This window comes from Streptomyces sp. NPDC023573 (assembly GCF_055559735.1).
In genome coordinates this window covers 1-57226 of the sequence record NZ_JBVHKB010000017.1, presented here as the reverse complement: position 1 = coordinate 57226, position 57226 = coordinate 1, and the positions used below count along the sequence as shown (strand labels likewise).

Sequence of the window (57226 nt, the reverse complement as noted above, 5' to 3'; positions counted from 1 at the left end):
GTCGTAGAGGCCCTGCTGGTCGATCGGCGGGTGGTCGCCGAGCAGACCGTACGTGGTGAGCTCGACGCGGTCGCCGTCGGTCTTGGTGAAGATGGCGCCGCGCGGCACCTCGGGCGAGGCGGCCGGGTTGATGGAGAGGTCGCCGTCGTAGGGGTCGGCGAGCAGCCGGTAGTGCTGGGTGACATAGCCCAGGCCGATCTTCTTGCGCTCCTCCTCGACCCGCCCGTAGCCCAGCTCCTCCAGCCAGACGGGGGTACGCGAGCCTCGTCCGGTGGCATCGACGACCAGGTCGGCCGCGATGACCTCCTCGGCGCTGCCGGCTCCGACGCGTCGGACACGGGCGCCGGTGATCCGGCTGCGGTCCGCAGTGGTCTCCAGGCCCAGGATGTCGTGCTCCTCGAGGAAGGAGACGTTGGGCAGGGCCTCGGTGCGCTCGCGTATGTGGCGCTCCAGCATGGGCCGGCTGGCGGCCACACAGACCAGGCCGGCGCTCTGCTGCTTGAGCTGCTTGCCGTTGAAGTACCAGCGGACGTTGCCCGCCAGGTCACCGGTGGGCACGCCGTCCGCGAAGAGCTCCTCGGTGATGCCCGGGTACAGCTCCTCCATGACCTCCTGGCCGCGTGCCAGCAGGCCGTTGATGTGCCGGCCCTGGGGGGCACTGCGGCGGGGGCCGTCGACCCCGGCAAGCACGTCGCGGTCCACGATGAGCACGTTGTCGTAAGCATCGGCAAGCACTCTTGCGGCGAAAAGGCCGGCAATGCTCCCGCCGAGTACCACCGCGCGCGTACCGGTCTTTTCGCCCGTCACGGGTGCCTCCTCGAATTTCTGGGACTCGAATTTTTCCGTCGCTCATGTCGGATATCTGAGAATGCCACTGCAGACGTGTTCAGCACGTCTTCTGGAATGCTGCTCATTTCACGGCGCGAGCGGAAATCTGGATCGCGTGAATTCCCGGTTGGCGACCGCGGACAGAAAGACCGCGATTCCGGCGTGGCTGTGCTGCATGGACAGGTCCCGCCACACCCGCTCCATGCGTTCACCGTGCCGGACGGCGCTCGATCCCGCGGTGGGGAAGAGATGGCTCTCGACGGCACGCCAGCTCATCCTCACCGCTTCCCGGCAGATCGTGATGATGCCGAGTTCACGCTCGGGGGTGAACTGCACCGGCCCCGCCTCGGCGGCCTCGTCCCACTGCCGGATCGCGTTCAGGAAGGCGGCCTCGGCGGACGCGATGAGCCCGGCGGCCTCGCCGTACCAGAACTGGAAGTCGGGGTCCTCGCTGCGGACGACCACGGGCGGGAAGATGGTGCGCTTGGTACGCAGCAGTTCCTCGTACGTGTCGAGGGCGCCCTGGGCCATGCCGATGGCCAGGGCGGCGTCCTCCAGGACCATGAAGCTCAGGGGCCCGCCGCCGTACATCGGGTTGCCGTGGAGCGCGAGGCCCGGGGTTCCCTCCGTGATCGTGGCCTGGCTGAGGTGCATGGGCATGGTCCAGTGGCCCGGAATCCGGCCGTCCTGGACCGTGATGCTGTGCGAGCCGCTCCCCCTGAGGCCGAGCTGCTGCCCCCAGTCGTCCAGGCGGCGGAACTGATCGCGAGGGGCGATGAACATCATGGGCTGCGGTTCGGCCCCCGGCTCGGGAGTGACCAGGGTGTGGCCGATGAAGTGGGTCGCGTACGGGGAGCCGGAGCAGTAGTTCCAGGTGCCGTTGAGCACCCAGTCGCCGTCGGAGGTACGTTCCGCGGTGCCGCTGGGCGCGACGGTCGCGGGGCAGATGAAGTCGCCGGAGGCGAACACCTCCTCCTGGACCCGTTCCTCGAAGAGCGTGGCCACCGCGTGCGCGTGGGCGGCCCCCAGGCAGTACATCCAGCCGGTGGAGGGGCAGCCCCGGGTCAGGGCCATCACGACCCTCATGAACGTCTCGACGCCGAACTCGTACCCGCCGTAGCGCCGCGGGACGAGGATCCGGTAGAAGCCCGCCGCCGTGAACGCCTCGTGGGTGTCGGGGGCGTAGAAGGTGCGCTGCTCGGTCTCGGCCTGGCGGGAGATCAGGGACCGGGCGATGGCCTCGGCCCGGCCGACCACGTCGTCGGGAGTGAGGCCGGGCTCGGGCGGCAGGACCAGGCCCTGCCCGGGAACGTTCGCGGTCACTGTCATCGCTGCGCGGGATCCTTTTCCTCGGGCGGGACACCCCGCCGGGCTGCCATCCGTCCCGTCGGTGCACCGTCGTGCCGGCTCACGGCATGGAGGCAGCGTCACAGCGGCCCGCACGGGCCCGCATCTCCTGGATTGCGGTGCGCCGCACCGCCCCCGGGCAGGTCAGCAATCATCGAGATGCCGGCCCTCGCGCGGGTGGTGACGATGGGCAGGGGCACTCGACACCGCCCCCGTTCCGAGCCCCTGCCCACTTCCCCGACTGGAGGCCCCATGCGCCCCCGCCACCGTGCAGCCACGTCGTCGGCCGTGCCGGACGCCGCAGCGGACGACGCCGCGAGCGTCCGGTCACGGAGCGCCGCCGGAGGTCCCGGCACGACCGTGATCGAGGCATGGCTCTCCGAGTTCCCCTTCCCGGACTTCCTGGGACCGGTACGGGCGCGTGCCGCCGAGTTCGAGAAGGCCCACCCGCAGTACCGGATCGTCATCCGGGGGTACTCGTACGAGGAACTCCCCGCACGGATCGCGCACGCCGCGGCGAACGGTTCCGCCCCCGCCGTCGCTTCGTACTACTCGGGCGCCTCCCAGCTGGCCCGCGACACCCGTACGCCGGACGGTGCGCCGCTGTTCACCTCCGTCCAGCGTGCGATCGGCGGCCGCACCGAGATCCTCGGCGAGCCGGTCGTGCTCGACGACGTGCTGGAGGGAGTGCGCGAGTACTACACGTACGACGGCGACTTCACCTCGATGCCGCTGACGCTGTCCACCATGCTGCTCTACGCCAACACGACCTTGCTGGAGCGGGCGGGGACACCCCGTGTCCCGCGCAGCTGGACCGAGGTGGAACAGGCGTGCAAGGCGGTCACCGCGCTGCCGGACGGGCCGGAGCACGGCATCGCCTGGCCGGTCGACGGCAAGTTCATGCAGCACGCGCTCGCCCAGCAGGGCGGTGTGCTCACCGACGCGGACAACGGCCACTCGGGCCGGTCCGGCCGGGTCCGTCTCACCTCGCCGGAACTGCTGGCGTATGTGGCCTGGTGGCAGCGGCTGCACCACAACGGCCACTACCTGCACACCGGGGTTCCGGAGGACTGGGCGGGCACCTTCGGGGCACTGGCCGAGCAGCGGGTGGCGCTGCGGCTCAGCTCGTCCTTCGACGCCAACTACATGGTCCGGGCGGCACGGGACGCCGGATTCGGCCTGGAGGTCGGCCGGCTGCCGCACAACGACACCGTGCCGTGGGCCGGGAACTGGATCGGCGGGGACTCCCTGTGGCTGGCCGACGGGCTGGACGAGGCGTCCCGCGAGGGCGCGCTGGCGTTCATGCAGTACCTCGGCAGCCCCCGCAGCGTCGCCCTCTGGCACAAGGCCAGCGGTTCCGCGCCGGTCACCCACGAGTCGGTCGCGCTCCTGGAGCGGGAGGGCTGGTTCGACGAGCACCCCCACCACCGGGCGCCGCTGGAGCAGCTGGCCCTGCGCGCCGGACCCGCGCATGTGCACGGCCCGCTGGCCGGAGGGCTGCACGGCATCCAGATCGTGATGATGGAAGCGATGCAGGACGCGCTGACCGAGGGAGTGCCGGTCGCCGAACGGTTCGCCCGTGCGGAGGCCGAGGCCCAGCGCGTCCTCGACGCGTACAACGCGTACGCGCTCGGTACGGGCCCGCTCACCGAGGACACGCTCACGGTACGGATCTGAGGACCGGCCACGGCGTGCGGGGGCAGCGCAATCCGCAAGATGCGTCCCCGTTCCCATGGGCTCCAGGATGCAGGAGGCCGGGCGGCGGGCCGGTCACATCGCCGTCGGCGGGGACCGGGTGCCGCCGACGGTCACGGCCGGCCCGTGCACAGGGCAGCAGAGGATGAGGAAGGGACGACCGACGTGTCTCAGACGGACACCGCGGATCTCGGCACGGCCACGATAGCCGCCGATGACCCGCGCTACGCCAGCATGGTGCGCGGCACGAACCACCGGTTCACCGGCCGGCCCGACTACGTCCGGGTGGTGACCACGACCGAACAGGTGCGGTCGGCGGTGGCCGAGGCGGTGGCGGCCGGGAAGCGGATCGCCGTCCGCAGTGGCGGACACGGTTTCGAGAACCTCAACGCCTCCGGTATCGAGGTGCTGCTCGACATCTCCGAGATGGACCGGGTCTTCTACGACGAAGACCGCCGGGCCTTCGCGATCGAGTCGGGCGCGACGCTGGGCCATGTGTACCGGGTGCTGTTCAAGGGCTGGGGCGTGACCATCCCGGCCGGCGAGTGCCCCGAGGTCGGGGTCGGAGGCCACATCACCGGCGGCGGCTTCGGGCCGTTGTCCCGCAGCCTGGGTTCGGTGGTCGACTACCTGGAGGCCGTGGAGGTCGTGGTCGTCGACGCTGACGGCACGGTCCGCACCGTGGTGGCCTCCCGCGATCCCGGTGACCCGCACCACGACCTGTGGTGGGCACACACCGGTGGTGGCGGCGGAAACTTCGGGGTGGTGACGCGCTTCTGGATGCGCACACCCGGCACGGAGTCGGCTCCACCGCAGGCACAGCTGCCCCGGGCACCGGGCCAGTGGCGCAGCGGTATGGCCGTGTGGTCCTGGGACGGTATGACCGAGGAGGCGTTCGGCACGCTGCAGCGCAACTTCGGTGCCTGGTTCGAACGCAACAGCGCCCCCGACTCCCCCTACACGAAGATCACCGGCTTCTTCCACGGTTCGCACCGCTCGGGGTTCGGGCTGACCGTCGGCGCGATGATCGACGACGACGCACCCGATGCCCAGAAGCTGATGGACACCTACTTCGAGGAGATCGCCGCCGGGGTGGACCTGGCCCCGGTGTTCCGTGTGCAGCAGGTCAAGCCATGGCTGTACTTCTCCTCGTACCCGGGCTGGGGCGACCCGGGCAACCCGGACGCCCGCCGGATCAAGATCAAGGCGGCGTATCTGCGCAAGGCGTACTCCGACCGGCAGATCGCCACTCTGCACCGTCATCTGACCGCGGAGGGGTCCGAGGCGGCCCAGCTGATCCTGATCGGCTACGGGGGCCGTGTGAACGCGGTCGCCTCCGACGCGACGGCCACCGCGCAGCGGGACTCGGTCCTCAAGGCGGCCTACATGGCGGTGTGGTCCACCGAGGAGGAGGACGAGGCGAACCTCGCGGCTCTGCGGGCGATGTACCGCGACGTCTACGCGGAGACCGGCGGAGTGCCGGTGCCCGACGAGGCCAACGACGGCTCGTACGTCAACTACGCGGACACCGATCTGGCCGATCCCGCGCTGAACACCTCGGGCGTCGCGTGGCACACGCTCTACTACAAGGACAACTATCCGCGGCTGCGGCGGATCAAGCAGCGGTACGACCCCCGCGACGAGTTCCGTCACGGCCTGTCGGTCCAGCTGCCCGACTGACACCGGCGGGGCGAGCGGCGGTCTGGCGCCGCCCCGGCCGGCGCCCCGACGGAACACTCCCACGCCCAGGGCGTCCGGCCGCCCCCCTCGGCCGGACGCCCCTTCAGAAAGGCCGGTGCCCCGGTCCCCTCCGCGGTGCGGAGGGGACCGGGGCACCGGCATGCACGGCGGTCGACGAGGTTCAGGCGGCCGCCACCGCAGGGATGATCTTGTCGCCGATGAGCTCGATCTGGCGGTGTTGTCCGGCGCCCGCGACGATACCGATCACCGTCTGCACACCCAGTCCGCCGAGCTGGTGCATCAGCTCGGTCAGTTCGCCCGCCCCGTCGCCGTCCGCACCGATCTCGAAGGGCATGATGCAGGTCTTCTCGATCGCGTCGTAGTCACGGCCCTCCGCCTCGCAGTGCCCGCGCAGTACATCGAGCTTTCCGGCCAGGTCCGGCCCCGGATAGAGGTTGCAGGCGTCGGCGTAACGGGCCACCAGGCGCAGAGTCTTCTTCTCGCCGCCGCCGCCGATCATGATCGGCGGGCGCGGCCGGGTCAGGCTCTGCGGGACGTTCAGGGGCCGCTCCAGCCGGTAGTGGCGTCCCTCGAAGGGACTTTCGTCGCCGCGCTCGCCGTCCCACATCCGCAGGCAGACCTGAACGGCCTCCTCCAGCATCCCGAAACGCTCGGACAGCGGTGGGAACGGGAGGCCGAGGCCGGCCGCCTCCTCCTCGTACCAGCCCGTACCGATGCCCAGGCAGGCCCGGCCCCCGGAGAGGACGTCCAGGGTCGTCACGGACTTGGCGAGCAGGGCGGGCGAGCGGAAGTGCACGCCGGCGACCAGCGGCATCAGGCGGCAACGCCGGGTGTGCGCGGCGAGCACGCCCAGCGTCGTGAAGCACTCCAGCTGCGGCATCTCGGGGCCGCCCATGTGCGGCCCCTGCCAGACGTGGTCGGCGACCCCGATCACGTCGAATCCGGCGTCGTCGGCGGAGCGCGCCATCTCCGCGAGCGACTGCGCCATACGGGGCGGTCCGCCCTCCCAGGCGAAGTCCGCGATGGACAGGCCGATCTTCATACGAGTTCTCCCAACGGGTGCTCGGTGCGGAGAGGTCCGCGTCCGGTGTCAGTTCGGTACGGAACCGACCAGGCCGCCGTCGACGACGAGTTCCTGGCCGGTGATGTACGACGACCGGGAGGACAGCAGGAAGGCGACGGCGTCCGCGATGTCCCCGGCCGCGCCGAGGCGGCCCAGCGCCACCTGTCCGCGGAAGAACTCGCGTGCCTGCTCGACCGGGGCGACCGCGTCGAACATCTCGGTCCGGATGTGGCCCGGGGTGATGACGTTGACCCGGATGCCGCGGTCGGCCAGGTCCGGGGCGAGGGTGCGCGGAAGGTTGAGCACGGCGGCCTTGCTGGCCGCGTACACCGAACCCGCGCCCATGCCCCGGTGGACCAGCCACGAGGCGTTCAGCACGACGGACGCGCCGTCCGCCAGCAGCGGCAGCGCCTTCTGCACGGTGAAGAACGTGCCCTTGAAGTTGGTGCCGACCACCTCGTCGAAGGCTTCCTCGGTCACGTCCGCGGTACGGGCGTTGAGACCGACGCCCGCGTTCGCGAACACCCCGTGCAGGAGGCCGAAGCGCTCCTCGACCTGTGCCATGAGCGTGTCCAGGTCGGCCGTGCGTGACACATCGGCCGGGACGGTCAGGACCCGCTCGCCCGCGTCCAGTTCCTTCGCCGCGGCAGCGAGCCGGTCGGCACCACGGCCGGCGAGCACCACGTTCGCGCCCTCGTCCAGGAGTCTGCGGGCGCTCGCCAGACCGATGCCGCTGCCGCCACCGGTGATCAATACGGTCTTGCCCTCGAAGTCAGTCATGCGGTCAGAGTCGGCCCCGCCCGCGTGGGGCGCATCTCCCGGATTGCGGTGGTACCGCGCGGCGGCCCGGCGCACGGCCCGCCGAGCCGCCGCGCAATCAGGAAGATGCGGGAGCCGCACCGGCGGTGGGACGGTCGACCGGCCTGGTACGGTCCGCCGGCATTGCGGACGTCACGCTGCGACCCCGGGAGTCCCGATGCCCACCGTGCACCGCACCTGCCCGATCTGCGACGCCGTCTGCGGGCTCCGGATCGCCCTCGACGACGACGGCAGGGTCCAGAGCGTCCGAGGCGACGCGGACGACCCGCTCTCCAAGGGCTACATCTGCCCCAAGGGCGCCAGCCTCGGCCGGATCGACGAGGACCCCGACCGGCTCACCGCACCGATGGTGCGAACGGGGGGCCAGTGGCGGGAAGTCGGCTGGGACGAGGCGTTCCGGACCGTCGAGCGGGGCCTGAACGGTGTCATCGAGAAGCACGGACGCCAGGCGCTCGCCGCCTACTTCGGCAACCCGACGTTCCACACCATGGCCGGCATCCTCTACCGCGGGCCGCTGGCACAGTCCCTGGGCACCACCAACCTCTTCAGTGCGAGCTCCATCGACCAGATACCCAAGCACGTCGCGGGCGGCCTGATGTTCGGCAGCGGCACCGCCATCTCCGTGCCCGACCTGGACCGTACGGACTTCCTGCTCATCCTCGGTGCCAATCCGCTGGTGTCGCACGGTTCGCTGTGCGCCGCCCCCGACTTCCCCGGACGGCTCAGGGCGCTGCGCCGCAGGGGCGGCCGGATCGTCGTGGTCGATCCGCGCCGCACCCGCACCGCCGACGTCGCCGACGAGCACCTGTTCGTCCGGCCCGGTACCGATGCCGCTCTGCTGTTCGCCCTGGTGCACACGCTGTTCGCCGAGGAGCTCACGGCCGTACGGGTCGAGGCCGACGGCCTGGAGGATCTGAGGGCGTACGCCGCGCCCTTCACGCCCGAAGCGGTGGCGCCGGTCTGCGGGGTGCCCGCGGAGCAGATCGTGCGACTGGCCCGCGAGCTCGCCGCGGCGCCCACCGCCGCGGTGTACACCCGCATGGGCACGTGCACCGCGGACTTCGGCACCCTGACCCAGTGGCTCGTCGAAGCCCTCAACGTGCTGACCGGCAACCTCGACAGGCCCGGCGGGGTGATGTTTCCCAAGCCCGCGACGATGGAGGTCCCCTGGGGGCCGCGCCCCTTCACCATGGGGCGCTGGCACAGCCGCGTGCGGGGTCTGCCGGAGGCGCTCGGCGAGCTGCCGGTGGCCACACTCTGCGACGAGATGGAGACCCCTGGCGAGGGGCAGATCAAGGCGCTGGTGACGGTCGCCGGGAACCTCGTGGTCTCCGCCCCCAGCGGGCCGAGGCTGGAGCGCGCCCTGGCGGACCTGGACTTCATGGTCTGCGTCGACCCCTACCTCAACGAGACCACCCGGCACGCCGACGTGATTCTGCCGCCGCCCCGCATGCTCCAGATGCCGCACTACGACTTCCTGCTGCTGACGGTCACTGTGCGCAACTACACGCGGTTCTCCCCGCCGGCGCTCCCGCTGGAGCCCGGTCAGCTCTCGGAGGCCCACATCCTGGCCAGGCTGTCCCTGATCGCCGCCGGGCAGGGGGCGGACGCCGATCCCGCGCAGCTGGACGAGATGATCCTCGGTCAGTTGCTGGCCGGAGGGGTGCAGATACCCGGGTCACCCGCCGAAGGGCAGGACGTGGACGTGCTGAGGGCCGGGCTCACCGGCGAGAGCGGACCCGAGCTCATCCTGGACGCGATGCTGAAGCTCGGCCCGTACGGGCTGTCGCTGGACGAACTGCGCGAGCACCCGAGCGGTCTCGACCTGGGGCCGTTGCAGCCCCGGCTGGCGGAGATGACCAGCACCGACTCGGGACGGGTACGCCTGTCCCACCCGGATCTGGAGCCGGAGGTGCGGCGGCTGGGCGAGCGTCTCACGTCCCCGGCGCCGGAGACCGTCCTGATCGGCCGGCGCCAGCTGCGCTCCAACAACAGCTGGCTGCACAACGTGCCGGCCCTGGTCGGCGGCAGCAACACCTGCACGCTTCACATCAACCCCGCCGACGTGGCCCGCCACGGTCTGGGCGACTGGGCCCGGGTCCGCTCGGCAGCGGGCGAACTCGTCGTACCCGTGGAAGCCACCGACGCGATCATGCCCGGCGTGGTCAGCCTGCCTCACGGATGGGGCCACGCCGGCTCCGCGCAGCGGGTGGCCGCCGGGCATCCGGGGGTCAACGCCAATGCCCTCACCGACGACTCGGTCACCGACAGCCTTTCGGGGAACGCCGTTTTCAACGGTGTCCCGGTGACCCTGGCTCCCGCACCGGCCCCGCTCGCCGCGTCCTCCGGGGAAGAGCACGTTGGAAGAAGACACACGGCCGGCGGGCGTGCAACGGTGGGGGAAGTGAACACCGCTGCGGAGCCGGGTGCGTCAAGGGTGCGTGCCGCGGCAGGCCGTGCACGTGGCACCGGAGTCCGGTAAGGACGCCGCGGCCGCGCGCGGTACGGCCGTCGTCGGTGTGCGACTGAAACAGATTGAAGGAGACCCCCATGGCCAAGTTCGCCGTACTTCTCTACGCCCCCGTGCCCGCCGACCCGATGGACCTCTCGCCCGAGGAGCTGGAGGCCCACGACAACTTCGGCAAGAAGCTGGTGGAGCTCGGCGGCGAGATCGTCGACGGTCAGGCCCTGCTCGCGAGCACGGAGGCCGTGTCGATCCGTGGTGGCGTCACCACCGACGGCCCCTTCGGCGGCGCGAAGGAGGTCGTGGCCGGCTTCATGATCCTCGAGGCACGCGACCGGGACCACGCGGTCGCGATCGCCTCGCACGTGCCGGCCAAGGCCGGTGTCGAGGTGCGTCCGCTCGTCGAGATGCCCGCGGAGTAGTACGAGGTCTTCTCGTGCGCGCCTGAGGGGGCGGACACGCGGGAGGGACCGATGAACACGGGAATGGGGCGGGCCGGACCGACGGCCCGCCCCGTTCCCGTGTTGCGACCCGGTGCCCCGCGAACACCGCAATAGGTGAGATGCCGCGGGGAGCCGGCCGCAACAAGCTGGTCGCGCCGGCTCCCGCACCTTCGTCCTCCTTGTCCTCCTGAAAGGCTGCGCAATGACTGTGACGACCACCCGTCCGCCCGTCGTCGAGCTGCTCGGTTCCTTCGCCCGTGCGACGCCCGAGCAGTTGCCCGAAGAATTCGGGCGGTTGGCCGGAGCTGTCTGGAGCGCGGACGGCCCGACGGACCGGGCACCGGCTCTGACCCCTGCCCTCGTGACACTTCTCGACGAGGTGGACGACGTCCGCAAGGGGTACCTCGCCATCCTGCTCGGTCTGCTCGTCCAGACCGAGTTCCCCGCCATGAACGGCCCCCTGAGCACCGCGGTGCACGCCGGTGCCGACCGGTACCTGAGCGTACTGGGGCGCTGCACGAAGGACGATCCGCTCGGTCTCGCGCTGCTCTATCTCCTCGCGCACTTCCCCGACGACCGCGACCGCGTACTGGCCGCGTCCGCGCATCTGGAACTCGACGAACACGACCGCTCGCGGCTGGAGCGCTGTCTGAGCCGCCTCGACCCCGCCCGTCCCGACCTCGGCCGCGTGTGGCCCTCCCCCGCGGTGTGGCAGCTGGACGACGACGAGCAGAGCTTCGACCAGGAGTGGATCGGCAAGCTCACTCCCGAGCAGACCACCGTCAACTGGGACAACGACACCCGCACCGTGCTGGCGTACGTGGGTATGCGGGCCTACTGGGCGGTCCGGCACGGCATCCCCGCGGAGACCTCCTACCCGATTCCCGCGTCCGCGACGGAGCCGGTGACGGTCCCCGTGCCGACGGGCGAGGCGTTCGCCCGGCTGGACCGGGCGCTACGCTGCCCGTCCTGCCACGGGGGCCTCTCCTTCGGAGCCGACAGCGCCCGGTGCGCCCCCTGCGCAACGACGTACCCGATCGCCCAGGGCCTGCTCGATCTGTCGGCCGGCATCCGCGACAGTGCGCAGGAGGACTCCGAGGACGTCACCGCCGACCTGCTCCAGAAGCTCTCCGAGATGCCCAGCATGGGGCTGTACTACGAGTCGGTGCTGCGTCCCGCGTTCCTGCGGATCGCGGGTATGAACTGGGCCGATGAGGTCTCGCCCGCCGACGAGGACGCCTATCTCGCCGCGCACATCGACCCGGTGGACGGTCCCGTGCTCGACCTGGCGTGCGGGGCGGGCAGGTGGACGGCCGTGGTCGCGAGGACCGTGGGCGCCGGCCGGCTGCTCGCCCAGGACATGGGCGCCCCCATGCTGACGGCGATGCGTGCCCGGCTGCCCGAGGTCCCGGCCGTGATGGCCAGCGCCCTCGACCTGCCGTACGGGGACGGCACGCTGGCCGCGGTGAACTGCTGGAACGCGCTTCAGGCCTTCCCCGAGGAGGCGGCCACGGCCATCTCCGAGATCGGCCGTGTCCTACGGCCCGGGGGCACCTTCACCATGCTGACGTTCCGGTGGGCCGACGATCCGGTCGACCGCTACTTCCAGGGCGGCCACCACTTCCCGAGCCGGCCCGCGGGCATGCTGCTGTTCGAGCTGGACGAGATCAGGCAGTGGCTCACGGACGCCGGACTGACGATCCGTCACGAGACGGGCCCGGGCAGCTTCGTCATCCTCACCGCCGAGCGCACGGGGCAGCCGGCGTGATCGCGCCGGATGAGCGCCGGGCCGGGTTCGCCCTGCCCGGCGAGGGCGCCTACGACGCCGCGACGGCGGTCTTCAACCTGTACGCCCCGCTGCGCCCGGCGGCCGCGGTCACGGCTCACAGTGTCGACGACGTCCGGGCCGCGGTCCGGACGGCCGCGGCACAGGGCCTGAAGGTGCGCGTGCACTCGACAGGGCATTCCTCGGCGTCCGCCCGTCCCATGGACGACGCCCTGCTGATCCGCACCCGGCTGCGGGAGCCGGTCGGCATCGATGTCCAACGCCGGGTGGCACGGGTGGCGGCCGGTACGCAGTGGGGCGAGGTGGTCGAGGCGGCCGCTGCCCACGGGCTGGCGGCGCCCCACGGTTCGTCGCCGAACGTGGGGGTCGTCGGCTATCTGCTGCGGGGTGGCCTGAGTTTCTACGGCCGCGAGGCCGGCCTGGCCGCCAACAGTGTGCGCGCCGTAGAGCTGGTCACCGCCGACGGCGAACTGCGGCGTTCCGGCCCGGAGTCGGACCCGGAACTGTTCTGGGCCCTGCGCGGTGGTGGTGGCGGCCTGGGTGTCGTCACAGCTGTCGAGGTCGCGCTGTTCCCTGTGGCGAAAGTGGTCACGGGCGCGGCGTTCTGGCCGGTTTCCGACGCCCCCCGGCTGCTCGAACTGTGGCGCCGGTGGACCGAGGCCGCGCCACGGGAGGCGACGACGGCGGTGCGGGTGATGAACCTGCCCGAGCTGCCGGAGCTGCCGTCCGTGCTCACCCGGGGGCCGGTGCTGTGCCTGGACGGTGTGGTGGTCGCCGGTACCGGGGCGGAGGTGGCCCGCGCCGAGCGTCAGGCCGAGGAACTGCTCGCCCCGCTGCGTGCCGTGGCCACGCCGGTGTTCGACACCTGGCGGACGGCCGACGCCTGCGACGTTCCCGAGACGCACATGGACCCGCCGGAGCCCGTACCGGTGCACGGCGACCACTTCCTGCTCGGCGAGCTCGGGGCGAAGGGCGTCCAGGCGTTCCTGCGCGCGGTGGACCGGCCCGGCACGGCACTCGTGGCCGGCGAGCTGCGTCAGCTCGGCGGGGCGCTGGCGGAGCCGGATCCGGCAGGGGGTGCGCTGAACCACCTCGATGCGCGGTACGCCTACTCGGGTGCCGGTGTGCCCGTGGGGGGGATGACCGAAGAGGTCATCGACGAGCACTGTGCTCAGGTCCGGGCGGCACTCGCGCCGTGGGACACCGGCCGTACCGCGCCCACCTTCGTCGCGACCGCGGGCCAGCCCCAGGGCCATCTCGACGCCGACGCGGTGCGTGCCGTCGACGCGGTACGCAGGCGGGTGGACCCGCGGGGAGTGTTCCGTGGCGACATCGAGCCGGGGGCGACCGCGCTGCTCCCGGACCTGTCGTAGGCGGTACGTACGGCGGAGGGGCCGGAGCCCGGGAGGCCGGGCTCCGGCCCCTCCGCCGTACGGGGCAGGGCGGTCAGGAAGGGCTGACGACGGTCCCGGTGTGCGCGGGAAGTTCCCCGGCGAGCAGGGCCTCCAGGACCTCCAGGAGCGCGTCGGGGCCCTTCGGACGCCGGACGGAGAGCCATGAGGCGGATTCCTTCACGAACCGTTCCTCGGCGGCTCCGTACCGGGCCAGGTAGCTCTCGGCGCCCTCGGCGGCGATGATCCGCGCCTCCTCGGGCGGGGTGAAGAAGATCTCCGGCACCGGACCGGGCAGCCCCTGCGGAGGTTCGATCCGCGCGCCCGGGTGCGTGTATCCGACCAGCAGGGTCTGGGCCAGCTCGCCCGCGAAGTGTTCGTGGACCTGGCCCAGCCGTTCCGGCTGCCCGGTGAAGTCGACCAGGACCGCGGGCTCCTGGACCGGGGCCGAGGCGAGGCTGTCGTAGGTCACGACGCTGTCGTAGAGGCCGAGTCCGGCGACGAACGCCTCGTTGCGCGGAGAGGTGACGCCGATGACCGTGAGATCCTCCCGCCCCGCGAGCAGCCCGGCGAGGCCGATCGCGGTCTTGCACGAGGCGCTGGTGATCAGCACGGACCGGGGCACGGGGCCGTCGCGGTGGACGAGGAACTCGGACACGGGCGGGGTGTCCGTGCGGTGCACGAGACAGTCGGCGACGTTGTACGCCGCGGAGAACAGCGGACGCAGCAGGGTGGCCCGCTCGTCCGCCACGTCGCTGTCATCGGCCCACAGATAGGTCCGGTACCAGGGGTGCAGGAACTCCCGCTCGGGCGAGCTCTCGACGAAGCCGGTTTCGGTGGGCTCCACCATGAGCGTGACGTGGGTGCCCATCGGCAGATAGCCGTAGGCACGGTCGCCGACGGCGATGTCCGGGTGATTCGACTCCTCGACACGGGCGTATCCCCAGGCCGGCACCCTTCCGTAGCCGGGCGGACCGGGAAACGCCTCCCAGAAAGGGAGTTCGGAGTCGCCGAGGCGTACATATGTGGCGTTGTTGGCGGTCAGACCGAAGGTCTCGACCGCGAGCCGGACCTGGCCGGGCCTCAGGGTGTCCTTCGGTACCGGGCGGATCCGGCGTACGGTGACGTCGTCCCGCCTGACCAGCAGCTCCCACCTGTCCAGCTCGGGCACTTTGGTCTCCTTGGTCGACTGGCCGGGCATGTGAGCACCGGGCTCGCACACATCGTCCGGGCGGGCCGCCGGCCGGCGCATCTCCTGGTGTGCCCCTCAGCGGCGGGGCTTGCGGGCGGCCACGACGGCGTAGCCGATCTGGTCCTTGCGCGGAGCGAAGAACCCCCGGTGCAGCCGGGAGAACTGGGCGAGTTCGCCCTCGCCGAACTTCGCCGCGACCTCATCACGCCGGCCCATGGCCGTCTCCAGGTACTTGGACTTCATACCGAACACCCGCGGGCCGCACTGCGTGTACTCCTCGATCTCGAACCCCGCGCCGCGCAGGTGGCCGAGCCATTCGGTGAGGGTGGGCAGCACAGGCAGTTTCAGCGTCGTCATGAACCGCTCCACCCGCTCGGGCTCCGCGTCCGATTCCAGGCTGAAGTCCGAGAACGAGATGCGGCCGCCGGGCCTCAGCACCCGGAACAGCTCGCCCAGCACCTGCCCCAGGTCGGGGGCGTTCTGCAGCGACTCGAGTGCGAGTACCGCGTCGAAGGTCCCGTCCGCGAACGGCAGGTCCATGTAGTCCCCGTAGCGGAAGGCGATCCGGTCGTCGCCGATCTGTGCCGCGCCGGCCCGGGCACGCGCGGCGTCGAGCTCGAACCCGCTCACGGTCACACCGGTGACCCGGACCCCGTACTCCTTGGCGAGGTACACCGCGGTCTCCCCCGGACCGCACCCGGCGTCCAGGACGTGCTCGTCAGGACACAGACCCAGGGTCTCGGTGACCTTCCGGGTGGTGCGGTGCACGGCCTGCGGCAGGGAGGCCTCGTCGTCGCGGTCGTACCAGTACCACATGTGCAGCTGGCCGCCCCGGAACTCCTCGCCGATGGGCGTGCGTTCGTCGTAGTGCCTGCCGATGTCCGCGGGGCCGGTCAGTACGTCATCCATGGGGCCATGGTCGACGCCCGCCCCGGACAGGCACATCTCCGCGCTTGCTGTCCTGCGCCACGCCCGCTGGACCCGCCCCGCATGGAAAGCATTTTCGAAGGGGACAGCGCGGCGCCCCGGGTGTGAGGATTGCGGCGGCGGACAGCGCGCCAGGGCCGCGTACACACCCCTGGTGCCGGGCCGCCGCGGGCCGGCCCGAGCCGGGTGACCACCTCGCCCGCCCTCTGAACATTTTCCTGTCCACGTGCGCACCGATCGGGGAACAGATGTTTGACAGACGACGCGTGCTGACCATAGGCGCGGGCGTGGTCGTGGCAGGCGGGGCCGTGGGCGTCCTCAACGCCCGGGAGGGTACCGCCGGGGCCGGAGCTCCGCCGCGTCCTCAGGGCCACCGTCACGCCGCCCTCGCCGGCAACGCGAAGGCGAGCAGCAGGGCGGCCGCGACCCCGTTCGCCGTGAGGATGCCCGTCCCGCCGGTGCTGGCCCCGGTGCGGCGTCTCGCCGACGCCGATGTCTACAAGGTGGCCCTGCAGACCGCGCAGGCCGACATCCTGCCCGGTGTGAAGACCCCGGCCATCACCTACAACGGCACCTTCGTCGGTCCGACCATCCGTGCCCGTGCCGGGCGTGCGGTGCGCGTCAAGTACGTCAACCGTCTCGACAAGGGTGCCAACGTCCACCTCCACGGCGCGCACGTGCCCGCGAGCAGTGACGGCTACCCGACGGACCTCATCGCCTCGGGCGCCTCCCGTACGTACGAGTACCCGAACCAGCAGCTGGGCGCGACCCTCTGGTACCACGACCACACCCACCACATGGAGGCCGAGCACGTCTACCGGGGCATGCACGGCTTCTACCTGCTGGAGGGACCGGACGAGAAGGCGCTCAACCTGCCCCGCGGCAGCTACGACGTGCCGATCATGCTCCGCGACGCGCACTTCGACGCGAGCGGCGGTCTGATTCTCGACGTCGAGCACCCCGAGGCCCGGTCCACCTATCTCGTCAACGGCCGCCCGCAGCCCTACTTCCCGGTGGCCGCGCGCAAGTACCGTTTCCGGCTGCTCAACTCGTCCATCTACAAGGTCTTCGAGCTCGACCTCGGCGGGGCGGAGATGGTGCAGATCGCCTCCGACGGCGGGCTCCTCCCCGAGCCGGTCACCCGGACCAAGCTGGTGCTGGCACCGGCCGAGCGGGCGGAGATCGTGGTGGACTTCTCCCGCCACGCGGTCGGCAGCAAGCTGGTGCTCTCCGACGCCACCGGGCCGGTGATGCGGTTCGACGTGAACCGCAGGGCCCGGGACCACAGCACGGTGCCCGCGCGACTGCGCGCGCTGCCCCCGCTGGCCACCCCGACGAGGACCCGTCCGATGAAACTGGCGGTCGCGCCCTCGAAGATGGCGTACGCGATCAACGACCTGTCGTGGGACGCGGACCGGGTGGACACCACCATCAAGAACGGCACCACGGAGATCTGGAACGTCTACAACGCGGACACCGTCGACTCGGAGTTCGGCGGCATCGACCACACCTTCCACCTGCACCTGGTGCAGTTCCGGGTGCTGGACCGGGACGGCAGACCGCCGCTGCCCGGCGAGGAGGGGTTCAAGGACACCGTGCTCGTGCGGCCGGGCGAGAGGCTGCGCCTGCAGGCCACGTTCACCGGCTCTCCGGGGAAGTACGTCTACCACTGCCACATGCAGGAGCACAACGTGGCGGGAATGATGGCCCAGATGGAGATCGTCGACTAGGAACACGACAGGAGCGGGGGCCGGCGTCAGCCGGCCCCCGCTCCTGTCGTCGCCCGCACAGCCGGTCAGAAGCGGTGGGTGACGCCGGTCAGGCGCTCGGACTCGTCCCACAGGCGGCGCCGGGTCCCGGGGCCGCGGGCCGAACGGCCCGGCCGGACGAGACCCGGATACCCCTTCGTCCCGGTCGTACCGAGCGGGCCGTAGTACTCGCCGCCCCGGACGGCCGGGTCGGTGGCCGCGCGCAGACCTGGCAGCATGCCCATCTCGGCCGGCTGGAGGAACAGAGGAGCGAGCACCGGCCCGGTCCGGCGCACGGCTGCCGGGAAGTCCCTGCCCAGCCCGGTGGAGGTCAGGCCCGGGTGGGCCGCCACCGAGAGGGTGTCCGCGCCCGCCCCGGCCAGCCGGCGCTGGAGTTCCAGGGCGAACATCAGGTTGGCCAGCTTGGACTGGTTGTAGGCCCGGTACCTGTTGTAGCGGCGCTCGCCGTTCAGGTCGTCGAACTCGATCCGGCCCAGCTTGTGGACGTGACTGCTGATCGTCACGACGCGAGCGCCCGCGGCGGCCCTCAGGGCGGGCAGGAGCAGTCCGGTGAGCGCGAAGTGGCCGAGGTGGTTGGTGGCGAACTGCAGCTCATGTCCGTCCACGGTCCTGGTCCTCCCGCTCCACATCACACCCGCGTTGTTGACCAGGATGTCGATGCGGGGGCAGAGCTCGCGCAGTTCCCCGGCCGCCTGCCGTACGGACGCCAGGTCGGCGAGGTCGAGCCGCTGCACCGTCGGGCGGGCCGCGGGGGCGGCCGCCCCGATCCGGGCCGCGGCGAGCGCGCCGCGGTCGGGGTCGCGTACCGCGAGCACGACACGGGCGCCGCGCCGCGCGAGCGTTCTGGCCGTGTGGAACCCGATCCCGGAGCTCGCTCCGGTGACCACCGCGGTGCGTCCTGTGAGGTCCGGGACGTCGAGAGCGGTCCACCTGCGCCTGGCACCCATGCGGTACTCCCCCTCTCCTGTGGCGACGCCGCTGTCTGCGGGCGCGCGGTCAGTGCACCGGTGCGGCCTCGTCGCGGTAGCCGCGGGACACGATCCGTTCCGCCGCGCGCGTGTAGTAGCCGGGTTCCGACGGCAGTGCGGTGGCGAGGCAGTCGACGTAGCGGTTGTACATGCAGAAGGCCGCGGCTATCAGCACCGTGTCGTGCAGGTCGGTGTCATCGGCACCCTCGGCGCGAGCGTCCGTGACCGCCTTCTCGGAGACGGGGCCGGCGGCCTCCTGGACCTCGGCCGCGATCCGCAGCAGGGCGCGCAGTCTGCCGCTGACAGGTGCCGTTCCGGGGTCGGCCAGAACCGCGGCGACCAGGGCCTGGCCGCCGGGGAGCTGTGCCGCTGCGAAGGCACTGTGCGAGGCGGAGCAGAACTCGGTGCCGTTGAGCTCGGAGACGTACGCCGCGATCAGCTCGCGCTCACCCGCGCTCAGCGAGGACGGTGAGCGCAGGAGCGCGTCGGCGAGGGCCCCCAGTGGCTGTGCGGTGTCGGGCCGGTTGGCCAGCAGGCCGTTGATCCCGGGGAGGTTGTTGTCGAGCTGGATGTGTGGCACGGAAGGCCCCTTGTCAGCAAGCGTGAGGCGTCGTACGGGACGTCAGCACCCGCTGGGCGCCAGGTGCGGAGCGGGCTCTTCGGCGAAGGACCGGGCCGGCGTCCGCCGTTCGCATCCGGTGGACGCGGCTCCCGGCGGCCCCGGCCGGGCGGGATCAGGGCCACTCGACGCCTTCGCCGGAATCGGCACGGCCGTCGGTCACGGTGAGAACGATACGCATGTCGGCTCCTCGGAGAAGGCGGGATACAGGCACGGAGGCCCGGCCACGATCCGTGGGAAGGCTCCCGATCACAGGAAGGTACTGAGCTCCGCAGAGCATGGCAATGTTTTGCCAGACTTTGGCAACTTGCCTGTATGGCAGGGGTGACCCCTCTCAGCCGTTCCGGTACGCCGGTCGCGGGGGCACGAGGGAGCCGTGCGGGCCGCGGCCCCGCGGGGAAGGCGGCCGGCGCGGGGAGCCGTCACAGCACGCGGAAAGCCCTCGCCCCGGCCTGGTGAACCGGGCCGGGGCGAGGGCGGGGAGGGTCTGCGCCAGGATCTTCCGTCTGGATCAGGCTGGGTCAGGGAGCGGGGTCCGGTGGTGGGGCGCCTCCCACGCCGTTCAGGCCGTGGGGGCATCACAAGGAGGAGGAGGAGGAGGAGGAGGGAGGGAGGGAGGGAGGCGACGCGGAGCGCCGCCGGCTGACGACGATGCCGCGAGGTGCGGTGCCAGGGCACGCGAGCCGGGCGTGATCCAGACGAGAGGCCCTTGGTCAGGAGGGGCCTCAGGCGGCCCGGCGCCGGAGCAGCGGGGCGGGTCGCAGCACCTCGGTGAGCAGAGCGCTCACCAGCTGGGTCTGTTCGGCCAGCGTCGTGGCGGTCAGAATGTCGCGCACCGAGACCACGGTGCCGAACTCCTTGCTGACGCGCCGCACGAGCCGGGTACCCAGGAGGGAGTCCCCGCCCAGGGTGAAGAAGTCCGAGCCGTCGGACGGCTCCGGGCAGCCGAGCAGATCGCACCACTGTTCGGACAGGAACGTCCGGACGTCGCCCGCCGTGACGGGCGGGCGGACACTCCCGGACGCACCGCGGGAGCGCAGCAGGTGGACGAGGGCGATCTGGTCGCCCAGATTCCGCCGCGACATGTCGTGCAGCGGGATCGCGACGCCGAACTCCTTGCTGACGCGCCGCACGAGCCGCGTGAACAGCAGCGAGTCCCCGCCGCGGGCGAAGAAGTCGGCATGCTCGGTGAGATCCCGGCAGCCGAGCAGATCGCTCCAGGCACGGAACACGAACTCCCGCACCGCCTCCTGGGCGTGGTCGGCGGGTGCGTCGGAGGCGCCTGCCCGGTCGGTACCGGCCATGGCGACGACTGCAGAGCGGTCACGGTTCATTTTCGCCACTCCTGTGGACATCGTCGGCTGGCATCTTATTGCCCACTACCGTACGGCCATCGCCATCCACTTGGCAACAACTTTCCTATGTTCATGGCAAGTTGTGTTGCCCGACAGCCCTCTCCGGTCGCCCCGATCCGGCACTCCTGGAGGCCAGGCGTTTGCCAGCCCGTATACTTCCCGGATACCCTTTGGCACAATTGGAACGAACAGCGTGACACGAAGACGGCAACACGATCGGGTTCGGAATCTCTGTCATCCATCATCCGTTGGGGCGTACACGTGCTGGAGCAGCCATCCTTCGGCCGCCGACTGAGGCAACTGAGGACTGAGCGCGGCCTGTCGCAGGCCGTAGTCGCCGGGGACGGTATGTCGACCGGCTATCTTTCGCGTCTGGAGTCAGGCGCACGCCAGCCCACCGACCGTGCCGTGGCACACCTGGCGGGGCAGCTGGGCATCAGCCCCTCGGAGTTCGAGGAATCCCGGGCCACCTCGCTCGCCCAGATACTGTCGCTCGCCACCTCCCTCGAATCCGACGAGACCAGCGAGCTGCTGGCAGAGGCGCTGGAGTCGGCGCACGGACAGGAGCCGATGCTTCGCTGGCAGGCCCTGTGGCTGCTCGGCCAGTGGAAGCGCCGTCACGGCGATCAGGCGGCCGAGCGTGTCTACCTGGACCAACTCGCCGCACTCAGCGAGGAGATCGGCCTGGCCGAACTGCGCGCGCGGGCACTCACCCAGCTGGCCAGGTCCCTGCGCGTCAGCGGCGAGATCGTCCCCGCGGTCGAGGCCGCCGGGACGGCCTACCGGCTGGCCCGGGAGAACGACCTCACGACCCAGGACGTGGCCGCCGCGCTGCTGGTCCTGGTGTCCGTGGAGGCAGAGGCGGGCCGGATGCCGGACGCCCGTCGGCACGCGGCAGAGCTGACCTCCCTGGTGCAGGGCCGCTCCGACACCCTGTGGGCCGAATCGCTGTGGACCGCCGGCGCGCTCAAGGTGCGCGAGGGCGAGTTCGGTATGGCACGGGACCTCTTCCAGCAGGCTCTGGACGGCTTCGACAGCCGCGAGAACCTCACGATCTGGCTGCGCCTGCGGGTGGCCATGGCCGAACTCCACCTGCAGAAGTTCCCGCCCGAGCCCGACGCCGCCCAGCGGTGCATCGAGGCCGCCGAGGCGGCGCTTCCCTTCGCCCGCACACCCGCGCTCGAACAGTCGCTGACCGCTCTGCGGGCCCGGCTCGCCTTCCACGAGGGCCGGTTCGCCGATACCCGCGCGCTGCTGGACCGGCTCGGCCGGACCGAGCTGCGTCTGCCGTACCAGACCCGCGTGCGCCTGGAGGTCCTCGGTAACCAGCTGCGGATCCTGGACGGCGAGGAGGACGAAGGCCTGGCCGGCCTGCAGACCCTCGCCCTGCAGGCCCAGGAGAACTCCAACGTCGATCTCGCCGCGGAGATCTGGCGGCTGGCCGCCGAGTGCCTGATGAAGGCCCGCGACAAGGCTCAGAGAACCCCCGCCGGCTGACACCCGTCCTGCCGGGCGGCGGCTCCGGCGAGGCGTCCGCCTCGCTGACGGCCGCCGCACAGGGCACCACCGCCCGGTGACCAGGCGGTGGCGGATGCCCCCGTGGCGCAGGCCGGGCCGGCGTGCGCGACCGCGACCGCGACCGTATGTCTGCCGCCGCGTGAGGGCTGCGCTCGCGATCGCCGCTCGAACGAGCCGCCCCGTTCTCCCCCTTACGCGCCGTACGGCTGAACCGCAGTCGTCCCGGGCCAGGAAACCCCTGGAAGCGCCCGATGCCTGCCCACAGCACTCATCGATATTGCCAACCTGGCCCCTTGCGTGGCAATATTTTGCCCGAGAGTGGCAAATTTGGCATGTCGAGCAGGCCGGTCCTTCGGCCAGGGAGCGGCGGATCATGTGCATCACCAGGCAGAACAGGCATTTTCCCGCCGCTTCCGCACTCCCGTCCGCTCATCCGGTTGGCAATATTTTGCCAGAGGCCTTCACCGACGATCCGTGCGCGTGGGGCTGGGCGCCCCTGCGTACCGAGACGAATACCGAGGCGCTGCCATGACCAACGAGCTCTCCCAGCGTGCTCTGCTGGAATCCGCGGCCGAGGGGCTGCGCAAACTGGCCACCGATACCCGCTGCCGTGTCGCGTTCGCCGCCCCCGGCTCGGTGCTGCAGGACATCCTCTCCCCCGCCGCGCGGCGCTACGTACTGGCTCCCGACCGGGCCGGGTTCCTGGAACAGGTCGGAAAGCTGCGGGCGAAGGGCTACCTGGTGACCGCCGAATGCGCCGCACCTCACCAGAACGCCGACGATCCGGCGCAGATCGAACAGGTCGTCCAGGAGTATCTGAGCCTGCTCGTAGCCGAACCGGCCCCCGACCGCCTCGGCTTCGAACTGTCCCAGGTGGGCCTCGCCCGCTCCTCGCGCCTCGCGGTGGAGAACACCGCGCGCATCGCGGCGGCGGCGGCCAGGCACGGCGGCGAGATCGTCCTCAGCATGGAACGCCCGTCAGGCGTCGACGCGGTGCTCGCCGCGTACCGCCAGCTCTCGGGCCGCTACGCGAACGTGGGGGTCACCCTCCAGGCGCACCTGCACCGCACCGAGCACGACGCCGCGCTGCTGGCCCGGCCCGACCGCACGATCCGGCTGGTCAAAGGGGCCTTTCCCGAACCGCCCCACATCGCTCTGCCCCGCGGGCCGGCCCTCGACGACCGGTTCCTCGACCTCGCGCAGAGCCTCCTGGACCGCGGGGTCCGGCTGAGCCTGGCCACCCAGGACCCCGTGGTGCTCGCCGCGGCGCAGGAGCGCGGACTGCTGGAGCGCGTCACTGAGGTGGAGATGCTGCACGGCGTGCGGCCGGAGCTGCTGCGACGCTACCTCGAGGCCGGGCTGGCGTGCCGGATCTACGCCACGTACGGAACGAACTGGTGGCTCCACCTGCTCCAGCGCCTGGCCGAGCACCCGCCGATGGTCCTCAGGGCACTGGCCGACATCGGCTCCGGCCGCACCGACACCGTCGGACTCGGCTACTGACCCGGCCTCCAGGGGCCACGGCCGGGCCTAGGCCGGCCGGGCCTCCTTCCGTACCGCTACGGCGGCCGCGTATCCGTGAGGCACGGCGACGTCCTCCACCCGCCAGCCGGGCAGCCCGGCCGCCGCCGGGCCGGTGCCGAGATAGTCCAGCGCCGGGCTGCGGGCGAGGCCGGTACCGAGCCCCTTGAGGTAGGCCTCCTTGCGCACCCAGGCCCGCGCGAAGGCGTCGGGGCGGTCGGCTTCGGAACAGGCCGCCAGTTCCGCCTCCTCCCGGGGATGGAGCACACCCTTGATCTCGTCGGCGGCCTCGGCCGAGCCCTTGGTCTGTACGTCCGCTCCGACGGGCGTCGCGGCGAAGGCGAGCAGCGCGAGGTCGCCGCTGTGCGAGAGCGAGAAGTGCAGGGGCGCGTCCGGGTCCTCGGGCGCGGGTCTCCCGTGCGGTCCGCCGCAGCAAGGACAGGGCTCGCGCCGGAAGCGGACCCGGTCGGCAGCGATCCCGGTCTGGGCTCCGAGCAGCTGCCTCAGGGCCACATGAGCGGTGACGTAGCACCGGCGGTCCGCGCTGCGGCTCAGCGCGGCGGCCCGGTCCCGTTCCGTGTCGTCGAGCACGAGACGAGCGAGCTCCGCCACCTTCTCGGGGTGTGTGGTCGCATCCGCCAGCCACAGGTGCACGGCACCGTCGGACAGCCGCGGCGCACCGGGAGGCGCCCCGGGGATCAGCAGTCCGGGAATCAGCGGTGCGGGTGGCGCGGGGGCTGGCCACCGTGAGCTGGGGACAGCGGGCAGCGGACGGCGGACAGCGAGGTCAGTACGCATGGCCGGTGGCCGTCGCGGCGACGAACCGGTACACGTCGTCCAGGAAGCCGTCCGTGTGCCGGACTCCGTCCGCCCCGTACTCGTGCTCCGTCAGGACGGGCAGCAGGTCCGCCAGGAGCGCGGCCAGTTCGCCGCCGTTCTCCTGGACGAGGGCGACGGCCCCCTCCCACAACGCGGCGCGCACCCGCTCCGCGGTGAGCAGACCGTCGCCCGCCGCCGCGACGGTGAGCAGGCCGGCGATGCGCCGTTCCAGCGCAGTGGGCGCCCAGGCGCCGCACCGCGCGTGCGCGGCGAGTGCGTCCAGGCGGTCGCGCGGATGCGCCTTCGCCGCCCGTGGCGTGCTCAGGAGCTGTGCTGAGATGCTCGGCATGGTGACTCCTCACGGAGGGGTGGGTGTCGGACGGGAGACCGTGCGCGGCCCCCGGCTGCGGGCTCTCAGAAGGAGGTGGCGGGTACGCCGACGACGTGGCGGGCCGTCCCGCCGTACGTGTCGGAGAAGGCCCTCCGACCGGTCGGCCCCGCGTCGGACGCCGGACCTCCGGTCGCGGACCGCCCGGTCGTGTCGAGCGGCGGGCGGTAGTCCCCGGGGTCCGGCTCGATGCAGTCCCCTGCCGGTTGGAGCACCCTGGCGTCGCTCTGACCGGCGATCGTGTCCGGATGTCCTTCGGTCACGGACTCCGAGGCGAACAGTGTCCCAGCCATGCCCAGTGATTCCTCTCGGAGATCAGGAACGCGGTGCCGTCGCGTGTGTCTGCGGGCACACCACGGCGCGCGCGTGGAGTCACTGTCCATCCAAAGGACGGACGCGCCCGGAGGACACAGGGACTTGGCCAAGTGTCGGAAGGGTCCGCCCGCCGAGCGCACTCAGGCAGGTCCGGGGGACCGGGGCGGGAGAACCGGGCCGGTTCTGCGCACGGGAGAAGACGCCCCCGGCGGCGGCGGGTCCGAGAATGTTCCTTCTCAGCAGGGAAGGGGCGGACGTTGTCGGTGTTCGGGACCAGGGTCGATTCCGTGGTCCTCGACGGGGAGAGCCTGACCGTCGAGGCCGTCCGCAGAGTTGCCGAGCAGAACGCCGCGGTGACTCTGACGGAGGGAACGCTGTCCGGGGTGCTCCGGAGCCGGGCAGCCCTGGAGGACCTCCTGCGCAAGGGCGTTCCCGTGGAGGGGGTCACCCTGTTCCGGCAAGGCGGCCGGTGGGTCCGCGTCGACGCCGGTGAGGAGCATACGTACCAGACCAATCTGGTGCGCGCCCACAGCACGGGCATCGGTCCCCCGTTCGCCGAGGACGAGGCCAGGGCGATCGTCTCGGCCCTGCTGAACTCGCTGGCCAAGGGGTACTCCGCGGTACGGCCACAGGTGCTGGAGCGGCTGGCACGGTATCTGAACGAGGGGATCGTCCCCTCCGTTCCCGAGCTCGGTTCACCGGGCGCGGGGGGCGACTCGGTGCCGCTCGCCCACATCGCGGGCACGCTGATCGGTGAGGGCCATGTCCTGCGGGACGGCAGACGGACGGGGACCGCCCGCCTTCTGCGCGAGCTGGGGCTGGCGCCACTGCGGCTGCGTTTCAAGGAGGGGCGGGCGCTGATCGGCGGCAGTGCCGCGACGACCGGCCTCGGCTCCCTGGTGGTGGCACGCGCCCTGGACCAGGTGCGCCAGGCCGAGATCGTCGCGGCGCTGCTGACCGGGGCGCTCGGAGGCTTTGCCGGGCCACCTCCCGCCGCCGGGCACCCCGGACGCCCGCACCGGGGGCAGACCGACACGGCCGCCGGCCTGCGCGACCTGCTGCGCGGTGGTGAGCCGCCGGAACAGCCCTCTGCCGAGGGGACGTTCGCCCTGCGGGCCGCACTTCAGGTGCTCGGGGCCGTACGGCACACGCTGTACCAGGCGGTGGACACGCTGGAGAGCGAGCTCAACTCGGCCGGTGACGACCCGCTGTTCCTCGAGGGCGGGGAGGTCGCCCAGGGCGCGAACGGGCACGGGCAGCCGGTCGCGTTCGCCATGGACTTCGTGACGATCGCCCTCGTCCAGCTCGGCGTACTGGCCGAGCGGCAGCTCAGCCGGCTCCTGAGCTGCGGTCCCGACGGGGTGCTGCCCGCCTCCCTCATGGCCGCCGACCCGGTGCTGCACCACGGGTTCGCCGCGGCCCGGTACCCGGCGACGGCCCTCGTCGCGGAGAACCGCACCATAGGCCCCGCCAGCACCCAGTCCGTTCCGGCCGCCGGTGACGGCCCCGGCATCGCGGGCATGGGACTCGTCGCGGCCCGCGGTACCCGGCGGGTGCTGGAGAACAACAACCGGATCCTCGCGGTGGTGCTCCTCGCCGCCGTCCAGGCCGTCGACGTCGGACGGCGGTTCGACGAGCTCGGGCCCGCGGCCCAGGCGGCGTACGACACGGTGCGTTCGCTGGTGCCGCCGCTGGGCGTGGACCGGTCGATGGCCGAGGACATCGAGCTGATCACCACCGCGCTGTCCCGGGGCGAAGTGCTCCGGGAGGTCTGCCGGACCGGAACCGTCGCCCTGCGCTGACACGGTTCCCTCCGGGCACCACGCCGTGGCCGAGGCCGGCCCCGGCTCCCACCCGGCAAGGGAGGCAGAGCATGAGCGACATCCGCCCAGCGGCCCGAAGGGCCGAGAGCGAACCGGCGGCGGTGCTCCACGCGGCGGCCGCCGCGTCCACCGCCTACACCGCGGCGGCCGCGAGGTGCGCGGCCACGGCGCTGGTACAGATGTTCGTCGACCAGGGGGTGTTCGGCGTCGCCCTCCACGGCCCGGATCCGGACGAGGACCCGGCGCGCGCACCCGTGTCCGCGCCCGGGGCCACGGAGCCCACCGACTGGGACCGGATGCGTGCCGCCGTCGCGCAGGCCGAGGCACGACGTGCCACGGACAGCGGTGGGCCGGCCGTCCCGCCGCTGAGCCTGGCGGGCGAGGTGCCGGCCCGGGCCGGGGTCCGCGGACCCGCGCTGCGAGCCGTGCCGCCCGCCGCTTGAGGTCTGCCCGGGGCAGTGGACCGGCGTGAACGCGGCCCTGGATGCCCGGCCGGGGAGCACCGTGCGAGGGCGGCCGCAGGCCGGAAATCAGCACGGGGGAAGTGGGTGCCCGTACGCCGCGTGCATACGGTGGGCGGGCGACGGTCGGCGAGCGAGAAACGGCGGTACGGCGATGTCCCAGCCCGCAGAGCCCCAGCCCGGGATCATCCGGCCGGTCTCCTCCCGCGAGGTGTACCGCAATCCGTGGCTGTCGTTGCGCGAGGACGTGGTGGAGCGCCCGGACGGCACCCAGGGCATCTACTCGGTGGTCGACCGGCCCGACTTCGCCGTGGTGATCGCCGCCGATGACGGCGGATTCCACCTGGTCGACCAGTACCGGTACCCGACCGGCGCGCGCCGATGGGAGTTCCCGCAGGGCTGTTTCCCGCAGGGACGCACCGGCACGGCCGAGGAACTGGGCCGTGCCGAACTGTCCGAGGAGACGGGGCTGAGCGCCCGGTCGTGGACCGCGCTCGGCACGCTCAGCGCCTGGCACGGCGCCAGCGGGCAGGAAGCGACTGTGTTCCTGGCCACCGGCCTGCGTTCCGGCGTGCCCCGGCGCGAGCACGAGGAGCAGGACATGCGCCACCGCTGGTTCGCACGCGCGGAGTTCGAACGGATGGTCCGCGAGGGTGCCATCCGCGACGACTCCACCCTGGCCGCCTATCTGCTTCTGCTGCTCCACGAGCGGACAGCGTCCTCGGGCCTGTCCGGTGAGGTTTCGGGCACCGGACGGTGAGGCCCTCGCGTCGCTCCCGCACGGGCGCGTGACGCTTCGACGGCACCCTCCTCCAGCAGTTCTGAGGATGCGTCACACCGGGCCTCGAGGCCAGGATCAGGTGCACGTCATGCCTGCCGTCGGCGGGAGGCGGGACCCAGGGAGGTGCATGACAGTGAGACCGGTTGTCAGGGCGGTGCTGCGGGGGGCGCTCAAGGACGTGCGGTACGTGCGGGCGGTCGCGCCCGCCGAGGCCCGCGGGCCGGTGGCCGAGGTGTACGCACAGGTGGAGCGGGACTTCGGGGTGCTGGCCCCGCCGGTGGCCCTGCACTCGCCGGCCCCCGGCCCGCTCGCCGCGGGCTGGGTGATGCTGCGTGAGACGCTGCTGGTCGAAGGGGCTGCGGGCCGGGCCGCCAAGGAGGTCACTGCGACCGCGGTCTCCGAGGCCAACTCCTGCGCGTACTGCGTCGATGTGCACCGGGCCACGCTCCGGACGCTGGGGCCGGAGCCTGTGGGCGCCGATGCCGCGCTCGCCACGTGGGCCCGCACGACGGGCCGTCGTGACGAGGAGAACCGGGAGGCGCCCGTCCTGCTGTTCTCCGCCGCCGGAGCCGCCGAGATCCAGGGGGTGGCCGTCACCTTCCACTACGTCAACCGGATGGTCGCACTCTTCCTCGCCGACTCCCCCGTGCCCGGCCGGACCCCCGGAATCCTGCGCGGCACCATCCTGCGTACGGTCGCCCGCACCATGCGGCCGGTGGCTCCGGGACCGCTGCGGGCCGGGGAGTCGCTCGCCCTTCTGCCTGCCGCGCCCCTGCCGGCCGGCCTGGAGTGGGCGCGGGGGAACCCGGTGGTGGCCGACGCGCTGGGGCGGGCGGTGGCGGCTGTGGACGACGCGGCGCGCTGGGTGCCCGAGCCGGTGCGCGAGCGGCTGCGGGAGCGGCTGGCCGGGTGGGACGGCGGCCCGGTGGGTCCTGGCCGGGCCTGGCTCGGCCGGGCGCTGGCCGGTCTGCCGGCGGACTGTCTGCCCGCCGCGCGGCTCGCCCTGCTGACCGCGTTCGCCGCGTACCAGGTCACTGACGGCGATGTGGACGCGTTCCGTGAGCACCGCCCCGGTGACCGGGAGCTGATCGAGCTCACCTCCTGGGCCGCCCTGACCACCGCCGTCCATGTCGGCACCCGGCTGGCCGTTCCCCGCCCGGCGCCCGGACACTGAGCCCCGCGCGCCGCCGGCGCCGGGCGGTCATCCGGCGAAGCGGTGGACGCGCGGCATCGGCCCGGCGGGTGTGCCCGGCCGCAGGCGCGGTGAGCGCTGCTGTGCCCGGTGCGGGCCGTGCGGGAGCGGAGTGAGGGCAGCCAGGGGCAGTTCCCGGGGCAGGGGAGCCTGCGGGGGGCGCGCGGCGAGGAGCGCCGCGCGGCCCAGGCTCCCCCGGGCCACCAGCTCGCCCGCGGCGTCCGAGGGAACGGCGCCGCCCTTCCTCAGCTCTGCTGCGAACAGGGCGAGTTCGCTGGCCATCCGCTCCACCGCGTCCGCCACCGAGGAGGCGTTCTGGCCCAGGATGTCGGCCCACAGCCGGGGGTCGCTTCCCGCGATCCGGGTGGTGTCGCCCACCCCGGTGCCGGCCAGCGACAGCACCTCGGGCCCGAGGTCGGTGAGCTGGGCGGCGAGCGCGGAGGAGACCACCTGCGGTACGTGCGAGAGGGCGGCGGCCGCCCGGTCGTGCGCGGCCGGTGTCAGGTCCTTGCGCCGGCCTCCGCACAGCGACACCAGCGCGTCGACGGCGCAGAGCGCGTCGGGCTCGACGGTGGGGTACGGGCAGAGGATCCAGGGCTTCCCGGCGAACAGGTCCGCTTGCGCCGCGCCGGGGCCGGAGAGCTCCCGGCCCGCCATCGGGTGTCCGGGTACGTAACCGAGCACGTCGCAGCCGCGCAGTTCGGCCTCCGTCCAGATGTGCTCCTTGACGCCGGCCACGTCGGTGTAGGCGCGGCCGAGCCCCCGGGCCTGGGCGTCGTACAGGGCGTCCACGACGGTGGACGGCGGAGTGGCGATCACCACGAGGTCGGCGACCGGGGTGTCCTCGGTCAGCACGCTCCCGGCCCCCATCCGGCGGGCCTGGTCCAGTGCCTCGCCGTCGAGGTCGTCGAGGGCGACCCGCACCCCGGCCCGGGTCAGGGCCAGCGCGATGGACGTACCGATCAGGCCGCAGCCGATCACGATGACGCGTTCCAGGCCGGTGCTTGTCATGTGTCTTCTCCTGGTGGGCTTCTGGCGCGGATACAGGGGCAGCGGTGCGGGGGGCGGGACGGAACAGGGCCGCTCACCGCTCGGCGTCCGTGAACTGGCCGGGCTTGCGGCCCTCCCCGGCCGGTCCCCGGTACGCCTGCGCGATGTCCAGCCACTGCCCGGCGTTCGCCCCGGTCGCGGTCAGGGCGAGGTCCTCGCGGTGCCGGCGCCGGGTGACGAGCAGGCAGAAGTCGTGCGCGGGGCCCTGGATCGTCTCGGTCGCGTCCTCGGGGCCAACCGTCCACACCTCGCCGGACGGTGCGGTCAGCACGAAGCGCAGGGGCTCGGCGGGCGGGGTCAGACCGTGCGACTCGTAACCGAAGTCGCGGGTCAGCCAGGCGAAGTCGACGATGTTGCGCAGCCGCTCGGTGGGCTCCCTGCGGGCTCCCAGCGCGTCGGCGATGTCCTGGCCGTGGCCGAAGACCTCCATGATCCCGGCGCAGGCCAGCACGACCGGCGGCAGCGGATTGACCAGCCACGGCACGACCTGGCCCGCCGGGACCGCGGCGAGCGCCTCGACCGATGCCTCGCCCTGTGCTCGGAAGCGGGCGAGGAGTTCCTTGGGCGGGAAGCCGTTGAACTGCTGGAGCGCGGCGTTCACCGCGCCGTCGAAGTCCCCGGCGGCCGAGGCGGTGACGGCCTTGAAAGCCTGCGGGTCGGACGCGGCCGTCCTGGCCAGGGTGAAGATGAAGGTGAGGTGGGCGATCTGGTCGGCGACGCTCCAGCCCGGGGCGGGGGTCGGGGTGTTCCATGCCTCGTCGTCGAGGTTCTCCACCAGCCGGGCGACCTCGTCGATGTCGGCGGTGAGGTGCTTGAGGACGTCGTTGAGCGTGTTCATGTCTTTCTCCTTCTCGTACGGACTTCGAGGTCGCGGGGCCGGGTCGGTCCCGTGAAGCAACTCACTGGGCGTGCGAAGGACTCGCCACGCGGCTCGCGGTCAGGCGGCCCGGCCGGCCAGGGAACGGATCTGGCCCGAGTAGGGTGCGAGCGCCTCGGCCAGGGCCTCGGGGATCAGGGAGGGAACGGTCGCGGTGTTCGGGCCACGCATGCAGGCGATCCGCTGCTTGCCGCGGGCCACCAGGGTCTCGCCGCCGTCCTCGGTCACCTGCACGTAGTCGAAGGTGAACTCCAGCTGGGTCTGGCCCAGCTCGGACAGCCGCATCCGGATCGACAGCTCGTCGAAGGCCGTGATCTCGGCGAAGAACTCGCAGTCCACCTTGAGCGTGAAGAGCTTGAGGTCGTCCTGTACCTCGGCCAGCACCGCCGGCGCCTTCTGCTTGAGGAACAGCTCCCGGCAGCGGCCCTGCCAGCGCAGGTAGTTCACGTAGTAGACATTGCCCACGAGGTTGGTCTCCTCGAAGCCGACCGTGTGGGTGTACTCGAAGTAGTCGGTCGTCGCAGTCATCGTCCGTAGCCCTTCGTCGTGGTCCGTGTACCGTCAGGTCGCCAGGCCCGGTGTTCAGCTGGTTGCTTGAAACAACTCACTGGCCGGACGCGTCCGCCCGAGGCGATCTCTCGCCGGTCGGACGCGTGGTGTGCGCAGGTGCGGGTGGCCCTGCTCGGTGCGGCGCTGGTGTGCGCCTCGTTACGCGGATGTGCGTGGTGATACGCGGGTGTGCGCGGTGTTACTGCTCAGTGGTGTCCCGGCCGGGTGCTCAGGCGCGGGCCGGCGTGGACAGCAGCTTCAGTACGTTCTTGCGGCCGCTGCGGGCGCCGTCGGGGGCGGGAGCGCCGTAGGTGACGGAGATTCCCTTGCGCTGGGCGGCCTGCACGATGCCGGGGATGGCGCGCTCGGCGAGCGCGGCGATGGTCATGGCGGGGTTGACGGTCAGCGCACCGGGTACAGCGGAGCCGTCGGTGACGAAGATTCCCGGATGGTCACGGAGTTCGTTGCGGTCGTCGAGCGCGGAGGTGTGCGGGTCGTCGCCCATCCGGCAGGAGGAGAGCGGGTGGACGGTGTAGGCACCGACCAGGTCGTTGGTCCAGGGCATCACCTTGGCCAGACCGTCCTTCTCGAGGATCTCCTTGACCTCGGCGTCCGAGGCGTCCCAGGCGCCCAGGGTGTTCTTCGTCGGCTCGTACGTCAGGTTGCCGCGGCCGAGCATCTGCTGCGAGATGCGGTGGGCGTTACCGGTGGCGGGCGGCGGGCCGAAGACGCCTTCGTTGTCGTCCTCGATCATCGAGAAGATCGTGAGCCAGGACGTCCACTTCTTGAGAATCTCCTTCTTCTCCGTGCCGAACCAGCTCGGTCCGGTGGCGTCGGGGACCTGGGCGAGAATCGTGCCGAGACCCGGCGGGAAGTAGAGCTGTTCCAGGGAGTAGCGGGAGTATTCGGGCAGGGAACCGTCCAGCTTGTCCCAGCTGGCCACGGTGGGGCCCTTGCCGATCTGGTTGGCGGCGTACGCCAGTCCGTCGCCGCGGTCGAGTCCGAGCAGCTCGGCCGCCTTCTCCTCGTCGATGATGGCGGTGTTGAGCCGTTCCCCGTTGCCGGAGAAGTAGCGGCCGACGGCCCGCGGCATCGTGCCGAGGTGCGGTTCGCTGCGCTGGAGGATGACCGGGGTGGCACCGGCTCCGGCGGCCATGACCACGATCTTCGCCTCGATCACGCCACTGCCGGCCTGGAGACGGTAGTCCTCGTCGTGGACGACGTTGTAATGGACCTGGTAGTCGCCGTCAGAGGTGCGCGATATGTGCTGTACCTCGTGCAGGGGACGGATCTGCGCGCCGTGGGCGATGGCAGCCGGCAGGTAGTTGACCAGCAGCGACTGCTTGGCCTCGAAGCGGCAGCCGGCCATCATCCAGTTGCAGTTGACGCACTTGGTGTTGTCGATGGCGACGGCGAGCGGGTTGGCGGTGCGGCCGGAGTGGTTGCAGGCGGCGGCCCACAGGCCACCGGCGTAACTGACGTCCTTCCAGTCCTGTTGTACGACCGACAGGGACTCCTCGACCCGGTCGTACCAAGGGTCGAGGGTGTCGCGGCTGACCGATCCCGGCCACATCCGGCGGCCGATGGAGCCGTGCCGGTCGAAGACGAAGCGCGGGGCACGCGGCATCGCGGCGAAGTAGACGACGCTGCCGCCGCCGACGCAGTTTCCGCCGAGGATGCTCATTCCGTTTCCGACCACGAAGTCGAAGGCCCGGGTGTAGGACGAGCCGAGCTTGTAGTCGTGCTCGAAGTCGTTGCTCTCCAGCCATGGTCCGCGTTCCAGGACGGTGACTTTGGCGCCGCCGGCGGCCAGGTGGTAGGCGGCTATCGCACCGCCGAAACCGCTGCCGATGACGAGGACGTCCGTGCGCTCGGCCGTGCTGCTCATGCTGGGCTCCCGGTGGCCGTGGTGTCGGGGTGGAGTCGGGCGAGTTGCCGGCCGTAGCCGAAGTCCTTGAAGCGCCACAGGCCGTCCGCGTCGGGATGCGAGAGGCCCATGGCCGCGAGCCCGGGGTGGCCGTCCGCCAGCGCTTGTGCGGTGTGCAGGTGCGCGGCCGAGTCGAAGGACATGTTGCAGAAGAGGGAGAGCATCACCCAGAAGTCCTTCTCCGGGTGACCGGGTGTCGTCAGCCGCCGGATCAGGGCGACGCGGTCGGGGTACTCCAGCGCCACGAAGGGCGGTACAGCCGGGTCGAGGGTCAGTCCCTGCTCCCCGGCATAGACCTCGGCGTGCTCGTTGACCAGGCGGGCCAGGTCGTCCAGGCCCTCGTGGATGCCGGTGGCATCCCATTCGAGGAGCTCCAGCGCCCCGGCCTGGACCGCGCCGCCGCCGGTGGAGACACCGGCGATGGCGCGGTCCTCGGGCGAGCGCTTCTGTCCAGGAATGATCGTGTCGGCATAGGCCTCCAGTGTCATCGTCCGGAGTTCGCCGTCCGGCGCCACTCGCTCATTTCCGTTTCGCAATTCGATCTCCTCTCGGATGGTGCGGAGTGGGGCGCCTTGCGGCGTGACAGAAAGCTAGAACCGGCCGCCGGGTTCAAGCAACTCGCCAAAGTAGTCGTGAGGTTGAACCCGACTCCCCTGAGTTGACCTGTCACGGCGGCGGAATCAGGAGCATCGGCAGGCTTCTCACTAGGCTCGGAACCTGGACGCATTCACCACCCGCACGTGACATTCCTTCTGCATCGACAACGGCATGCGGAAGTGGGCCCGGTCTCATGCTTGGGGGAAACGTGAAAAGTGCAGACGCCGATCTGCGAGTACCGGAAAAACCCACGCACCTCGTACGGATCGATGAACTCATTCCCGCGGACTCACCGCGCCTCAATGGCATCGACCCGTCGCATGTGCGCCGGCTGGCGGCCGTCTACGCCGCCTTGCCGCCGGTGCTCGTGCATCGCCCCACCATGCGGGTGGTCGACGGCATGCACCGCATCAAAGCCGCCATCCTCAAGGGCCTGGAAACGGTCGAGGTGAGGTTCTTCGAGGGTGCCGAGAACCAGGTCTTCCTCCAGTCAGTGTCCGCGAACATCTCCAACGGGCTTCCGCTGTCGGTCGCCGACCGCAAGACCGCCGCCCAGCGCATCCTGTTCTCGCACCCGAGCCTCTCGAACCGTGCCGTGGCCACTTACGTGGGCCTCGACGCCAAGACCGTCGCCGGCGTACGGGTCTGTTCAGCTGCGGGTTCTCCGCTGCTGAACATACGTACGGGGGCCGACGGCCGGGCCCATCCGCTCGACCGGACCGCCGAGCGCATCCACGCCGCGGCTCTGCTGACCCAGGACCCCGCGCTGCCCCTGCGGGCCGTCGTCGAGCGGACCGGCCTCTCGCTGGGCACCGCGCACGATGTCCGCAGACGGCTTCTGCGCGGCGAGGACCCGGTCCCGCAGAGCCGGCAGGGCACGGTGCCCGAGGCGGGCACCGTCCCGGACCAGGAGCCCGAGCGGCCCTCCGGGAGCACCGCCGTCACACCGGACCCGGCCGCGCAGGCAGCCGCGCGGGTCCCCCGGACGCCGCTCTCCCCCAGGTCCCGCGCCCCGATGGACACGCTGCGCAAGCTCGCCAACGACCCGTCACTGCGCCATACCGACTCGGGGCGCGAGTTCGTGCGCTGGCTGCACACCCGCTTCATCCTCGACGAGGCGTGGCGCAAGCGCGCGGACGCCATACCGCCGCACTGCGTCGACTCCATGGCCGAGCTGGCCCAGCACTGCTCCGATGCCTGGCGGCGCTTCGCCGAGGACCTGGTCAGGCGCCGGCACACCGGCTCGGCGGGCATCCCGGAAATCCGTGCGACTCAGCCAACTCGACGTTGACGCCACGCCTCGACAGGGAGATACGGTGACCATCAATACCATCGAGCACGCTGTCCGCCGAGTCATCGCCTACATGCACGTCAACCTCGGCCAGGATCTGACGATCGACGACATGGCGCGCACGGCGATGTTCAGCAAGTTCCACTTCACCCGGATCTTCCGGGACGTCACCGGCACTTCTCCCGGGCGTTTCCTCTCAGCGCTGCGTATTCAGGAAGCGAAGCGACTCCTGACGCATACGGATTTCAGCGTCGCGGACATCAGCAGCCAGGTCGGATACAGCAGCGTCGGTACGTTCAGTTCACGGTTCAAGGCATGTGTGGGGCTCTCACCGAGCGCTTACCGGGATTTCGGTGGTGTCATGCCGAACTTCCCCGCCACCGCGGTCCGTACCCCCTCCGTCGCCCACAGCCTGTCGCTGCGCGGCCGCATCGCCCTCGCTCCCGGCCAGGAGCCGGGCAACATCTTCGTCGGGCTCTTCCCCAGCCGGGTCCGTCAGGGCCAGCCGGCACGCTGGACGATGCTCGAAGGCCCCGGGGCCTTCGAACTGCGCGGGGTGCCCGGCGGCACCTGGTACATCCTGGTCCACTCCGTGCCCTACGGCCACGAGCACCGTTCCTTCGGCTCCGACGGCGCCGACATCCTGTCCGTCGGGCAGCACGGCCCGGTCTCCGTCCACCCCGGCTCCCTGCTGCGTCCGGCCGACATCGTGCTGCGCCGCCCGGACGAGCTCGACCCGCCGCTCCTGGTGGCCCGGTTCGCCGACGGCGGCGCCGTGGCGCAGCGGGTAACAGCACACTGACACACAGCTGAGGGCCGGACGCGGGGTGATCCGCGTCCGGCCCTCAGCTGTGTGTCGGTGCGGCGTCAGCCCACCGGGTGCACCGTCATCGGCAGCCCGCCGCGCATCCGCAGCGAGAGCATGGGCTCGGCCACCGCCCGGTGGCCGGGGACTGTGCGCAGTTCGAGATCCCGGGTGACCAGGGCCGTGACGAAGACCGCCTCCATCATCCCGAGGTTGCTTCCGACGCAGAACCGCGGTCCGGCGCCGAACGGTATGTACGCGTACCGGGGCCGGCTGGCGACCCGCTGCGGGTCGAACCGCTCGGGGTCGAACCGCTCCGGCTCCTCCCACAGGCTCGGGTTGCGGTGCATGACGTACGGGCAGATCAGCACGTCCGCCTTGGCCGACACCCGGAAGCCGCCGACCTCGTCGGCCTGCTGGGCGACCCGGGGAAGCACCCACACCGGCGGGTACAGCCGCATGGCCTCCTGCACCACCATGGTCGTGTACGTCAGCCGGTGCAGGTCCTCCACTCCGGGGGCACGGTCCCCGAGAACGGCGCGCGCCTCCGCACGCACGGCGGCGCGCACCTCGGGGTGGCGCTCCACGAGGTGGAGCGCCCAGCCCAGGGTGCTGGCCGTGGTCTCGTGCCCGGCGAGCAGCAGCGTGACCAGTTCCTCCCGCAGCCGCTTCCGGACCCCGGCCGGGTCGCGCTCCTGTCCGCGGGCCGCCACGATGATCCGGGACAGCGCGTCGTCGGCCGGCTCGCCGTCGGCCATCCGCGCGCTGCGGTCGGCCACCAGCAGGTCGACGACCCGGTAGAGCTCCCGGCGGGCACGGCGGAAGCGGCGCTGCGCCGGGAACGGCAGCCAGGCGGGCATCATCCCCTGGGTGACCATCTCCAGCATGGCCTGGTCCTGGACCTCTTCGAAGGCATGCGCGACGGATTCGTGCGCCGTGAGATCGGAGTCGAGCAGGGTGCGGCCGAGTACCCCGAGGGTGAGCCCGGTGACCTCCTGCAGGACATCGACCGGGTCGCCGCCCTCGTGGGTGCGCAGCAGGGCGACGAGCTTCACCGCCTCCTCGGCGACGGCGTCGGCCTGCTGGTTGATGCGGCCCGGCTTGAACGCGGGCTGCACCGCCCGGCGCTGGTTGCGCCAGACCTCACCATCACTGGTGAGGAGGCCGTCGCCCAGGACGCGGCGGGCCTGTACGAGGCCGATGCCCTTGTGGTAATTGGCGCTGTTGTCGGCCAGGACGTGCTTGGCGTAGTCGGGCCGGTTGAAGATGTAGAGCTTCTTGGGGCCCATGGAGACCCGGACGGCGTCGCCCAGGCCGGCCGCGTCCTTCATCAGGCCCAGGCGGTCCACGGCGAGTTTTCTCAGGAGCCCCGGCAGGGCCGCGACCGGTGGCCCGGGGGGGTCGGCGCTCATGCCGCCCTGCCTTCGAGGTGTTCGGGCAGGAATCCGCGGAAGCGCCCGTTGGAGAAGAGCAGGGCCTCCCGGACGGGCCAGCGCGCCGCTGTGATGACCTTGCCCAGGAAGATCGTGTGGTCCCCCCCGTCGTAGACCCGCCACTTCTCGCACTCCAGGTGGGCCACCGCGCCCTCGATCAGGGGGGCGTCGCCGACCTTTCCGGGCAACCAGTCGACGGCGTCGAACTGGCCCGCCCCGGCGGGCCGCGACCGGTTGGCGAAGTGCCGGGCCACGGCTTCCTGGCCGGCGCCGAGCACCGACACGGAGAAGGTGGAGGACTGGTCGAGGCTGTGGTGCATCACCGCGTCCTTGTTGACGCAGAACAGCACCAGCGGCGGTGCGAGGGAGACGGAGGTGAACGAGTTCGCCGTCATGCCCCGCGGAGCGTCCCCGCCGACGGTCACCACGGTGACCCCGGTGGGGAACGCCCCGAACGTTCCTCGCAGTTGTTTACTGTCCAGCAGGTTGACGAGCTCCGCGGGCGGAGCAGCCATCAGGCTCATATCTGCCTCCCAGCCGACGGCCGTGGATCGGCCGCATAGAGTGCCAGCGCTCGCGCCAGCACGTCGGGGATCAGTGCGGGAACAGGGGCGGTGGGTGGACCGCTCATGACGGCGACGCGCTGGCGGCCGCGGGCCACCAGTACCTCGCCGTCGTTCTTGACGTACTCGAAGACGAGGCCGAACTCGGTGTGGCCGATGTCCGCCACCCGCATCCGGATGGACAGCTGATCGAGTGCCTTCACCGACTCCAGCAGTTCGCAGTCCACCTGGAGGGTGAACAGCCTCGTGCCGTCGTCCCCGTCCTCCGCGTGGCCGGTCACCTCGCGGAGGAACTCCCGGCGGCAGCGTCCCTGCCAGCTCATGTACGTCACGTAGTCGGCGGTGCCGCAGATACCGGTCTCCGCGAAGGCGACCGTGTGCTGGTACGCGAAGTGGCTGCCCGGGTCCGTTGTCGCCGTCATGGCGCTCACCCTTCCGCTCCCGGGGCCCGCGCGGTGTCCCGGCCGTCCGTGAGGAAGGCGAACACCACCGGCTCCAGCGCGTTGCGCAGGGCCGTGACGAAGGTGGCGATCCGCAGTCCGCCGGCGGACAGGACGACCCAGTTGTCCCGGATCTGCGGGACCAGGGTCAGGGGCACCCCGCCGAGCAGTCCGGCCTTCCTCAGGCACTCGACGGCACCCCACACCCGGGTCGCCGCGGTGTCGGGTGCCTCCCCCGTCTCCCTGGCCACCAGGGTGGCCAGCTCGCCGTGGTCGCCCAGCAGCCCTTCCCAGTCGGCGGCGCTGCGGATGTTGACCGCTTCGACGTCGCAGGCCACGGTCGTCGCGGCGGCGACCCCGAGGGTCACCCCCAGGCCGTGGGCCGCCGAGATGAGCCGCCCGCTGTCGAGTTCGGGGCGGCCGTCGGGGCGGTAGCGCACCTCGGCGCTCTCGCCCAGTGCCCGCTGGACCGCCCGGGCGGTGGCCTCACGGCGCTCGGCCGTGGACTCCCCGGCGCCGGGCAGGTCCGGTTCGACGGCGACGGCGATGTGGGTGCCGAGGACCTCCTCCAGGGTCCGCTCCAGGTAGGAGCCGAGCAGCGGGGCGACCCACGGTCCGGAACCGTCCGTCTTGCGGACGGCGTGCAGGGTGAGCCCCTCCCAGCGTTCGACGACGGTGCCGTCGGGGGTGCGGACCGCGATGTCGTACACATAGGTGTCGCCGTCCCGGTAGCGCTCGGTGGCGCAGTAGCGCACCTCCTCCGGCAGTTCGCCGCCGGCGGCCATCGGATGGAGCCGCTCGATGCCGGACGGCAGCAGGGTCGCGTCGGGGACGCACACCTGGTTGCCGTGCATCAGCGCGTCCCGCATTCCGGGGTCGGCCAGCAGCAGCGTGCCCGGCAGGAAGCCGGCGAACCAGCCGGAGGGCGCGTTGACCGCCACATCGGCGTCGACGTGCCGGGCGGCGGCCCGGTGGAAGCGGCGCAGCCGCTGGAAGCGCTCGCCCTGGAAGAGGACGCCGCCGTACAGATCGGCCTCCGGGTCCAGCGGGGCGGGCGGGACGTCCGGGCCCACCTGGGCCGGGGGCCCGTCCGGAATGGCCGTACCGGAGTAGTCCAGCCTGGCCCGGAAGTGTTCGGCGACGAAGCCGGTGTCCTGCGAGTGGATGGCGACGTCCACGGTGTCGGTGTCGGTGACGGTGGCCGCGATCCGGATACGGGTGGTCCCTGCGGGGGGCACCACGATGGGCCGCAGGAACTGCGCCCCCTCGATGACCGGTACGTCGGCGCGGCCGGTGACCGCGGACGCGACCTGGACCATGGCCTCCATGCCGAGCACGGCGGGCAGCAGCAGATTGCCGTCGAGCATGTGATCGGCGAGGTAGAGGTCGGTACCGGCGTTCAGTTCGACCTCGGTGACCAGCTCGACCCCGTGGTAGCGGACGAGCGGAGTGCCGGCGAACCGCAGCAGCGGCAGCGGCGGCAGGTCCCGGCGCACGGTCCCGATGCCTTCCGTACGTCCGCTGATCACCGTCACCACCGGGGCGTCCGGGTCCGAGATCAGCCGCAGCAGGATCTCGACGCCCTGGTCGGGCGAGACCGGGACGATGCCCTCGCGGGACAGCGACTCGACGACGGAGAGCTTCTCGCCCATGCCGATGCCGGACCATACGGACCACTCCATGCACAGGGCGCGGCAGTCCGGGTTGTTGCGGGCGACCTCCTCGGTGAGGTCGGCCAGCCATTCGTTGGCGGTGGCGTAGTGCGCCTCGCCGCGCAGTCCGGCCCGGCCGATGATGCTGCCGAAGGTGACGAGGAGCTTCAGGTTCTCCTCGCCGACGACGTCCAGGACGGTGCGCAGCCCGTCGACCTTGGGGGCGAACGTGGCGTGGACGGTGTCCATGCCGAGGCCGGTGAGCGCGGCGGGCTCGTTGCGGCCCGCGCCGTGCAGCACAGCGGTGACGGGGCCGAGCGCGCCGGTGAGTTCGGCGACGGCAGCCGCGACGCGTACCGGGTCGGTGACGTCGGCGGCGGCGTAGCGCACGGTGGCACCGCTGTCCGCCATGCGCCGCAGGTTCGCGGCGAGGTCCTCGTCGCGGGCCGGGTCGGACCGGCCGAGTACGGCCAGCCTGGCTCCGGTCCGCCGGGCCACGGCAAGCGCGCACTCGGCGGTGATGCCCTTGCCGCCGCCGGTGACGAGAAGTACGTCGGACTCGTCGAGGACCTCGTCGGCGCGCTCGGCCCGGACCGGCAGGGCGCGCAGTACGGGGACGCTGCGGCTGCCGTCGGCGGCGAGGTGGACCTCGCTGAAGCGGCTGGTCGCGGCGACCTCGGCGGCCACCCGGTCCGCGGCGCCCTCGGCCACGGGGGTGTGGACCACCGTGGTCCGCAGGTGCGGCGCCTCCAGATGCAGGGTCTTGGCCAGTCCGGCCGCGCCCCGGCCGTGCTGCACCAGGACGAAGCGGCGTTCGCGGTCGCCCCCGAGAGCGGCCTTGGCCCCGTTCAGCGCGTGCTCGATCTGTTCCCGCGAGCAGGCGGGCGGCAGGCAGACCAGGACTCCCGAGCCCACCCCCGCGTTCTCCAGGGCGCGTCGCACGTCCTGGGCGAAGGGGTGGTCCTGGGCGGTGTACAGCTCCCAGGACCCGTTGTCACCGCCCGGTACGGCGGCAGGCCGGGCGATCGTGTCGAAGTCGACGGCGAAGGGGCGGGCCCAGGCGGCGGCACCCGCCACGACGGGCGCGGGGCCCGCGCCGTCGGCGCCGGTCTCGGCCAGCGTGGTGAGGGCCTCGGCCAGTTCGGCCACGGTCGCGGTGGCGAAGTTGGTCGGTACGTGGGCGGCGGTGAGGCCGAGCCGGACAGCGGCCTGGTTGACGATCTGGCCGACGGTGATCGAGCTCATGTGCAGGTCGTCGAGCAGGCTGCTGTCCGCGTCGACCAGCTCGGGCGGCAGCTCCGCCCGTTCGGCGACCAGGGCGCGCAGGACGTCGAGTGCCGATTCCCCCTCGGAACCGCCGGCCTGAGCGGTGGTGCCGGAGTCCTCGGTACGCGGGCCCCGCGCGGCAGGCAGGGCGACATCGGGCGCCTGCTCGCAGGGGTTGGTCAGGAAGCTGAACTCGGCACCGATCTCCAGTGGCCGGGTCAGCCGGTCGTTGAAGAGGCGCTCGTGCATCAGCGGGGCGCCGAGCACATAGGCGGCGCCGACGACCTGGAGGAGTCCGCGCAGGGACTCGTCGTCGGTGTTCAGCGCGACGGCAGGTACGTCGGCGGCGGCTGCCGCCATGCCGGCGAGCACCCGGCCGGGGCCGACCTCGACGAACAGGTCGACGTCGGTGGCGGCCGACCGTACCGCCTGGGTGAACAGCACCGGGTCGGTGATCTGCTGTCGGAGCAGCTTGGCGAGGTCGGCGTCGTTCTCCAGCTCCTCACCGGTGACGGTGGAGACGACACGGCGGTCCACCTCGCCCAGGGGCGCTCCGGCGAGCCAGTCGCCGAAGGAGTCGGCGGCCGGTGCGACGAGAGGAGAGTGGAAGGCGTGCGAGACCGCGAGGCGGGTGCAGGTCACCTGCGCCCGCCCGGCTCGTTCGGCGACGGTGGCGATGGCGTCGACGGGGCCGGCGACGACGGTCTGCCGGGGGCCGTTGTACCCGGAGATGACGACGGGGAGCTCTTCGATGAGCGCCCCGGCCTGCTCGGGGGTGGCGGCCAGTGAGGCCATGGTCCCCGAGGCACTGTGCTCGGCCATGGCCGAGCCGCGGACCCGGGCCGCCTCCAGCAGGGTGGTGGAGTCCAGGGCGCCTGCCCAGTGCAGGGCCGAGAGTTCGCCGAGGCTGTGGCCGACGGCGATGTCGGCCTCGATGCCGAGCGCGTCCAGGACGCGCAGCCCGGCGGCGGAGCCGGTGACGATGCGGGGCTGGGCCACGTCGGTGGCGACCATGTCGCCGGTGGTGGGCAGCCCGGCCCGCGTGTACACCTCGGCGGCCTCGGTGAAGCGGCGGGCGAGCGCCCCGCCGCCGGTCGAGGTGCCCGAGCCCTGCCCCGGGAAGAGAAAGCCTATGCGGGCGCCGTCGGCGGCCCGGCCGAGGAAGGTCCGGCCGTCGGAGGAGAGTGTGATGCTCGCGTCCGCGTCCGACTCCGCCGCGTCGGCCAGCCGGCGCAGCCGCAGTTCGGCGTCCTCCGGCGAGGTCACGACGGCGGCCGCCCGGTAGGGCAGCTCGCGCAGTTCGCGCTGGAGGGTGGCCGCCATGTCGGCGAGCTGCGCGTATGAGACCGTGGCGGCGAAGTCGGCGACCTGGGTGAGGCGTTCTGCGAGCGCCTGCGGTGATTCGGCGTCCAGGAGCAGAAGTTCGGCGTCCTGGAGGGAGTTGGCCAGAGTGGTGGCCCGGCGGCTGACGGGCTGGCGCTTGGCGGGGACCACCTTGTCGAGGACCACATGGGTGTTGATACCGCCGAATCCCATGGCGGTGATCCCGGCGCGCAGCGGTGTGTTCCTGGGCCAGGCCTCCGCCTTGCGCAGTACCCGCAGGTTCGCCGACTCGTCGGTGAGCAGCTCGTGCGGGTCGACGCAGCCGATGGCGGGCGGCAGCGTCGCGGCGTCCAGTGCCATCGTGGCCTTGATCAGTCCGGCGACTCCGGCGGCGGCCTTGGTGTGGCCGATCACGCCCTTGATGGAGCTGATGACGGCACTGGGGGCATTGGGGTCGGCCTGGGCACGGGCGCCCATGATCGCCTTGAGCTCGGTGGCGTCGCCGACGGCGGTGCCGGTGCCATGGCCCTCGAACAGCGGAACGGTCTCGATGCCGAAGCCGGCCCGCTCGTAGGCGCGGGACATGGCGAGTTGGTAGCCGCTGACCTCGGGGCGGGTGATGCCGCCCTGCCCGTCGGAGGCGATGCCCCAGCCGGCGATGGAGGCGTAGATGCGGTGGCCGCCCGCGAGGGCGTCCTCCTCACGCATCAGGACGACCATGCCGCAGCCCTCGCCCGGCCAGAAGCCGTTGGAACCGCGGTCGTACAGCCGCATCTCCTTCTTGGCGAGTGCTCCGGTCTTGGCGAAGCCGATGATCTCGAAGGGGTCGATGGACAGGTCGACGCCGCCGGCCACGGCGACATCGAGGTCGCCGTTCAGCAGCGAGGCCGAGGCTGTGGTGACCGACAGGAGCGAGGAGGAGCACGCGCCGTCGACGGTGTAGCCGCCGCCGTTGAGGTCGAAGTGATTGCAGATCCGCCCGGCGATGGTGTTCGACAGGCCGCCCGCGAGGGTGTCCTCGTCGATGGCGGGGAACGGCTTCTTGTAGGCACCCTCCACGCCTTCGAGGAATTCGCCGATGCGGTCGTCGCCCCAGTCCTGGCCCTTCAGGGCGTCGGCGAGCACCCGCCGTACGTACGGCCAGCGCAGCCGCATCACGTTGGCGCGGGAGAACTCACCGGTGAGGGTGTTGCCGACGACGACGCCGGTGCGCTCCCTGGGCAGCCCCTTTCCGGCCGGGAAGCCGGCGTCGGCCAGTGCCCGGGTGGCGGTGTCCAGCGCGAGCCAGTGCGTCAGGTCGGTGGAGCGGTAGGTGCTGCCCGCGATGCGGTGGGCGATGCGGTCGAACTCGTATCCCTCCAGGACAGCGGCGTTACGGGAGTAGAACTTGTCCGGGACCGTGGGGTCCGGGTCGTAGTAGTCGTCCAGGCGCGTGCGGACGTCGGGCATCCGGCGGAACGCCCGTCGTCCGGCGACCGAGTTCTCCCACAGTTCGCGTGGGGTCGTGGCGTCGGGGTAGCGGCACGCCACCCCGACTATCGCGGTCCTGCTCATACGGGCATCGCCACCTTTTTGTCGTTCTCTGCCCGTGCTGCCGCGCACTTTCCGTGGAAGCAGGTGCCGTCCTGGCACGGGTCACCGGAGGGAACCGCCGCGATCGGCACGGGCTCGGAGGCCGGCGCGGAGGCCGGTACGGCCGCGAGCTGCTCGGCCGGACGGGTGCGCTCGGCCTCGGCCTCACGCTGCTTGGCCAGGAAGTGCAGGGCCCACAGGTAGCCGCCGCGGATCAGGCAGACCAGGGCGGTGGCGAAGAAGATGCCGTACGCGATACCGAAGCCGGTCAGCAGTCCGTACATCGCGGCGACGCCGCCGCCGAAGGCGATCTGGGAGGAGCGCTTGGAGGGCGAGGTGCCGGGGTCGGTGACCATGTAGTTCGTGAAGAGGATGAAGGCCACACCGGTCATCATGCCGAGCGCCGAGGGGATGGAGGTCCCCAGCAGCAGGCCGCGGATGACCGCCTGGAGGGCGAAGCCGGCCAGCCAGGCACCGATCAGCCACATACGCCCCGTCAGTTTGGCGTTCAGCATGGTGCCGAGGATGAGGATGATGCCGGGGAGGACCCAGTCGGCGGGTCCGTAGAGGTACTCGGTGAAGTGGTACGGCGGGGCGATGCTGGCCCACGGGAAAAGCAGCAGGATGATCGCGATGCCGAAGTTCGAGGGGTTCATGTAGTGCCGCATGCGGCCCTTGAGCGGGGCGCGGAGCACCCACTTGGTGCCGACGGCGACGATGACGCCGAACATCATGACCCAGACGCGGTCGTTGACGTAGGTGAGCATGTTCACCGCGAGGCCGGTGATGTGGGCGGGGAAGAGGAACTCCACCATTCCCTTGAAGCCGCCGCCGGCGTAGCGGGGCGCGCGCTTCTCACCCCGGGCGCTCAGGGCCTCCAGGGCGATCTCGACCGTGTAGGCGGTGGCGACTGCGATGAACGGCCACAGCCAGGGCTGCTCGAAGCCGAGGAAGGTGTACCCGGCGATGTTCAGGACCGAGATCGAGATGGCGAAGCGGCGGAGCGCGGTGATGACTTTGACGTTGTGCCGTGGTGCGGCACCGGTGGTCTTTTCGGCAGGCATGTCACTTCTCCTTGGCATCGGTGCCGAGCTGGAGTGAGTGCCAGCCGGGGCTCAACTGGAGTTCCTCGTTGCGTACCTGTCCGGTGCGGTCACGCCAGGTCAGGTGGGTCTGCACCGGCCCGTCGGCCTCCTGGCCGAGGCCGATGTGCACGTCCTGGCTGCGCTTTCCCGAGTGCCCGCTGCCGCCGTCGACACGGCCCAGACGCGTACTGCCGTCGGACAGCGTCACGGTGACCTGGGCGCCGATCACGGGCGAGCCGGCCTCGTCGGTGAGGTCGAGCCCCAGAAAGTCCCCGGCGTCCTGGCTCATGTTGCAGTAGAAGACCGGGTCCTCCCACTGCCGGGCGACGACCAGGTCGAGGCGTCCGTCACCGTCGGCGTCACCGGTCGCGATGCCCCGCGTGGGCACGGGCACGGCCAGTCCGAGCTGCTCGGACAGGTCGCTGTAGGCCTCGCCGTCCTTGTCCCTGGCATAGAAACGCAGGTGCTGGTCACCGGCGAGGTCGTCGCCCTCTTCCAGCTTGGGCCAGAAGTAGGGGTGCCTGACCAGCTCGTCATTGGCGGTGGCGAGCTCCTGGAGCTGCGCCCAGCGGTTGCGCTTGCCCTTGACGAAGCCGACGGCCTGGGTGATCTCCTGGTAGCCGTTGTTGTCGAAGTCGCCCATCTTCACGTCCCAGCCCCAGCCGGACCAGGCGAGGTTGAGCGGGGCGCTCTCGTCCTTGTACGGGGCGACGCCGTCGCGGAACGACGCCCGCAGGCCGGCCTTGTCCTTCGCGGTGCCGATGAAGGCGAAGTTCGACTCCTGGATACCGAACGACGTGGTGATGTTGGAGACGAACGCGTCGTACATGCCGTCGTTGTCGAGGTCACCGAAGTCGACGCCCATGCCCTTGAAGGAGCTGCGGCCCATCTCCTTGGACTTCGGGGTGGTCGCGGTGTGCTCGGACTTGACCTCGCTGAACTCGAACTTTCCGGGCTTCGACTTGTTGTAGAGAAGTGCCGAGGTCCCGAAGTCATGGGCGAGGTACATCTCGGGGCGCTGGTCACCGTCGAGGTCGGTGGCGGAAACACCGAGGGTCCAGCCGTTGTCGATGTCGTCCGGGAGAACGCCCTTGACCTCGCGGTATCCGGCGTCGGTCCAGCGGAAGAAGTGCCCGCCGCCACCGTTCTGGGCGTGCGACAGCGAGTCGTTCATCGTCACGCCGCCGTCCTTGGTGTCGTCCAGGACGGGGCTGTCGGGGAAGTAGTTGCCGATGTAGATGTCGTTGTGTCCGTCGCCGTCGAAGTCGGCCACGGCCGCGGCGTTGGAGTTCCACAGCGGCCCCGTGTAGATACTGCCGCCCGCGCCGGGCACCAGCTCGACGGGCTCGAAGCGGTCCGCGGTCACCGGCGTCGCGTTCCGCGCGAGGTCCTTCTTGGCCTGGAAGATGACCGGTGTACGGCCCCAGTAATAGACGAGGAGGTCGGTGGCACCGTCCTCGTTGTAGTCACCGGGAACACAGCCGATCGGGGCCATGATGTCGCTCTTGGGCAGCGGCGCCGGGTCGAGTGCGAACGGGGCGTACGAGGGACTCACGCGGCCGGGCACCGGCGCGGGGGTGACCACGGTCTGGTCGATCTGCGGGTCGGTGATGCAGAGGTCGTTGGGCAGGCCGTCGCCGTCGATGTCGTTCATGGCGACACCCGCACCGACCGAGGAGATCCACGCCTCGATGTGCTTGTAGGCCTTGTTGACCTTACGCACCGTCTGCTGCTCGAACCCGCCCGGCATGGCTATGGCCATGGGCTGGAACGCGAAATTCTCCGCCAGTTCGGCCTTGTCGGCAGCGCTCGACTCGGACGGTTTCACCGCGTAAAAGGTGCCGACCATGAGAGCAAGTGCCACGACACCGGGCGCCTGCTTCCGCAGCCAGGAAATTGGGTGTGTCATGCGACAGCGCCTTTCTGCGCGTGCGGAACAGATGTGATTTCTGCGGCGATGTGCTGCCGCCAGGTCTCGAAAGCAGGAATGTCCCCGCCGTCGCAGCCGGCGGGCATCGAGTCGGTACACACCCGGGCAGCTTCCTCGGGGGTCCGGCCGCCGCACAGGACATGAGCGGCGACATGCGTGTGGGCGATCGTGGTGCCGGCCTTCTCGCGCGCCTCGGCGGCGAAGGCGGAGCCCTGCGAGAGGTTCGGGCGGTGCACTCCCGCGTGCTCGGCGAAGCGGCGCAGCTCGTCCTCGTCGGCGCTGCCCGCGTAGGTGCAGGCGAGCCCCGCACCGGCGTACATGTCGCCCTGACGGTGCGCGGGATAGGCGGCGATGAGCCCTGCCACCACATCGGGGTCGGTCCCGCCGACGAACCACAGCGCGCGGCCGATGCCCTGGTCGATGACGCGCAAGCTGTATGCGTCCGGGCCGCCCTTCCAGCTGAAGGGGTGCTGGGTGCCGGGGTCGCGGACGTACGAGTCCGTCTTGAAGTACGCCTGGTGGAAGCCGTACCCGTCCAGGATCAGCCAGCGCAGCACCGGGTCGGTCCCGGTCACGTCGGGCCACAGGAAGCGCGGCAGCCGCGCCATCGCCCAGCCGACACCGACGTAGATCATGTAGTTGTGGTTCCGGCCCTCGCCCTCCAGGAGCCCGGTGAGGCGCTTGTCGCTGCCCGTGAGTGAGTCGAGCATGACGGCGCCCATGCCCGCACCCTCGTAGGCGAACCCGCGAAAAGCCCGGGGGACGGTCTCCAGCCATTCGACGGCCTGATCGGCGGAACGGGCCTCCACGGCATATGCGTAGCCCTGCAGGAAACTCGCCCCGACCGTCTCCAGCTGGTTTTTCGCCTCGGCATTCTTGACGTGGAACCCGCGTGTTTTCAGCTGCGTTTCCCGGACGTTGGGCGTGAGGACTCGGCGCCTCAGCGCACGCAAGATCGACACCTAAAAGACCGCCCCTCGACTTCTTTGCCTAGAATTCCCTTACGTTAAATCGAAGATATTCAACGGGGGTACAGTGCCGTCTACTCCCGAAATGCTCAGACGGCATTCACGAGCAGGTGTTCACGTACCGCGCGGCGCCAGACCTCGTACGTGGGCACGCCGCCCGCGGTGCTCGGGGCGGGCGCGGTCTCGTCGGCGAGCGCAGCCGCCTGCTCGACGGTGATCCCGGCCAGCGCGTGCAGCGCGGCCCGGGTGTGCTCGGGCACGGTGGAGGAGAAGTGCCGTGCCTTGGCCGCGAAGACGGACCCCTGTGCCACATGGCCGCACAGCTCACCGGCGGCACGGCGCAGCGCGGCCAGGTCGTCGGCCGTGGAACAGCCGGCGAAGGTGGCGGCGAGCCCGGCCCCGGCCCACAGGTCCGCCTGCCGATCGGCGGCGAACCGGCGCACGGCGGCGGCGACGTGTTCGACGTGCGCGCCGTGGATGAACCACAGGGCGCGTCCGATGCCCTGGTCCACCGCCCGCTGGAAGTACGCGGCGTCACCGTCCCAGGCGTACGGGGTGTCCAGGCGCTGCCCGTCGACCCAGCGAGCGGGGTCGAAGTAGGCGCGGTCGAAACCGTAGCCGTCGACGGCCAGCCAGGTCATCGGCGGGTAGAACTCCTCGCCGTCGAGTTCGGGCATGACCTTTTTCCACAGCGGGCGGGGCAGCTTGGCCATGGCGAAGCCGATGCCGATGTAGTTCAGGAAGATGTGCCGCCGCCCGGCGCCCTGGAGCAGCTCCCGGGTGCGCCCGCCGGGGCCGGGCATGGAGTCCCGGATGACGGCGGCCATGGTGGCGCCCTCGTAGGCGAAGCCCCGCACCTCCGGGTCGACCAGGGCCAGGCGCCGTTCGGTCTCCCACAGGTCGCGGGACTCGATGCCCCACTCGAAGCCGGTCACGACGGCCTGCGGGATCGACTCCAGCTGCCGGGTCGCGGCGGTTTCGGTGACCGGGAATCCACGCCCGGCGAAGCTCACGTCACGCAGGGACGGAGCCATCAGCAGTCTGCGTACAGAACCCATTGCCGTTGCCACGCGGTGCCTCCTCGACCGGGCCGCCAAAGGGGTGGCGGAGGCCTCATGGTCGGCTGGCCGCAAAGCAGGGAGCATCTTCGCAAATGCGCAACACCCTCGGCCGAAAGGTGTCCGGGGGCTGGGGAAGGGCGTGTCACCTCACCGCGTGCGGCGCACCGCGACCTCTTCGTCGTGGATGTCCCGGCCGCAGGAGCCACAGCCCATCCGCACCCGCACATCTCCGTCGCAGCCGATGTGCTCCGCGCGCCGCGGCGGTCCGAGCTCGGTGGGCAGGTTCCGGTCCCCCCACTGCATCAGGGCGATCACGGCCACGGTCAGGTCCCGGCCCATGGTGGTCAGCGGATACTCGTGGCGCACCGGCCTGTCCTGGTACTGCACCCGTTCCATGATGCCGAGATCGACGAGGCGGGCGAGCCGGTTGGTCAGTACGTTGCGGGCGATCGGGAGGTGGCCGAGGAACCCGTCGAACCGTTCGACGCCCAGGAGGGCCGAGCGGACGATCAGCAGGGTCCAGCGCTCCCCGACCACTTCGAGGGCACGGGCGAGAGAACAGTCCTGTCCTTCGTATGTCCGTGGCAGCATGGGCCGACCCTAGCCGCTCGAGTTGCGTGAAAGAACTCGCACGATGCCCCCGACGCGAGGTCCGCACGCTGGGATAAGCCTTCACGACGGCCCGGTGCTGTGATGAGCCGACGGTTCCGGAGCATGGAGGTTCATCACATGGCAACCACCACCGACGCCCCGCCGCACCGGTTGCGGGGCGGACTCGATTCCCTCAACGGCAGGCACCACCAACTGGGCCTGCGAGTCTTCTTGTTCATCGTGGTCGCGCACTGGGCGGAACACCTCGTGCAGGCCCTCCAGATCTACGTACTGGGCTGGTCCGTGCCCGAGGCCCGGGGCGTGCTCGGGGTGCCGTTCCCCTGGCTGGTCACCTCGGAGTGGATGCACTACGGCTACGCCCTGCTGATGATGGCCGGCCTGATGATGCTGAGTGCGGGCTTCACCGGCCGCTCGGGCACCTGGTGGAAGGCGTCCCTCGGAATCCAGGTCTGGCACCACTTCGAGCACCTGCTGCTGCTGGTCCAGGCCCTGGCCGGCTCGTACCTGCTGGGCAAAGCCGCCCCGACGAGCATCATCCAGCTCATCGCCCCGCGCGTGGAGCTGCACCTCTTCTACAACACGCTCGTCACCGTCCCCATGGTCGTGGCCATGTACCTCCACACCCGCACGGGCCGGGCCGACAACGCCGCCGCCCGCTGCGAGTGCGCGCCGAAGGGCTGACGCGCGGGCCATGGGTGCGAACGGGATGAACGGGAAGAAGAGGAAGCCGTCCGGGTTCGTGTCGTTGCTGCTGCTCCTGGCCGGCTGTCTGCTGCTGTACGTGTCGCTGCCGAACATCGGCAACGCGGTCCGGTCAGCGACGGCCGACGGGGCCGCGGGGACGTTCACCGCGAGCCGGCTCACCTGTATCCGGCACCCCGGCCACGAGACCTGTGAGTGGTCGGGCACATTCCGCTCCACCGACGGATCGGTGCAGCTCCAGGGCATCAAACTCTATGGCAGCGGCCGGGACACGTTCGAGGCCGGCCAGAAGGCCGCGGCCCTGGACTTCGGCAACCAGGGGCGGGTCTACGACCGGTCCGGGTCCACCGAGTGGATCTTCACGGCGCTGCTGCTGATCGCCGGATACGTCCTGCTCGCCCTGGTGGCCAAGCGCCACCTGATGCCGCCGCCCCGGCGGACGGCACGGCCGGCTCCTGCCTGAAGCGCGTTCTGCGGCTGCCGTGGATGGCCGCGAAGAGCCGGTCCACGGGGAAGCAGTGCCGCAGGCCCCCCGGCGGACGGACTCACGACGGTGCGGGGAACCGATTCCCGTCGGAGACCAGTGCCGCAGCCGTTCCCGGGTGGGCTCTGCGCCGGACCTGGCGGAGCACGTGTCCACCGGCACCGGCAGCGGGTGCGTCCGGCCTCCTCACCGTGTACGCCGGCTGTCGTTCGCGTCCCAGCCGGCGCGCGCCCCGGGCGCAGGGGCGCATCAGGCGGGTACGGCCGTCAGCGCGGGCACCGCTGACATCACGGGCATCGGCGGCATCACGGGAAGCGTGCTGTTCAGTTCGAGCCGGCTGTAGGCGCTGGCGGCGGACACCAGCGTCATGTGGTGGTGCCAGCCCGGGTAGGAGCGGCCCTCGAAGTCGAGCAGCCCGAAGTCGTCCTCCATGGACTGGACCGTGGAAGAAGCCCGGCGCTGAAGCTTCGTCAGCGCCACCAGCTCGTCGGTGCGCCGGTGCGTCATGTTGGTCAGCCACATCCGGGTGGACCGGCGCCCCGCGTACGGGCGGGCGGCGAACAGCCGGTAGGCGGGGTGCTGCGCGTTCCGGGCGAGCCGTACCTCGGGCAGGCGCACCAGAGTCGTCATCACCGAGGCGCGGGCCGGGCCGCCGTCCGGGCCGCCGAGGGCGTAGCTGTCGAGCCGGAGGTGGCTGCCCTGCTTCAGCTCCAGCAGCCGCTGCGCCTCGACTGCCGCGGGCAGCTCGGAGGCGTACGGCTGGCGGGCCGGGGTGCGGCCGACGGGGACGACCGGGGTCCGGCCGGGCAGGCTGATCAAGAAGTCACGGCCCCGCGCGCTGAGTCCGCGTACGAGCGAGGTCACTCCGGTGTAGTAGCTGAGGTCGGCCACGACCGGCGGAGCGTTGAGGTGCGTGCTGTCGCTCAGCGCGTCGACGAGGTCCAGGGCGTGCTGCTCGATGGTGCGGTTGGTGACCTCGGCGGGGATACGGGCCCGGGCCCGGCGCTCCTCGTCGTTGACCCAGGCCCCGGGCAGAAGCAGACTCCAGTGGACCGGCACCGCCTCGGCCTCCGTGGTCAGGAACGCGCCGATGCCCAGCTGGCAGTTGACCGAGCGTCCGGTGGCCGGGACGAAGCGGCGGTGCACGCCGCAGGAGTGGTCGCCCCGCTTGCGCAGGAGTGCCACGTCGAGCGTCCAGGCACGAGGGGTCAGCCGCTGCTCGACCCAGCGCATGAGCTCGGCGCGGGCCGGATCCCATTCCCAGGGGCTGGCGTTGACGAACTGGTGCATGGACTGCGACGCCGTGGGTGATCCGGAGACCGTGGCCGCGATCCGGCGTACCGACTTCTTCCCCTCGGTGGTGAGCAGACCGGTCAGGTAGGCCTGCGCCCACTGCCGCTGATCGGCGCGCGGCAGGTGCCCGAAGATCTGTTCAGTGAGTACGGAGACCGGCATGTGCGCGCGGTCCAAAGCCTGTGCCGCCATGGCGAGTTCCCTCCTGCATCGAGCAGCCGACCGGCTACCGCTGTAGAATAGCGAACGTTATCTTTTTTTTCTAACGGAGGAGCGCTTCTCCTTCGCGGAAGGAGACGCGATGCGGCCGGAACCCAGCAGTCAGGATGCCTCCCACCGCTCTGACCAAGGCCTTTCCCTACTTCGGCAACTCACCGTTGCCTGGGCACCGCAGCGCCGTTCAAGCTGGATCCACTCGTGCCGGCCGATCGAAGGAAGCACCGGAACATCGCATCGGCTCTCAGCCGGCGCCCTCCCGGCGCCCTGCCCGCCGACGCTTTCGGAGACAACATGGTGAAGCAGGAGAGGGCGGCGAGAACACGTCACACCCTTGTCCGGGCGGCCGCCGAACAGTTCGACGCCGAGGGGTACGCGGGTGCGTCCCTGGCCAGGATCAGCAAGGCGGCAGGCATCTCACTGGGCGCGGTGACCTTCCACTTCTCGTCCAAGGCGGAACTCGCCGAAGCGGTCGAGCAGGAAGGCCGCGCGGAGGTCCGAGCGGCCACGCAGCGGATAAATCTGCACCCTGCCCCTCCGCTGGACCAGTTGTCCGGCCTGACGCTGGAGCTCGCCCGGCTGATCGAGCAGGAGGATGTCGTGCGGGCCATGCTGCGGCTGGAGCGGGAGCGCGTCGGCGCTACGCACTGGTCGGAGATCTGGCTGCCGACGGCCGACGAACTGCTGCGCCGCGCGTACGACAACGGCGAACTGCGCGCCTCGGCGTCCCCCGAGGCGATGGCGAACCTGATCGTGCATCTGATAGCGGGAGCGGAGATCGTGCTGCGCCGGCGCCTGGTCGTCCCCGCGGAGCCACCGGAGAGCGCGGTGGAGCTGCTGTCGCGGATCTGGCAGCTCGTCATGAGCGGCGTCTCCGCCCGGTGTCCGTCATGAGTCCGCCCGCATGAACCCGTACGCGTGAACCCGCACGCACAGGCCCGCACGCACAGGCCCAGCGAGGCCCTACCCGGGAGGCCGGGGCGCCTCCCGCGACGGAAACGGCCCGGCCTCGGTGGGCCTCAGACCGCGCTGCATCCCCCGTCCACCGGAACGGCTCCGCCGGTGACGAACGAGGAGCGGTCACTGCACAGCCAGGCGGCCGCCTGGGCCACCTCGGACGGGTCGGCCAGTCTGCGCTGGATGGCCCGCGAGGCGACCGGGCGCTCCGGCCTGCTTCGGATCGACGCCTCCGTCAGCTCGGTACGGGTGCTGCCCACCACCAGGGCGTTGACCCGGATCCCGCGGGCGCCGTACTCCGCGGCGGCCGCCTTGGTCAGCCCGAGAACGGCGTGCTTGGCCGCCACGTAGGGAGCCAGCGCACCGGTGGCGAAGACCCCGGCCGTACTGGACGTGTTCACTATCGTGCCGCCGGTCCGCTGCTCCAGCATGAGCGGAATCTGACGGCGCAGGCAGTTCCACACCCCGCGTACGTTCACGTCCATGATCTGGTCGTACGCGGAGTCCTCCGTCTCGTGCAGAGGGGCTCCCTTGGCCCCCCAGCCCGCGTTGTTGAACGCCGCGTCCAGCCCGCCGAACACCTCCACCGCGGCCGAGACGACCCGGTCGACATCCTCGGCGGACGTCACGTCCCCGGCGACCGCGATGGCCCGGCCGCGCGAGGCGTGAATCTCCTCGGCCAGGTCACACAGGATCTTCTCCCGCCGCGCCATCAGGACGACCGCCGCCCCCTCGGCGGCGAACAGCCGGGCCGCAGCCTCGCCGATTCCGCTGGACGCGCCCGTGATCATGATTCTCTTGCCGTGCAACAAGCCACCCGAGACCGCGTACATGGACCCTCCCCCTGCACGCCCGCATACGGCCGGACGTGAAACCGGTCACTGCATCACTGGGGGGACGACCATAGCGGGCAGTGGCCTCGTCCCCGGGTACGGCTGCGGAACAAATGCTGTTCGGCGCCCCGCCCGCGGAGGAGCCGAGGGCCGGACCCCGCCCTCAGCGGTAGGCCATCCGGCGCCCACGCGCCTCGCCGAACACGAGTAGCTCCTGGACGCCGGGCATCGCGATCGCGGGCAGGACACACTGCCAGATCTCCTCGACGCGGCATGGCAGGTCCCGGCGCCCGGACTCCATCTGCGCATGCATCTGTGCTCCGGTGCAGGCACTCACGATCATCCGCGCGAGCGCCCTGGTGTCGACACCGCCACGAAGCTGGCCCATTTCATTCGCTTCGGCGAATCCGGAGACCAGCACCTCGACCCACTGCTGGTGCGAGTTCTCCTCGCTGGAGATGAAGAGCTCCTGATCACCCACCAGCCGCGCCCCGGCCAGCAACAGCGGCTCGTCGAGCATCTGATAGGCCCACGTCAACGTGATGTCGACAAGCTTCTGCAAGCCGTCGGAGGGAATCGGCGGCGCCACGATGTCCGGCTGGCCGCGGACGATCTCGCGGGCCAGCGCTTCCTTGTTCTTGAAGTGGAAGTACATCGCGCCCAGGGTCACGCCGGCCCGATCCGCGATCCTCGAGACACTTGCTCCAGCAAAGCCTCTCTCGGCGAAGACCTCGGCCGCAGCCCGGATGAGGCTCGCCCGTGTCCGCAGGGCGCGCTCCTGCTTCACTTCCCGCCTATCAGGCAAATCGGACACGATACTTCCCCCTCGTAGACAAAAAAAAGAATAATCCTTATTTTATAGCGCAGGTGCCAGCATTCGCGGTCGAGCGCCAAGCACGGTCAACTTCGTTTCCCCATGGGAGTGAGCTCGTGATGACTTCGCCCAGCAGACATGGATCGACTGTCCTGCACCTACGACAGCCAACCGTAGCCAAACAAATCGTCCGCAAGACCGACCCGGCAGAAGTTCTCGTTACCGACTGGCACAGCGTTTCGGACACCGAGCACGTCGTGAACATCGAATGGCCCCTCTTCCACCCGTTTTACACCCTGGATTCGGACTCGTACAGTCCGCTTCTCTTCACGGAAAGTACACGCCAAGCGCTGGCGCTGCTGTCGCACACCGAGTTCGGCATCCCCCTCGACCACCGGCTGGGCTGGGACTACGTCAGCTGTTCCAGCACCCCCGCCGGGCTGCGCACGACTGCCACCCCCGGCACGGTGGAACTCCACATCACCCACACCTCGGTGGCGGTCCGGCGCCTCGGTTCGGCACGGCTGACCGCGCAGGTGCATGCCTTCCGGGACGGCGTACGGGTGGGCAGCGCCCAGATCCGCTACACCGCCTACCCGCCGGCCCTCTACCGCCGGCTGCGCGGACGCCACTCGGACGCCGCCGAGTCCTGCGCGCGGGCGATCCCTCTCGGCCCCCCGGTGCCCGCGGACCTGGCCGGCCGCGAACACGAGCGCGACGTCGTCCTCAGTCCCACCACCCGTACCGGCCTGTGGCACTTACGAGCCGACATCACCCACCCTGTCCTGTTCGACCACCCGCACGACCACATACCGGGGATGGTCCTCCTGGAGGCCTTCGCCCAGGCCGCACACACCATCGGCGCACCGCGCCGCGTCAGGCCTCTGTCGTTCGACACGGTCTTCAAACGGTATGTGGAACTGGACCAGCCCTGTCTGATCGAGGCCGAAGCCCTCGACGCGTCGAGCATCAAACTGGTCGCCGCTCAGGGAGACACCGTGGCGGCGTCGGCGCTGGTCACCACCGTGTCCGCCTAGGGGAGGCGCCGGGCGGCTCCCACTCAGGTCCGGGCAGACCGTCGACAAGCAAACCGAGTAAGCATTATGTTATTCCTGATCCATCAGCACCGTGCAGGGGGGCGTGGCAGCTGTGGCACTCACGCCTCCCTCGCGCAGGACCTATTCGATCCTTGAGTCGCTTCAGTCGCTGAGAGGAAGCGAGCATGCCTCTTGAACTGGGGTTGTTCACGAGCGACTCAGTGCATCGTGGACACGCCCGCCCCCGGCCGACGCTCATGGAGTTCCGTAACTCCCAGCGGGCGGCCACATCTTCGCCCGTCCCGGCAAAGGCCCGCACCCAGCCGTCGGCGGGGAGATTCCATGGCTGAGGCAACCGCATCCGGCACCCCCGGCTGTGGCCTCCTGCCTGACGATCTCACCGACCGCGGCAACGCGAAGCTTTTCGTCGCCGAGCACAGGAAGCACTTCCGCCATGTCCCGGGCCTGGGCTGGTACCGGTGGTCCGGGCACCGGTGGGAGCTCGACGAGAACGAGAACGTGCTGTGGGCCGCGGGCGAGATGGCCGAGTCCCTCGCCGAGAACGACCCCTCGGGCCGCCACCACGCCGCGGCGTTACGCCGCCATCGTTCCCGTGCGTTGTCGACGTCGGGTATGAATGCGTTGTTGATGCAGGCGAGGTCGGCGCCGGGGATGGCGTTGAGTGCGGGGATGCTGGACGCGGA

48 protein-coding genes and 1 pseudogene (1 of these 49 cut by a window edge) are annotated in these 57226 nt (G+C 71.1%); 20 read left to right on the top strand and 29 right to left on the bottom strand.

Features of this window, described 5'->3' with window-relative positions:
* Both ACZ32T_RS34910 and ACZ32T_RS34905 read right to left on the bottom strand, forming a co-directional pair.
* Positions 1-807: the 5' portion of an FAD-dependent oxidoreductase gene (locus tag ACZ32T_RS34910; RefSeq protein ID WP_467272976.1), read on the bottom strand. Its footprint begins 633 nt before the window's first position; 807 of the gene's 1440 nt are visible here — the first part of the coding sequence; it begins with the start codon at positions 805-807; the stop codon falls past the left edge of the window.
* A 108-nt stretch (positions 808-915) separates the two neighbouring features.
* Positions 916-2157 (bottom strand): acyl-CoA dehydrogenase family protein, encoded by a 1242-nt coding sequence (locus ACZ32T_RS34905; RefSeq protein ID WP_467371420.1) that lies wholly within the window; start codon positions 2155-2157, stop codon positions 916-918.
* A gap of 270 nt (positions 2158-2427) precedes the next feature.
* On the opposite strand from ACZ32T_RS34905, the gene ACZ32T_RS34900 reads away from it, so the two are divergent.
* The gene (locus ACZ32T_RS34900) at positions 2428-3852 is read left to right on the top strand and encodes an extracellular solute-binding protein (protein ID WP_467371418.1); all 1425 of its coding nucleotides are present in this window, start codon (positions 2428-2430) and stop codon (positions 3850-3852) included.
* A 183-nt stretch (positions 3853-4035) separates the two neighbouring features.
* Positions 4036-5550, top strand: a complete 1515-nt coding sequence (locus tag ACZ32T_RS34895) for an FAD-binding oxidoreductase (protein ID WP_467371416.1) — start codon at positions 4036-4038, stop codon at positions 5548-5550.
* A 181-nt stretch (positions 5551-5731) separates the two neighbouring features.
* Here ACZ32T_RS34895 and ACZ32T_RS34890 read toward each other — a convergent pair whose 3' ends face one another.
* Positions 5732-6613 carry an LLM class F420-dependent oxidoreductase gene (locus ACZ32T_RS34890; RefSeq protein WP_467272972.1) on the bottom strand — a complete coding sequence of 294 codons (882 nt, stop codon included), beginning with the start codon at positions 6611-6613 and terminating at the stop codon, positions 5732-5734.
* 48 nt (positions 6614-6661) lie between these two features.
* Positions 6662-7414, bottom strand: a complete 753-nt coding sequence (locus tag ACZ32T_RS34885) for an SDR family NAD(P)-dependent oxidoreductase (protein WP_467272971.1) — start codon at positions 7412-7414, stop codon at positions 6662-6664.
* A 196-nt stretch (positions 7415-7610) separates the two neighbouring features.
* Between ACZ32T_RS34885 and ACZ32T_RS34880 the strand changes: the two genes are divergently transcribed.
* From ACZ32T_RS34880 to ACZ32T_RS34865, 4 genes are all read left to right on the top strand, one after another.
* The gene (locus ACZ32T_RS34880) at positions 7611-9935 is read left to right on the top strand and encodes a molybdopterin-dependent oxidoreductase (RefSeq protein ID WP_467371414.1); all 2325 of its coding nucleotides are present in this window, start codon (positions 7611-7613) and stop codon (positions 9933-9935) included.
* 68 nt (positions 9936-10003) lie between these two features.
* Positions 10004-10339, top strand: a complete 336-nt coding sequence (locus tag ACZ32T_RS34875) for a YciI family protein (protein WP_467272969.1) — start codon at positions 10004-10006, stop codon at positions 10337-10339.
* 223 nt (positions 10340-10562) lie between these two features.
* A complete protein-coding gene (locus ACZ32T_RS34870) occupies positions 10563-12128 on the top strand; it encodes a methyltransferase domain-containing protein (protein ID WP_467272968.1) in 1566 nt (521 codons plus the stop codon).
* Positions 12125-13519, top strand: coding sequence for an FAD-binding oxidoreductase (locus tag ACZ32T_RS34865; RefSeq protein ID WP_467371412.1), 1395 nt, complete (start codon positions 12125-12127; stop codon positions 13517-13519). The genes ACZ32T_RS34870 and ACZ32T_RS34865 overlap by 4 nt, the downstream gene beginning before the upstream one ends.
* Positions 13520-13592: 73 nt before the next feature.
* Here the strand turns inward: ACZ32T_RS34865 and ACZ32T_RS34860 are convergent, their stop codons facing one another.
* Both ACZ32T_RS34860 and ACZ32T_RS34855 read right to left on the bottom strand, forming a co-directional pair.
* Entirely contained in the window at positions 13593-14708 is a 1116-nt protein-coding gene (locus ACZ32T_RS34860; protein WP_467371410.1) for a DUF2855 family protein, read from the bottom strand.
* Between the two features lie 96 nt (positions 14709-14804).
* A complete protein-coding gene (locus ACZ32T_RS34855; RefSeq protein ID WP_467272965.1) occupies positions 14805-15638 on the bottom strand; it encodes an SAM-dependent methyltransferase in 834 nt (277 codons plus the stop codon).
* A 284-nt stretch (positions 15639-15922) separates the two neighbouring features.
* On the opposite strand from ACZ32T_RS34855, the gene ACZ32T_RS34850 reads away from it, so the two are divergent.
* Entirely contained in the window at positions 15923-17386 is a 1464-nt protein-coding gene (locus ACZ32T_RS34850; RefSeq protein ID WP_467371408.1) for a multicopper oxidase family protein, read from the top strand.
* Positions 17387-17451: 65 nt separating this feature from the next.
* Here the strand turns inward: ACZ32T_RS34850 and ACZ32T_RS34845 are convergent, their stop codons facing one another.
* The 3 genes from ACZ32T_RS34845 to ACZ32T_RS34835 all read right to left on the bottom strand — a co-directional run bounded on the left by ACZ32T_RS34845 (position 17452) and on the right by ACZ32T_RS34835 (position 20346).
* On the bottom strand, positions 17452-18372 hold the full coding sequence (locus tag ACZ32T_RS34845) for an oxidoreductase (protein WP_467272963.1): 921 nt from the start codon (positions 18370-18372) through the stop codon (positions 17452-17454).
* A gap of 49 nt (positions 18373-18421) precedes the next feature.
* A complete protein-coding gene (locus ACZ32T_RS34840; RefSeq protein ID WP_467272962.1) occupies positions 18422-18973 on the bottom strand; it encodes a carboxymuconolactone decarboxylase family protein in 552 nt (183 codons plus the stop codon).
* 764 nt (positions 18974-19737) lie between these two features.
* Positions 19738-20346: an acyl carrier protein gene (locus ACZ32T_RS34835; protein WP_467272960.1), complete on the bottom strand. Its 609-nt coding sequence runs from the start codon at positions 20344-20346 to the stop codon at positions 19738-19740.
* A gap of 282 nt (positions 20347-20628) precedes the next feature.
* On the opposite strand from ACZ32T_RS34835, the gene ACZ32T_RS34830 reads away from it, so the two are divergent.
* Together ACZ32T_RS34830 and ACZ32T_RS34825 are read left to right on the top strand one after the other, a co-directional pair.
* Complete coding sequence (locus tag ACZ32T_RS34830) at positions 20629-21864, top strand: helix-turn-helix domain-containing protein (protein ID WP_467272958.1); 1236 nt, start codon at positions 20629-20631, stop codon at positions 21862-21864.
* Between the two features lie 549 nt (positions 21865-22413).
* Positions 22414-23388: a proline dehydrogenase family protein gene (locus ACZ32T_RS34825; RefSeq protein WP_467272956.1), complete on the top strand. Its 975-nt coding sequence runs from the start codon at positions 22414-22416 to the stop codon at positions 23386-23388.
* Positions 23389-23415: 27 nt separating this feature from the next.
* On the opposite strand, the gene ACZ32T_RS34820 is transcribed toward ACZ32T_RS34825, so the two are convergent.
* From ACZ32T_RS34820 to ACZ32T_RS34810, 3 genes are all read right to left on the bottom strand, one after another.
* Positions 23416-24060 (bottom strand): 4'-phosphopantetheinyl transferase family protein, encoded by a 645-nt coding sequence (locus tag ACZ32T_RS34820; RefSeq protein ID WP_467272954.1) that lies wholly within the window; start codon positions 24058-24060, stop codon positions 23416-23418.
* A 133-nt stretch (positions 24061-24193) separates the two neighbouring features.
* Complete coding sequence (locus tag ACZ32T_RS34815) at positions 24194-24574, bottom strand: hypothetical protein (RefSeq protein WP_467371406.1); 381 nt, start codon at positions 24572-24574, stop codon at positions 24194-24196.
* 65 nt (positions 24575-24639) lie between these two features.
* On the bottom strand, positions 24640-24906 hold the full coding sequence (locus ACZ32T_RS34810) for a hypothetical protein (protein WP_467272950.1): 267 nt from the start codon (positions 24904-24906) through the stop codon (positions 24640-24642).
* Positions 24907-25191: 285 nt separating this feature from the next.
* Here ACZ32T_RS34810 and ACZ32T_RS34805 point away from each other — a divergent pair, with 285 nt between their 5' ends.
* The 4 genes from ACZ32T_RS34805 (at position 25192) to ACZ32T_RS34790 (ending at position 29167) form a co-directional block, all read left to right on the top strand.
* Positions 25192-26730 carry an aromatic amino acid lyase gene (locus ACZ32T_RS34805; protein WP_467371447.1) on the top strand — a complete coding sequence of 513 codons (1539 nt, stop codon included), beginning with the start codon at positions 25192-25194 and terminating at the stop codon, positions 26728-26730.
* A 71-nt stretch (positions 26731-26801) separates the two neighbouring features.
* Positions 26802-27194 carry a hypothetical protein gene (locus ACZ32T_RS34800; protein WP_467371404.1) on the top strand — a complete coding sequence of 131 codons (393 nt, stop codon included), beginning with the start codon at positions 26802-26804 and terminating at the stop codon, positions 27192-27194.
* A gap of 172 nt (positions 27195-27366) precedes the next feature.
* Positions 27367-27972, top strand: coding sequence for an NUDIX domain-containing protein (locus ACZ32T_RS34795; RefSeq protein WP_467371402.1), 606 nt, complete (start codon positions 27367-27369; stop codon positions 27970-27972).
* 148 nt (positions 27973-28120) lie between these two features.
* Entirely contained in the window at positions 28121-29167 is a 1047-nt protein-coding gene (locus ACZ32T_RS34790) for a carboxymuconolactone decarboxylase family protein (RefSeq protein ID WP_467272944.1), read from the top strand.
* A 27-nt stretch (positions 29168-29194) separates the two neighbouring features.
* Here the strand turns inward: ACZ32T_RS34790 and ACZ32T_RS34785 are convergent, their stop codons facing one another.
* The 5 genes from ACZ32T_RS34785 to ACZ32T_RS34765 form a co-directional block, all read right to left on the bottom strand.
* Positions 29195-30196 carry a prephenate dehydrogenase gene (locus ACZ32T_RS34785; protein ID WP_467371400.1) on the bottom strand — a complete coding sequence of 334 codons (1002 nt, stop codon included), beginning with the start codon at positions 30194-30196 and terminating at the stop codon, positions 29195-29197.
* A gap of 73 nt (positions 30197-30269) precedes the next feature.
* Positions 30270-31073 (bottom strand): TIGR03084 family metal-binding protein, encoded by an 804-nt coding sequence (locus ACZ32T_RS34780; RefSeq protein ID WP_467371398.1) that lies wholly within the window; start codon positions 31071-31073, stop codon positions 30270-30272.
* A 99-nt stretch (positions 31074-31172) separates the two neighbouring features.
* Positions 31173-31640: an acyl-CoA thioesterase gene (locus ACZ32T_RS34775; RefSeq protein WP_467272937.1), complete on the bottom strand. Its 468-nt coding sequence runs from the start codon at positions 31638-31640 to the stop codon at positions 31173-31175.
* Between the two features lie 250 nt (positions 31641-31890).
* Entirely contained in the window at positions 31891-33549 is a 1659-nt protein-coding gene (locus ACZ32T_RS34770; RefSeq protein WP_467272934.1) for an FAD-dependent oxidoreductase, read from the bottom strand.
* Positions 33546-34076: a DUF5987 family protein gene (locus ACZ32T_RS34765; protein ID WP_467272998.1), complete on the bottom strand. Its 531-nt coding sequence runs from the start codon at positions 34074-34076 to the stop codon at positions 33546-33548. Before ACZ32T_RS34765 ends, ACZ32T_RS34770 begins: the two co-directional genes overlap by 4 nt.
* A gap of 317 nt (positions 34077-34393) precedes the next feature.
* Here ACZ32T_RS34765 and ACZ32T_RS34760 point away from each other — a divergent pair, with 317 nt between their 5' ends.
* A complete protein-coding gene (locus ACZ32T_RS34760) occupies positions 34394-35476 on the top strand; it encodes a ParB/RepB/Spo0J family partition protein (RefSeq protein WP_467272932.1) in 1083 nt (360 codons plus the stop codon).
* A gap of 25 nt (positions 35477-35501) precedes the next feature.
* Positions 35502-36278 (top strand): helix-turn-helix domain-containing protein, encoded by a 777-nt coding sequence (locus ACZ32T_RS34755; RefSeq protein ID WP_467272930.1) that lies wholly within the window; start codon positions 35502-35504, stop codon positions 36276-36278.
* 65 nt (positions 36279-36343) lie between these two features.
* Here ACZ32T_RS34755 and ACZ32T_RS34750 read toward each other — a convergent pair whose 3' ends face one another.
* The 9 genes from ACZ32T_RS34750 to ACZ32T_RS34710 form a co-directional block, all read right to left on the bottom strand.
* The gene (locus ACZ32T_RS34750) at positions 36344-37693 is read right to left on the bottom strand and encodes a cytochrome P450 (protein WP_467371396.1); all 1350 of its coding nucleotides are present in this window, start codon (positions 37691-37693) and stop codon (positions 36344-36346) included.
* Positions 37690-38238 (bottom strand): flavin reductase family protein, encoded by a 549-nt coding sequence (locus ACZ32T_RS34745; RefSeq protein ID WP_467272926.1) that lies wholly within the window; start codon positions 38236-38238, stop codon positions 37690-37692. Before ACZ32T_RS34745 ends, ACZ32T_RS34750 begins: the two co-directional genes overlap by 4 nt.
* Positions 38235-38699 carry an acyl-CoA thioesterase gene (locus tag ACZ32T_RS34740; protein ID WP_467272923.1) on the bottom strand — a complete coding sequence of 155 codons (465 nt, stop codon included), beginning with the start codon at positions 38697-38699 and terminating at the stop codon, positions 38235-38237. Before ACZ32T_RS34740 ends, ACZ32T_RS34745 begins: the two co-directional genes overlap by 4 nt.
* A 5-nt stretch (positions 38700-38704) precedes the next feature.
* Positions 38705-44512 (bottom strand): type I polyketide synthase, encoded by a 5808-nt coding sequence (locus ACZ32T_RS34735; protein WP_467371394.1) that lies wholly within the window; start codon positions 44510-44512, stop codon positions 38705-38707.
* Positions 44509-45594, bottom strand: a complete 1086-nt coding sequence (locus tag ACZ32T_RS34730) for an enediyne biosynthesis protein (RefSeq protein ID WP_467272919.1) — start codon at positions 45592-45594, stop codon at positions 44509-44511. Before ACZ32T_RS34730 ends, ACZ32T_RS34735 begins: the two co-directional genes overlap by 4 nt.
* 1 nt (position 45595) lies before the next feature.
* Positions 45596-47524, bottom strand: coding sequence for a CRTAC1 family protein (locus ACZ32T_RS34725; protein ID WP_467272918.1), 1929 nt, complete (start codon positions 47522-47524; stop codon positions 45596-45598).
* Positions 47521-48507, bottom strand: a complete 987-nt coding sequence (locus ACZ32T_RS34720; RefSeq protein WP_467272916.1) for a DUF1702 family protein — start codon at positions 48505-48507, stop codon at positions 47521-47523. Before ACZ32T_RS34720 ends, ACZ32T_RS34725 begins: the two co-directional genes overlap by 4 nt.
* A 95-nt stretch (positions 48508-48602) precedes the next feature.
* Positions 48603-49583, bottom strand: a complete 981-nt coding sequence (locus ACZ32T_RS34715; RefSeq protein WP_467272914.1) for a DUF1702 family protein — start codon at positions 49581-49583, stop codon at positions 48603-48605.
* A 138-nt stretch (positions 49584-49721) separates the two neighbouring features.
* Positions 49722-50165 (bottom strand): winged helix-turn-helix transcriptional regulator, encoded by a 444-nt coding sequence (locus tag ACZ32T_RS34710; RefSeq protein ID WP_467272912.1) that lies wholly within the window; start codon positions 50163-50165, stop codon positions 49722-49724.
* Between the two features lie 138 nt (positions 50166-50303).
* Here ACZ32T_RS34710 and ACZ32T_RS34705 point away from each other — a divergent pair, with 138 nt between their 5' ends.
* Together ACZ32T_RS34705 and ACZ32T_RS34700 are read left to right on the top strand one after the other, a co-directional pair.
* A complete protein-coding gene (locus ACZ32T_RS34705; protein ID WP_467272910.1) occupies positions 50304-50867 on the top strand; it encodes a hypothetical protein in 564 nt (187 codons plus the stop codon).
* Positions 50868-50892: 25 nt separating this feature from the next.
* Positions 50893-51351 (top strand): hypothetical protein, encoded by a 459-nt coding sequence (locus tag ACZ32T_RS34700; protein ID WP_467371392.1) that lies wholly within the window; start codon positions 50893-50895, stop codon positions 51349-51351.
* A 270-nt stretch (positions 51352-51621) separates the two neighbouring features.
* Here ACZ32T_RS34700 and ACZ32T_RS34695 read toward each other — a convergent pair whose 3' ends face one another.
* Positions 51622-52857, bottom strand: coding sequence for an IS701 family transposase (locus tag ACZ32T_RS34695; protein WP_467272906.1), 1236 nt, complete (start codon positions 52855-52857; stop codon positions 51622-51624).
* 318 nt (positions 52858-53175) lie between these two features.
* On the opposite strand from ACZ32T_RS34695, the gene ACZ32T_RS34690 reads away from it, so the two are divergent.
* Positions 53176-53775, top strand: coding sequence for a TetR family transcriptional regulator (locus ACZ32T_RS34690; protein WP_467272904.1), 600 nt, complete (start codon positions 53176-53178; stop codon positions 53773-53775).
* A 125-nt stretch (positions 53776-53900) separates the two neighbouring features.
* Here the strand turns inward: ACZ32T_RS34690 and ACZ32T_RS34685 are convergent, their stop codons facing one another.
* Positions 53901-54671: an SDR family NAD(P)-dependent oxidoreductase gene (locus tag ACZ32T_RS34685; protein WP_467272903.1), complete on the bottom strand. Its 771-nt coding sequence runs from the start codon at positions 54669-54671 to the stop codon at positions 53901-53903.
* 163 nt (positions 54672-54834) lie between these two features.
* Positions 54835-55458 (bottom strand): ScbR family autoregulator-binding transcription factor, encoded by a 624-nt coding sequence (locus tag ACZ32T_RS34680; protein WP_467272901.1) that lies wholly within the window; start codon positions 55456-55458, stop codon positions 54835-54837.
* 146 nt (positions 55459-55604) lie between these two features.
* Between ACZ32T_RS34680 and ACZ32T_RS34675 the strand changes: the two genes are divergently transcribed.
* Both ACZ32T_RS34675 and ACZ32T_RS34670 read left to right on the top strand, forming a co-directional pair.
* The gene (locus tag ACZ32T_RS34675; protein ID WP_467272899.1) at positions 55605-56522 is read left to right on the top strand and encodes a ScbA/BarX family gamma-butyrolactone biosynthesis protein; all 918 of its coding nucleotides are present in this window, start codon (positions 55605-55607) and stop codon (positions 56520-56522) included.
* A gap of 342 nt (positions 56523-56864) precedes the next feature.
* A pseudogene (locus ACZ32T_RS34670) lies at positions 56865-57226 on the top strand (DNA primase); the annotation flags it as partial.

Excerpts from the sequence above, each read along its gene's own strand:
- ACZ32T_RS34905 (WP_467371420.1), bottom strand. The coding sequence starts at position 2,157 with ATGACAGTGACCGCGAACGTTCCCGGGCAGGGCCTGGTCCTGCCGCCC.
- ACZ32T_RS34900 (WP_467371418.1), top strand. The coding sequence starts at position 2,428 with ATGCGCCCCCGCCACCGTGCAGCCACGTCGTCGGCCGTGCCGGACGCC.
- ACZ32T_RS34890 (WP_467272972.1), bottom strand. The coding sequence starts at position 6,613 with ATGAAGATCGGCCTGTCCATCGCGGACTTCGCCTGGGAGGGCGGACCG.
- ACZ32T_RS34885 (WP_467272971.1), bottom strand. The coding sequence starts at position 7,414 with ATGACTGACTTCGAGGGCAAGACCGTATTGATCACCGGTGGCGGCAGC.
- ACZ32T_RS34880 (WP_467371414.1), top strand. The coding sequence starts at position 7,611 with ATGCCCACCGTGCACCGCACCTGCCCGATCTGCGACGCCGTCTGCGGG.
- ACZ32T_RS34875 (WP_467272969.1), top strand. The coding sequence starts at position 10,004 with ATGGCCAAGTTCGCCGTACTTCTCTACGCCCCCGTGCCCGCCGACCCG.
- ACZ32T_RS34870 (WP_467272968.1), top strand. The coding sequence starts at position 10,563 with ATGACTGTGACGACCACCCGTCCGCCCGTCGTCGAGCTGCTCGGTTCC.
- ACZ32T_RS34855 (WP_467272965.1), bottom strand. The coding sequence starts at position 15,638 with ATGGATGACGTACTGACCGGCCCCGCGGACATCGGCAGGCACTACGAC.
- ACZ32T_RS34845 (WP_467272963.1), bottom strand. The coding sequence starts at position 18,372 with ATGGGTGCCAGGCGCAGGTGGACCGCTCTCGACGTCCCGGACCTCACA.
- ACZ32T_RS34835 (WP_467272960.1), bottom strand. The coding sequence starts at position 20,346 with ATGAACCGTGACCGCTCTGCAGTCGTCGCCATGGCCGGTACCGACCGG.
- ACZ32T_RS34825 (WP_467272956.1), top strand. The coding sequence starts at position 22,414 with ATGACCAACGAGCTCTCCCAGCGTGCTCTGCTGGAATCCGCGGCCGAG.
- ACZ32T_RS34815 (WP_467371406.1), bottom strand. The coding sequence starts at position 24,574 with ATGCCGAGCATCTCAGCACAGCTCCTGAGCACGCCACGGGCGGCGAAG.
- ACZ32T_RS34810 (WP_467272950.1), bottom strand. The coding sequence starts at position 24,906 with ATGGCTGGGACACTGTTCGCCTCGGAGTCCGTGACCGAAGGACATCCG.
- ACZ32T_RS34800 (WP_467371404.1), top strand. The coding sequence starts at position 26,802 with ATGAGCGACATCCGCCCAGCGGCCCGAAGGGCCGAGAGCGAACCGGCG.
- ACZ32T_RS34795 (WP_467371402.1), top strand. The coding sequence starts at position 27,367 with ATGTCCCAGCCCGCAGAGCCCCAGCCCGGGATCATCCGGCCGGTCTCC.
- ACZ32T_RS34790 (WP_467272944.1), top strand. The coding sequence starts at position 28,121 with ATGACAGTGAGACCGGTTGTCAGGGCGGTGCTGCGGGGGGCGCTCAAG.
- ACZ32T_RS34785 (WP_467371400.1), bottom strand. The coding sequence starts at position 30,196 with ATGACAAGCACCGGCCTGGAACGCGTCATCGTGATCGGCTGCGGCCTG.
- ACZ32T_RS34780 (WP_467371398.1), bottom strand. The coding sequence starts at position 31,073 with ATGAACACGCTCAACGACGTCCTCAAGCACCTCACCGCCGACATCGAC.
- ACZ32T_RS34775 (WP_467272937.1), bottom strand. The coding sequence starts at position 31,640 with ATGACTGCGACGACCGACTACTTCGAGTACACCCACACGGTCGGCTTC.
- ACZ32T_RS34770 (WP_467272934.1), bottom strand. The coding sequence starts at position 33,549 with ATGAGCAGCACGGCCGAGCGCACGGACGTCCTCGTCATCGGCAGCGGT.
- ACZ32T_RS34765 (WP_467272998.1), bottom strand. The coding sequence starts at position 34,076 with ATGACACTGGAGGCCTATGCCGACACGATCATTCCTGGACAGAAGCGC.
- ACZ32T_RS34750 (WP_467371396.1), bottom strand. The coding sequence starts at position 37,693 with ATGAGCGCCGACCCCCCCGGGCCACCGGTCGCGGCCCTGCCGGGGCTC.
- ACZ32T_RS34745 (WP_467272926.1), bottom strand. The coding sequence starts at position 38,238 with ATGAGCCTGATGGCTGCTCCGCCCGCGGAGCTCGTCAACCTGCTGGAC.
- ACZ32T_RS34740 (WP_467272923.1), bottom strand. The coding sequence starts at position 38,699 with ATGACGGCGACAACGGACCCGGGCAGCCACTTCGCGTACCAGCACACG.
- ACZ32T_RS34735 (WP_467371394.1), bottom strand. The coding sequence starts at position 44,512 with ATGAGCAGGACCGCGATAGTCGGGGTGGCGTGCCGCTACCCCGACGCC.
- ACZ32T_RS34730 (WP_467272919.1), bottom strand. The coding sequence starts at position 45,594 with ATGCCTGCCGAAAAGACCACCGGTGCCGCACCACGGCACAACGTCAAA.
- ACZ32T_RS34725 (WP_467272918.1), bottom strand. The coding sequence starts at position 47,524 with ATGACACACCCAATTTCCTGGCTGCGGAAGCAGGCGCCCGGTGTCGTG.
- ACZ32T_RS34710 (WP_467272912.1), bottom strand. The coding sequence starts at position 50,165 with ATGCTGCCACGGACATACGAAGGACAGGACTGTTCTCTCGCCCGTGCC.
- ACZ32T_RS34705 (WP_467272910.1), top strand. The coding sequence starts at position 50,304 with ATGGCAACCACCACCGACGCCCCGCCGCACCGGTTGCGGGGCGGACTC.
- ACZ32T_RS34700 (WP_467371392.1), top strand. The coding sequence starts at position 50,893 with ATGAACGGGAAGAAGAGGAAGCCGTCCGGGTTCGTGTCGTTGCTGCTG.
- ACZ32T_RS34695 (WP_467272906.1), bottom strand. The coding sequence starts at position 52,857 with ATGGCGGCACAGGCTTTGGACCGCGCGCACATGCCGGTCTCCGTACTC.
- ACZ32T_RS34690 (WP_467272904.1), top strand. The coding sequence starts at position 53,176 with ATGGTGAAGCAGGAGAGGGCGGCGAGAACACGTCACACCCTTGTCCGG.
- ACZ32T_RS34685 (WP_467272903.1), bottom strand. The coding sequence starts at position 54,671 with ATGTACGCGGTCTCGGGTGGCTTGTTGCACGGCAAGAGAATCATGATC.
- ACZ32T_RS34675 (WP_467272899.1), top strand. The coding sequence starts at position 55,605 with ATGACTTCGCCCAGCAGACATGGATCGACTGTCCTGCACCTACGACAG.